Genomic DNA, 45210 nt, shown 5'->3' on the forward strand with positions numbered 1-45210 from the left:
AAGCCAACGATGCCACTGCATGAGACGATTAACAGTCAATGGTTGCTTAACATCGTTAAGCGCATCTAGCATGATATTGGCTAAACCTTCTGATCGATCTGAGCTTGGATAAGGCTGTTCAAGTGTGACACCTAAGCGTTGAGCTAGAGATGATCGTAGTGAAAAAACATTGATCGTTTCGTTTTCAATCGCAGATGAAGCAACAAGATTGGCAAGCAGAGTATCTAGGGTGAATTGCTCTTTTGCTAAATCATGCTGACTTTGCCCCAGAATAATCCCTATTTTTTGATGTATCTGTCTGGTTTTAGGTAAGATAACTGAATCTAGCCATGTAAAATTTGTCCAGTTTTCTGCTTGCCAAATCCATTTCTGCATTTTCAATCGCTCATCTAAAATTTCAGATGAGTTGAATATAGCACTTATTCGGCTCATAACAAGAGCCGAATATGATAATTAATCAGCTCATTTTTTATAGGACATTTTAAATAGTTTATCGCATAGACATTTTAATTGGGGAATAACAGAAATATATCGGCTTTTTTATAAACAAACTTGATATGTTTTTCCAAAAAATAGAGATCATTTGAGAATATTTGTATTTTCTACTTTTAAACTCAATTATTTTTAGGGGGATGACCTGAGAGCTATTAGCTCTCGTTTCTTACAATGCGTATCGTATTGGTTTTAAAATACTATCTATAAAATTTTAAAAATTTTTCCACTTACAGTACTTTGAAAAAACATTTCAAAACTAGGTCGAATATCTTCTCCATCAATGGTGATATGTCTTATATTTGAGTGAGATTGCGTATCGGCAAAATGATGATCTACTGTTGCTTGAATAGCTTGTTTAACCCCAAACTGGTCTTTTACGTTGAGAGTCTGTTTAAACATATATATCCCCTTAATAAAATTATAGTGGTAGAAATCTACCCCAATTCTTAATACTTGTTGATGTTGGCTCTAAGCAACTTTATGACTTAATTTAAATAGCTGATTTAAAGAAGTGTAAAATGTACGGCCATCCAAATTTAAATCAACCTCGATTCCAGATGAAAGAAGGACTCTTTTACCTACTTCGATTTTTTTTGAACCTTGACGTGTATTTTGCATTTTATGAAGAGGAATTAATGAAACAATAATTTCAGTACCATTTTTAGATTTTGCAATTAAATTACTTAATTTCAACAAATTTCATCCTATTTTTTAGAAATATTTTAATTTTTAAAACAAATTTTGAAGTATAAAAAAAGCACTCATGAGTGCTTTTTATTACTGTCTATTATTACTTAGATAGCAACAATATTTACAGCATTCGGTCCTTTTTGACCTTGAGCTACACTGAATTCAACTTGCTGGCCTTCCATTAAGGTTTTGAAACCTGAACTTGCGATTTCGCTGAAATGAGCAAAAACGTCTGGACCTGATTCTTGTTGAATGAAACCAAAACCTTTAGTTTCGTTGAACCACTTAACAGTACCTTTAACAACATTTGAGTTTGACATAATATATCCTACTGATTTTTAATAATTTTTAGTCATTATATTGACCGATTATAACTTGGAAAATAATAAAGAATGAAACTTAAAATCTAAAAAACGAAGGATTATGACTAAAACTACGATACTTAAGGAAGATTTACCGAAACGAGACTTTTTTTCTAGTTGAGTTAAATATACAGTAAAAAGAAAAATAATCAAGTTTTTTTAATAGATATATTTATTTTTTTGATAAAAGAAAATTATATTTCATAAAAAAGCCTTATAGTCTCTCTCGGAACTATAAGGCTTATTAAGCGCTGTTAGTTTTCTCTTAATCACTTACTTTCCAATGTAAGTTAGCTGTTTTGGCCCTAATTGATACTTAGTCCTTAAACGCTTATTACCCACTATCCTTAGCAGGTTATGAGTACAATTATTTTACCGATAGGTAAAAAATTTAGATATAAGACAAAAGACGAATATTTGAGAGAATCAGTTTAAAAAGCTAACAATTCCACACTCTCCCTTATCTTACCCAGATATTTCCTTAGGTAAGTATTCAGGCTCACAATTAGACAACGCTGTTTGATTTTCAAAGAACGTGGTTACAACAGATTAGAAATAGGCCAATTATTCGGATTTTAAATTTAAAATTTTTCTAAAATTAAGATAATACACTCTACAAAAAAGCCCGTGATTCTGGGCTTTTACTTATTCATTCAACATAAAATCTCTTATACGCAACAAGTTCTTCTTCATCACACTTCTTACACTCCAACATCACGCCTAATTTTTCTTTCCGTCCTTGTTCCGTTATCACCCAAGGGCGATTTTGCCATGGTGGATCATGTCGCACATGCTGCGTATGACCACAGGCTAAAATCGCATACCAATGATTTTCATCATCCAAAGCAAAATCAACAATAGCCTGCTGCATATCAAATACCTGTCTGAACTCTGAGTATGATGAAGAGGGCACAGAACCCCTTTTATCTGTACATCACATATAAAATCATGACCTTGAACAATTTGGGCTCGAGCCATAGCAATTGCCAGATCTGATTTCATAAATGGTTGAATGCCCGGGATTACCTTTAGGTCGCGGCACGCCCTGTGGCACAAAGAAGGTCACAGAATGCGCACCATATAAGCCTGCTGGTATGGTCATGTCTTTTAATACCACATAAGCACTATCAAAATGCACATAGTCCATGCCCGTACCCGATGATCCAGAACCGCCAACAACGGGTGGGGTATGAATATTCCACGCTTTATTGTAGGCGGCTTTCCACGCGTCAATATCTGCACGTGTGGCAGGACGGAGTAAGCCCTTCGCTACGGCATCTCGTATCCCAGCAGGGCCTGCCAATGGCGCATTCGGATCAATCACATCTTTCATAGAACGCTCTTTAGATGAGCTCAGTTGCGTATCTGCGCTGATATTGCCAATATTGGCTTGCCCGTTTTTAGCAATCACAATGGCTTGAATATCACGCTGCAAAATACGCTGCGAAAGTTGATTCATTTCTGCTGCATTATCATCTGACACATAGCTGTAGCCACATTGCGAATTTTTGTACGACGTTTCTAAAACTGGAATCGCTTTAGGTAAACCGACCACACGCTGTGCGTGATAACCGGTGGCAATGACACCGACAATTCTTGTATTGCTCTCCCATTTTATTTTCCAAATGGTTGGCTCATACGCCCCTAAAATTAAAACCACCGGACGGTTATGCTGAACTTGAATGTCCATTTCAGTGGCTTGATGACCGCTGTCATCAATTTGATAACTGGTTTCCCGACCTGAATATGCACCAGTGGCAAACACATCATATTGAGTCGGCAGTTGTGTCTTAAACTTCGTGCAATCATTTTGCACAGGCGGCGTATAGTTGGATGATTGCCGTTGTTGACGATTGCTTGCCACTGAGGCCAGCAGGGCAGTGCGTAACAGTTCAGCATTATCTGGTGCTTCTTGTCGATATAGACAGTCTTTGGGGCGAAGGTTGTCTGCTAAATCAGAAAAACATTGCCAAATCTTAATCGGCTGTCCGGCGTACACTTGTGGTTGAAAATACAGATGATGTCCTGCCAATGCGGTAGGAATTTTGTCATGATTTTGCAGTTCAGCCGACAATTGCAGCCGATCAAACTGAAATACAACGCCATCTTTCTGTTCTAGGTTGGCAATGACATCGCGCTGAATCGGAGATGATTGGCGTAACAGTTGCATCACTTGTTCTGAGCTGTCGGTACTTTGAGACAAATACAACAGATTCACTTGAGAAATAAACTGTTGTTTCTGTTCCTCAACATGCGTCAAAACTTGATGGTTTTGATACTTTTCAAAGCCCACAGTCCCTGCAAAGCCTAGGCCAACCACGGCACAGCTCCCGAGTACACCGACGATAACCCCCGATTTAAATGTTCGTTGTTTGTTTGGCATTCTTTGTGATTATTTTGTTATGAGATGAAGCTTAAAATACAGCAAAGTTTTGAAAATAAAAACATTGTGATATTGAAATAAGCCTAATATCCAAGTGCTATTTAAAAGATAATCATCACGAAAAATCAGAAAACATCCGCGCCAATCTCCGCTATACTTTTCAGCAATCAAATTTATATGAGCGTTCCAGATGCGTGTACTTGTTGTGATGGATCCCATCGAAAATGTAAACCTAAAAAAAGATACTTCAATGGCGATGCTATGGGCAGCAGCGCGCCGCGGTCATGAGTTGGGCTATGCATTACAGCAAGATTTATATATTGAGCACGGCAAAGCCTTTGGTTTGATTTCACCGCTGAAAGTGTTTGAAGATTACAACCACTATTACGAACTCGGCGAAAAGAAAAAAGAATCCATTGCAGATTACGATGTGGTGTTGATGCGCAAAGACCCACCGTTTGATATGAACTTTGTCTACACCACTTATATTTTGGAACAGGCTGAACGTGAAGGCGCGTGGATTATCAATAAGCCGCAAAGCCTACGTGACTGCAATGAAAAGCTATTTGCGACCCAATTCCCTGAGCTGCAAGTGCCGACGTTAGTCACCTCACAACAGAGCTTAATTCGTGAGTTTTTACAAGAACATGGTGATGTGATTGTAAAACCTCTAGATGGTATGGGCGGTATGGGGATTTTCCGCTTGTATCAAGACGGTGTGAATATTGGTTCAACCATTGAAATTTTGACCAATAATGGCACACAGCCGATTATGGCGCAGCGCTATATTCCAGAAATTGTTGATGGTGATAAGCGTATTTTAATGGTCAATGGTGAGCCTGTACCTTACTGCTTGGCGCGCATTCCACAAAATGGTGAAGTGCGTGGAAATTTAGCTGCAGGTGGTTTGGGTGAGGCACGTCCATTAACTGAAAATGACAAAGCCATTGCCGCAAAAGTTGGGCCTTTCTTGCGTGAAAAAGGTTTGGTTTTTGTTGGACTTGACGTGATTGGCAATTATGTGACTGAAATTAATGTGACGAGTCCAACATGTGTCCGTGAAATTGATGCGCAATTTGGCACTTCAATTGCGGATGATTTATTTGATGTACTTGAAGCCGGTCTTAAAGCTAAAGCTTAAATCAATAAAAAAGAGCCCAACATTGGGCTCTTTTTTTGCTGTATGGCAAAAAAGTGAAAAAGTTGTAAGTAAATGCAATTAAAAGCAAAAATTGTCTGATTTTTTTTCAATTCTGATAGATTAATAATAAAACTAGTTTAAACTTTTAAAATAGTAGAAAAAAACAATCATACGCCTGTTGAAAAAAAGTAAATTGCCTTTCACGGTTATGCGTTTGTGATTACAATTGTTTGCTTAAAATTGAATTTCCTTAGCCATATTTTAGAATTGAAGAATTAGACTGTGACCGAAGCAACGCAAGTAAAGCCGAAACATGTCATGATGATGGCTGCCGGAACCGGTGGTCATGTTTTTCCAGCACTCGCTGTTGCCAAAGAGTTGCAACAACAAGGCTGTGAAGTGTCTTGGTTAGCAACACCATCAGGTATGGAAAATCGCCTGCTTAAAAATCAAAACATTCCGATTTATCAAATTGATATTCAAGGTGTGCGCGGCAATGGTGTCGTGCGTAAGTTAATGGCACCTTTCAAAATTTTAAAAGCAACGTTAAGCGCGATGCGCTATATGAAACAGCTCAAAGTTGATGCGGTCGCAGGTTTTGGTGGTTATGTTGCAGGGCCTGGTGGTCTTGCTGCACGCGCACTCGGTATTCCTGTGATTATTCATGAACAAAATGCTGTGGCTGGGTTTACCAATACGCAATTATCACGTGTGGCGAAAACGGTGTGTCAGGCATTTCCAAATACTTTTCCAGTTCAAGATAAAATTGTGACTACAGGCAATCCTGTACGGAAGGAAATTACAGAAATTTTAAATCCGTCATGGCGTTACCAAGAGCGTGAAAAATCTGGTCAGCCGATACGTATTTTAATTGTGGGTGGTTCACTCGGTGCGCGTGCTTTAAATGAATGCGTACCTGCTGCATTACAACAACTTGATTTACCACTGAGTGTTTATCATCAGTGTGGTCAAAATAATGCTGAAGCGACGTTGGCACGCTATGCCGATGCGCCTGAAAGTTTACAGGTTGAAGTACAACCTTTTATTGAAGATATGGCTCAAGCGTATTCTGCAGCGGATCTCATTATCTGCCGTGCTGGTGCGTTGACTGTAACTGAGATTGCAACAGCAGGGGTGGCCGCTGTATTTGTGCCACTACCAAGTGCTGTGGATGATCATCAAACTGCCAATGCGCGCTTCTTGGCCAAGAGTAATGCAGCAAAAATTTGCCCTCAAGCGGACATGACCGCTGAAAGTTTAACAGCGTTGTTGAAGCCGCTGATGAACCGTCAACTACTTATGGAAATGGCGGTTAAGGCTCGACAACAGGCACAACCCGATGCGACTAAGCATGTGGTTGGTTTAATTCAAGATTTGTAATATTCGAGTAATTTATGTCTCCATCAATGCCTGCCGATCAAGCGAAAAAGCTCATTAAAGTGCCAGAAATGCGCCGTATTAAACACATCCATTTTATTGGAATTGGTGGTGCGGGTATGTGTGGTATTGCAGAAGTGTTGAAAAACCAAGGCTATAAAGTTTCGGGTTCAGATATCAAAGCATCAAAAACCACTGCTCAGCTTGAAGAAAATGGTATTCAGGTGTTCATTGGTCACACGGCTGAAAATATTCAAGGTGCGAACGTTATTGTGGTGTCGACTGCAATTGATGCAGAAAACCCAGAGATTAAAGCGGCGATTGAAACCCGTACACCTGTGGTTCGCCGTGCAGAAATGCTGGGTGAATTGATGCGTTACCGTCATGGTATTGCTGTAGCAGGGACACATGGTAAAACCACAACGACCAGTCTTGTGACTTGTATGTTGGCAGAAGAAAACCTAGACCCAACGTATGTGATTGGTGGTCTATTAAACCGTACTGGTGTAAATGCAGCTTTGGGTGCAAGTCGTTTCATTGTTGCTGAGGCAGATGAATCAGACGCATCATTCTTACATTTACAGCCGATGGCAACGATTGTCACCAACATTGATGCTGACCATATGGATACCTACGGTGGTAGCTTCGATGTACTAAAAGATACTTTTGTACAGTTCTTACAAAAGCTTCCATTCTACGGTTTGGCTGTGGTGTGTGGTGATGATGCCAACATTCGTGAAATCATGCCGCGTATTGGCCGTCCGGTTGTGACCTACGGCTTTAATGAAGACAACGATATTCGCGCAGTAGATGTAGTGCAAGAGGGTATGCAATCGCACTTTACCGTATTACGTAAAGACCGTGAGCCGCTTCGCTTAACCATCAACTTACCGGGTTTGCATAATATTTTAAATGCTCTGGCTGCAATTGGTATTGCAACAGATGAAGGCGTTTCAGATGCAGCGATTGCACGTGCATTAGAAAGCTTCAGTGGTGTGGGTCGTCGTTTCCAAGTTCAAGGTGAATTTGAAATTGAGGGTGGTGCTGTGAAATTGGTCGATGACTATGGTCATCATCCAAAAGAAGTGGAAGCAACCATTAAAGCCGCTCGTGCCAGCCATCCTGATCGTCGTTTAGTGATGATGTTCCAGCCACACCGTTTCAGCCGTACACGTGACTGCTTTGATGACTTTGTTGATGTATTGTCGCAAGTCGATCAATTGTTGCTACTTGAAGTTTATCCTGCGGGTGAAAAACCCATTGTAGGTGCAGACAGCCGTGCATTGGCACGCAGTATTCGTCTGCGTGGTGAAGTTGAACCGATTTTGATTGATCCTGTTGAAGGTAATTTGCAAGCTGTGATGAAAAAAGTGTTACAAGCGAATGACTTGTTATTAACACAGGGCGCAGGTAATGTTGGTGCAATCTCAATCGAGCTTGCTCAAAACGATTTATACGTAAAATAATCACTTTGGGTGATTGAAAGTCTAGTTAGACAGTGCAAAAAGTTTAAGGATATAAACGTGTCAAATGCTTCAAAATTCGGCAAAGTTGCCGTGTTATTAGGTGGTAAATCTGCCGAACGTGAGGTTTCTCTCGATAGTGGTAAAGCTGTACTTGAAGCATTGGTGCGTTCGGGTGTAAATGCCGAAGCTTTCGATCCACAGCAACGCAGTGTGACTGAGTTGGTGGGCTATGATCGTGCATTCATTGTATTGCATGGTCGTGGTGGTGAAGATGGTCAGATTCAAGGCACACTTGAATGGTTAAATATTCCATATACAGGTACAGGTGTTCAAGGATCTGCCATTGGTATGGACAAAGTGAAAACCAAGCAAGTTTGGCAAGGTTCTGAGCTGCCAACTGCACCGTATCGCATTGTCAGCAAAGATTCAGATTTGCAAGAAATTGTCGACAGTATTGGTCTGCCATTTATTATCAAACCAGTACATGAAGGCTCAAGCATTGGCATGAGCAAAGTTGAAAAAATGGAAGACTTTGCTGAAGCGATTACAAAAGCAACTCAACATGACGCTGTTGTGATGGCGGAGAAATGGATTACTGGACGTGAATTCACCATTGTGATTTTAAATGGTGTGGCATTGCCTGTGATCCGTTTAGAGCCACCTGCGGATGTGGCATTTTACGATTACGAAGCCAAATACAACCGTAATGATGTGCAGTATGGCATTCCATGTGGTTTAACTGAAGATGAAGAAAAACGTCTTCAAGCACTATGCTTACGTGCCTTCCAAGCCGTTGGTGCAAGTGGCTGGGGTCGTATTGATGCCATGCAGGACGAACAAGGTAATTTCTGGTTATTGGAAGTTAATACCGTTCCGGGGATGACCAGTCATTCGCTTGTGCCAAAAGCTGCCAAAGCAGTGGGCTATAGCTTTGATGAGTTATGTGTGGCAATTTTAGAACAAACCCTAACAGCTGCGGCACACTAAATTATGGCTCAACTCCCTGCGTCAATGCGCCGTAAGCGTGCTGCAACGACATCCATACACGACAAGCCGCCTACACGTAAGGAAACGCTTACCAATGTAGGTGGATGGGTTTTGCTACTGGTTGCTTGTTTGGTATTGGCTGCAGGGGTGTTTGGGCTCTATCGTGTGATGACTGATGCCCGAGTGGCAGAGTTAGATGTGGTGGGTGCACGTTCAGCACAAGAAAAGCAACAAGTGATGAGTTATGTATCACCATTGGTGACACAAAACTATTTTACCTCAGATTTACGTGTCATTCGTGATCGAGCTTTAGAGTTATCTTGGGTCGATCGCGTGGTTGTTTCACGTGCATGGCCGAATGCAATTCGCGTTCGTGTGATGCCACGTCAAGCCATTGCTCGTTGGGGCACAGGGCGTTTGTTGAGTGATAGTGGTGAGGTCTTTTCCGAGCTAACACCACAAAATCATCAGCAACTGCCATTACTTCACGGTCCGGTCAGTCATTCTAAAATGATGATGAGACGGTACAATGAAATTAATCAGTTATTTTTACCAGTTGGCATCCGATTAAAAGAACTTTATTTAACGGAACGCATGACATGGTTTATGCAGTTTGATTCAGGTTTACGTGTCATCGTCGACCAAGATCAAACCATGAGTAAGTTGCAACGTTTAAGTTATCTTGCACACAGTGATTTAAAGCCAGTTTGGCCAAGAATTTCTGCAATTGACCTGCGTTACCGAAATGGTCTAGCGATTCAATGGAAAAATTCCATTCCTGCAAAATCGGTAAATGGTCAGTTTGTTGTAACCAGTGATGACATAGGCATTGCGAATGGAACACCGGTGAAGCCATAATGACCGGCTTTATAAGTAGAGGCTTTAAGCCATTAATTAAACAAACATGTGAATGGTAGTAGTAAATAATGAATGAAGCTGTTCCCTCGGTTGTTGCGATTGACATTGGGACGCACAAAGTTTCAGTTTTGATTGGTAAGGTACACGCGCCAGACAATATCCAAGTGGTAGGGATGGCGACCGCTCGTAACCGCGGCATGAATAAAGGGAAAATTGTAAGTCTCGATAAAGTCGTCACTGCCATTAAAAATGCCGTACAAGAAGCGGAAGATATGGCTGAATGTCGTGTGCATTCTGCGTGGATTTCGATTCCGAGTGCGGAATTAAAAAGTTTTTATGCCTCTGGTCGTACTCCAATTGAAAATAATGACCATGCGATTACCACCAATGAAGTGGTGCGTGCATTAGAACTGGCCAAAGCCAGTCATTTAACCTCTGACCACTATTTGGTCAGTGCTGTGCCACTTGGCTTTGAGCTTGATGATGAGCCTGAATGGGTATTAAACCCAATTCGAATGTCTGCACGTAGTATGACTGGACATTATCATTTGATGATGTTGCCGATTAGTACCATGCAAAACCTAGATCGTGCGTTGAAAGGTGCCAACATTGGCGTGGAACGTATGGTGATTTCGTCATTAGCAACAGCCGAAGCCAGTTTGCTCAAAGATGAAAAAGAATACGGTGTTTGCTTGGTCGATATTGGTGCGGGTACCACTAATATTGCAGTCCATTTGGATGGCCGCTTAGCCATGACCCACACCTTACAGCGTGGTGGTGAGCATGTGACGCGTGATATTGCTGCAGTGCTGCAAACCACGACTGAAGAAGCGGAACGTATTAAATTATTATACGGTTGTGTAGATTTAAAAGTCGTTAAACCTGAAAGTATGATTCAATATCAAGGTATTGATGGTCCGCAAACCATTAGCCGAATTGAACTCACTGAAATTATCATTGCACGTTATGAAGAAATTTTTAATCAAGTGCGTGATGAATTAGTGAATCATGGTGCAATCCATGGTTTATACCATGGTGTGGTACTGACAGGCGATGCTTGCCAAATTGAAGGTATGGTAACGTTTGCACGCCGAATTTTAGGCGTTTCTGCACATTTGGGTAATCCCCCAGTGCAGGTATATGCAGATGATCAACAACAAGCAGCATTACGTCGTTCACAATACGCTACAGCTGCGGGTCTGCTTATTTTTAGTCAAAGTGAAACGCAAGATACAATCGTTGAACCTGAAGATACCGAAAAGCTTTCGGTTTTCAGTCGGGTAAAACGAGCATGGACGGGTTTTAACGATACGTTGAAATCAATCTTTTAAGTTGAAATATTTGGGAATATTGTTGGGAAGTTGTACTGATTATTGCTTGTACTTGACAAGCTGGAACTTGGGCAGCATTCTAAAAAACAATTTTTATTAAGATCAAGGCAGTATACGGGCTGAAGTGTCTGCCAATTATGTATTAGGAATTTTTTAGGCATGGCCTCATTTGAATTTTTAGAAGATGATCAAAGCGACAGCATCGGTCAAGCCCGTTTCACAGTATTCGGTGTAGGCGGTGCAGGTGGTAATGCAGTACAGCATATGCTTGAATCTGACATTGACGGTGTAAAGTTTGTTTGTGCTAATACAGATAAACAAGCACTGGATCGTATGAATGCTCAATTTAAAATCCAATTGGGTGAGCAAAGTACACGTGGTTTAGGTGCTGGTGCAAATCCACAAGTCGGTCAAACTGCAGCAGAAGAAAGCCGTGAGTTAATTCGTCAGCACCTTGAAGGTACGGACATGGTATTTGTTACCGCGGGTATGGGCGGTGGTACAGGTACAGGCGCTGCACCCGTAGTTGCTGAAATTGCCAAAGAAATGGGCATTTTGACTGTAGGTGTGGTTACAACACCATTTAATTTTGAAGGTAAACGTCGTCAACAATCTGCTGAAAAAGGGATTGAAGCACTAGAGCAACACGTTGATTCTTTGATTATTATTCCAAACCAACGTCTACTTAAAGTATTCCGCGATATTTCAATGAAAGATGCCTATAAAAAGGCAGACGATGTATTGTTAAATGCGGTACGTAGTATCTTTGATTTGGTGGTACGTCCGGGTCATATCAACCTTGACTTCGCCGATTTGAAAACTGCCATGAGTACACGTGGTTACGCAATGATGGGTGCTGGCTCAGGCCGTGGTGAAAATCGTGCACGTCAGGCTGCAGAACAAGCAATCCGTAGTCCATTACTTGACAACGTGACTATTATGAATGCTAAAGGCATCTTAATTAACGTAACGGGTGGCGACGATGTTACATTCGGTGAAATTGAAGAAATTACCGATGTAGTAAACCAGATTGTTGACTTAGATGAAGGTCAGGTCTTCTACGGTACGGTATTTGATCCGGATGCACGTGATGAAATCAGTGTAACTGTAATTGCAACAGGTTTAACACGTAACTCTGCAGATTCTGCTGAACCTATGAAACGTCCAGTGGCGCAAGCAACACGTACTGCCTCTACAGCTCAAGTACCAGTTGATGAAGATGATGTACCAGCAATTCAGCGTCAGCAAACTGAAGCAGCAGCTCCTGCTGCTGCAGCATCAAGCAATGCCAGCGCACGTCCTACGCCCATGAGTATTCAGGATTATCTGAAGAATCAACAACGTAAATAAAACAAATTCAATGTGTTAACACGCTGTGAATTACAAAAGGTAGCCTTACGGCTACCTTTTTGTTTTTTATCAATGGCTAAATATGCTAACGTATAGCGGTTTTGTGAACAGATGATAGAAAATACATGTTGAAGCAACGTACCCTGAAACGCGTCGTGAAAGCGAGTGGCATCGGACTGCATAGCGGGCAAAAAGTCATGATTAACTTTGTGCCACATCATGCCGATGGGGGAATTGTATTTCGACGTATTGATCTGAATCCTCCAGTTGATATTCATGCCGATGCAATGCTGATTCAAGAAGCATTTATGTGTTCAAACTTGGTACAAGAAAATGCCAAAGTCGGTACGATTGAACACATTATGAGTGCGATTGCAGGTCTAGGAATTGATAACCTGATTGTTGAAGTATCAGCATCAGAAGTACCGATTATGGACGGTAGTGCAGGTCCATTTATCTATTTACTCATGCAAGGTGAGTTGGTTGAACAAAATGCACCGAAAAAATTTATAAAAATTCTAAAACCTGTTGAGGCATTGATAGACGATAAACGTGCGGTCTTTGAACCACATGACGGCTTTCAATTAAACTTTACCATTGATTTTGATCATCCTGCTTTCAAAAAAGAATTCCAATCGGCGACCATTGATTTTTCGACTGAAACTTTTGTTTATGAGGTTAGTGAAGCCCGAACTTTTGGTTTTATGAAGGATTTGGATTATCTCAAAGCCAATAATTTGGCACTTGGCGCAAGCTTAGATAATGCCATTGGGGTAGATGAAACAGGTGTAGTCAATGAAGAAGGTTTACGCTTCTCTGACGAGTTTGTTCGTCACAAAATATTAGATGCTGTAGGTGATCTTTATTTGCTTGGTCACCAAATTATTGCCAAATATGATGCATATAAGTCGGGTCATGCTTTAAATAATCAGCTGCTGCGCAATGTCAAAAGTGATCCAGATAGCTATGAAATTGTAACATTTGATGACATAAATGATTGTCCAATAAGTTATGTGAATGTGACATAAGTCATTGTCTTTCGGTGGCAATGTTATAATATAACTAAAATAAATGTTAATTATGTCACATTTTTGATTCTACGATTAAGCTGTGACTATGGGGTGGTTACTTTTTATTGCTTGCCAAACGCAGCATTGCTTGGCTAAGCTTAGGGTCGCTCACAAAGTCAGCAGCATTACGGAGTAAATCCTGAGTTTCTGTGCTAAGGGTTCTTGAAATTTTTTCAGGGGAATGGGGTGTTTGAGGCGGAGTTCTCAAACGAACTTGAATCTTGTGTAAATCTTTGAATTCGGGTAATTGTGTGAGTTGTGCAATATATTGTTTCTGTAGATAAGCAAGCTGACTTATGAGCGCCTGATTTTCTCCAGTCAACATAAGCACGCCATTTAAATAACAAACGACTTGCCATTGCTCCGGTTGGGGTAATACAGGTTGAACAAGTTTCGTAAGTTTCTGCCATGCAGCAACTTGAGTTGAAAGAAACGAGAAGTTTCCTGTTTTTAAGTGTTTTCTTTTGGGTTGAAAAACGTTGACAGGTTCGGACATACATATTTCCTACATGTTTATGTCTTAATCTTATGCGCTCCTTCAATCAGATATCAAGGATGAGATCACGCTAGGAAATTAAGTAAGAACAGTTTATAGAGGTTTTTTATGCATTTACGACGTGTTTTGTTGGCTTTTTCATTGGCTGCTTCGGCCGCTTCAGTCGCTTTCGCAGATCTAGTTGAACTAAATCAAGCAGATAGTTCATCAGATCGTATAGAACAGTTAACCCGTACTTTGTCTCAAGGTGCATATTCAGAAAGTAATGATCTAGATATTCCCGCTGAAACGAAATTGAATGTTCAAATTCGTGAAAAATCAGTTGAACTGAACAATGCGACTATCGCCAAAAAATACGGTTCAAGTGCAGTTTCTAAAAACTATACTGCAAGTTCAAACAATCCATACTCTTGGTTAATCGCACACCCACTTCCAGATATGAAACGTGTCAGCTCTAATTATGGCGGCCGTACGATGGGTGGTCGCGCTGAAAACCATTCAGGCTTAGACCTATCTGCTGCAAGCGGCACACCTATTTACGCAACTGGCCCAGGTATCGTGACAAAGTCAGGTTGGGGCACAGGTTATGGTCAATATGTCGAGATTAACCACGGTAATGGCTATCTTACCCGTTATGCTCATGCTTCGCGTCTAATTGCTCGTGTAGGTGAGCGTGTTGAAGCTGGCGAGCATATTGCCAATGTTGGATGTACAGGTCGTTGTACTGGCCCACATTTACACTATGAAGTAGTAAAAGATGGTCAACGCAAGAATCCGTCTACTTACTTAGCGATGTTGCCATAATTTGTTTAGCTTCGAATTGCTACCTTGTAGGATGATTGAGGAATATCTACGATATTGATCAATTAAAAACGGTAGCAGTATTTACGAAGTCTTTGTTTCTAAAAGCCAGTGTCTGACCTCTACAGACACTGGCTTTTTATTTATTGCTTTAAGCTATAACGTTATCATTGAAAAAAAATAATGTATGTAGGAAAAATTAGCCAAATTGACCAAAAAATGTAAAAAAGTGTAATTAATAATCAATAAGTATTTAGCAAATAAATAATGCAGCCAAAGCGTATTCATCTGTGGCAATAACTGAGTATGCCCAAAATATGATACTAATAGACCTATATATTTAGCACATAGGATAGGTGAAGTATGGCGTTTTATGGCGATACAGATGCTCAGGAAACCCAAGAATGGCAGGACGCATTTGACTCAGTTTTACAGCATATGGGTACTGATCGTGCTGCATTTTTGCTCGAAAAACTTTATCAGCAAGCAATTGCCAAACACGTTCCCATTCAGCGACTAAATACTCCTTATTTAAATACCATTTCTGTTGCAGAACAGCCACCGATGCCAGGTGATCCGGATATGGAGCGTCGTATTCGTGCGCTGATCCGTTGGAATGCTTTGGCAATGGTTTTACGTGCCAACAAAACGGGTGACGATTTAGGTGGTCACTTAGCCAGCTTTGCATCTTCTGCAACCTTATATGATGTAGGTTTTAACCACTTCTTCCGTGCCAATAGCGACAGCTTTGGCGGTGACATGATTTATTACCAAGGTCACTGCGCACCGGGTATTTATGCACGTTCTTTCCTTGAAGGTCGTCTGACTGAAGATCATTTAAATAATTTCCGTCGTGAAGTGGGTGGTAAAGGACTTCCTTCTTACCCACATCCATATTTAATGCCGGATTATTGGCAGTTCCCAACGGTATCGATGGGTCTTGGCCCAATTATGTCGATCTATCAAGCACATATTCAAAAGTACTTGATGAACCGTGGCTTAATTAAGGAAGAAGACCGCAAGGTTTGGGCATATCTCGGCGATGGCGAGATGGACGAGCCAGAAAGTACTGGTGCAATCGCGCTTGCGGGTCGTGAAAAGTTAGACAACCTAGTGTGGGTTGTAAACTGTAACTTACAGCGTCTTGATGGTCCGGTGCGTGGTAACGGTAAAATTATTCAAGAACTTGAATCACTGTTCCGTGGTGCAGGTTGGCGTGTCATCAAAGTAGTATGGGGTCGTCATTGGGATCCGCTACTTGATAAAGATAAAACAGGCGCTTTAAAAGCGGTGATGGAAGAAGCCGTTGATGGTGACTATCAGCGTTATCAAGTAAAGGGTGGGGCTTATACCCGTGCACACTTCTTTGGTAAATATCCAGAAGCTGAAGAGTTGGTGAAAAACCTGAGCGATGAAGATATTGATAATCTAAATCGCGGTGGTCACGACCCATACAAAGTCTATGCTGCATATGCAGAAGCGATGAAATCAACAGGTCAGCCAACCGTAATCCTTGCGAAAACTGTGAAAGGTTATGGCTTGTCTGAAGAAATTGAAGCGGTGAACAAAACCCACCAAATCAAGAAAATGCAGCTTGAATCATTAAAATATGTACGTAACCGTTTCAACTTACCATTCACTGATGAGCAATTGGAAGAAGTGCCGTTCTACCGTCCAAGCGAAAACTCACCTGAATTGAAATACATGAAGGCGCGTCGTGAGGCATTGGGTGGTTATTTACCTGCTCGCCGTAAAGAAAGCGAACAGCTGGCAATTCCTGAATTGTCAGTGTTTGATGCGGTACTCAAAGGCAGCGGCGGTAAAGAACAATCTACAACCATGCTGATGGTGCGTTTGATTTCATCTTTATTGAAAGAAAAAGCCATTAAAGATCGTGTGGTGCCAATCGTTCCGGATGAAGCGCGTACCTTTGGTTTGGAGGGTATGTTCCGTCAGTTGGGTATCTATGCGGCCCATGGTCAAAAATATACCCCTGAAGACCAAGAACAGTTGATGCATTACCGTGAAGCTAAAGATGGTCACATGTTACAAGAAGGGATTAACGAAGCCGGCGCGATGAGTGCTTGGGCGGCGTTAGGTACCAGTTATTCAACCAATAACTTACCCATGATTCCAATGTATATGTACTACTCAATGTTCGGTTTCCAGCGTATTGGCGACATTGCATGGGCTGCAGGTGATGCGCAGGCGCAAGGTTTCTTGTTGGGTGCAACGGCAGGCCGTACGACATTGAACGGTGAAGGCTTACAGCACCAAGATGGTCACTCGCATATTTTAGCTAACACCATTCCAAATTGTGTGTCATATGACCCATGTTTTGGTTATGAATTAGCCGTGATCGTGCACGATGGTTTGAAACGTATGTACGTGAACCAAGAGCGTGTGTTCTATTACCTCACTGTTATGAACGAGAACTACGAACATCCTGCGATTCCTGAAGGTGCTGAAGAAGGCATCAAACGTGGTATGTACTTACTTGAAGAAGATGAGAAAGCGACAGTTCAGTTGCTTGGTTCAGGTGTGATTTTACGTGAAGTAATTAAAGCGGCAAAAATCCTGCGTGATGAATACCAAATTCACTCGAATGTATGGAGTGTGACAAGCTTCAATGAATTGGCGCGTGATGGTATGGCATGTGAAGAATACAATCGTTTACACCCATTAACTGAAGACACTAAAGAAGCATGGATTTCGAAGTTGTTGCGTGAAAAAGACGGCATCGTGGTTTCAGCAACGGATCATATGCGTGCTTATAGTGAACAAGTACGTGCTTATCTTCCAGACAACCGCCCATTTGTTGCATTAGGTACAGATGGCTATGGTCGCTCAGATACACGCGGTAATTTACGTAGTTACTTTGGCGTCGATGCTGCGCATATCGTTGTTGCGACGCTGAAAAAATTAGCGGATGAAGGTGAAGTGGATGCGCGCTTAGTGAAAGATGCGATTTCTAGCTTTGAGTTAGACACTGATCGTCCTGTAGCGTGGGCTCCACAAGAAACACCTGAGCTTCATGCTGTTGCTGACTACAAAGAGGAGAACTAAGCATGCAAATTACGACTCCTGATATTGGTGTAGATAAAGCAACGGTTGCAGAAATCTTAGTGAAAGTCGGCGATAGCATTGCGGTCGATGACAGCATTGTACTGTTAGAGTCTGACAAAGCCTCTGTTGAAGTGCCAAGCACTTCAGCAGGTGTGGTCAAAAGCATTGCCGTGAATTTAGGTGACAGTGTTGCTGAAGGCGCGGTACTGATTGAGCTAGAAGCCGAAGCTGACAATACTGCTGCGCCTGAAGTGCAAAGTGAGTCTGTTGCACCTGCTGCGCAAGCAGCACCTGCACCAGCAGCAGAAGCGCCTAAAGCCGAAGTTGTGCCGCAAGCTGCTGCATCGGCATCGCAAGTGGTTGATGTACAAGTACCTGATATTGGTGTAGAGAAAGCCACTGTTAGTGAAGTTTTGGTCGCCGTGGGTGATGAAATTGATGTTGATCAAAGCATCATCGTGGTGGAATCGGACAAAGCTACTGTCGAAGTGCCAAGTATTGTGTCTGGCCGTGTGGAGTCCATCACCATCAATGCAGGCGATGTGGTGAAAGAAGGCGTGGTGATTCTGACTGTGAAAACGGCGGTATCATCTGCAGCAACTGAAACCGCTCCTGCAACGACTGTGCAAGCAGAACAACCTGCGGCAGCACCTCAAGTAGCTGCATCCATACCTGCACCATCAACATCTGCGACAGGTCCCGTTGAAATTGCAGTACCTGACTTAGGTGTTGATAAAGCTGCCGTGGCGGAAATTTTGGTGGCGGTTGGTGATGTGGTTGAAAAAGACCAAAGCATCATTGTGGTGGAGTCGGATAAAGCTACTGTTGAAGTGCCAAGCACCGTAGCAGGTAAGATCACAGCGATTCATGTACAACTCGGACAAAGTGTTTCAGAAGGTGCGGCTTTACTGACTATTGAAGCAGAAGGTCAAGCTGCTACTGCACCTGCTGTGGCAGATAAGCCTACTCAAGCTGCTGCACAGCCTGTAGCTGTAACTGCGCCAAAAGCTGAAGCAAAAGTGGAAGCTGCGCCAGCAACTCAAGGCGCAGATAAGCTGACCAAAGAGCAAAATGCGGCGAATGCTAAAGTTTATGCAGGGCCAGCGGTACGTAAGTTAGCGCGTGAATTAGGTGTGGTTTTGGCTGAAGTGAAAGCTTCTGGTCCACATGAACGCTTAATGAAAGAAGATTTATTTGCTTTCGTGAAAACGCGTTTAACAGCACCTCAGGTAGCGCCTGCTGCGCAAGCTGTGGCTCAAGTGTCTGGCTTGCCAAAATTACCAAGTTTTGATGCCTTTGGCGGCGTAGAAGAGAAAACCTTGACACGTTTGCAACAAGTGTCGATTCCACAGTTGTCGTTAAACAATTTCATACCACAAGTGACACAGTTTGATTTGGCTGATATCACAGAGCTTGAAGCATGGCGCGGTGATCTTAAAGGCAACTTTAAGAAAGAAGGTATTAGCCTGACCATTATGGCGTTCATCATTAAAGCTGTCGCATATCTACTGAAAGAAGAGCGTGATTTTGCAGGTCACTTAGCAGATGATGGCAAGTCCGTATTGCTACGTAACGAAATCCATATGGGTATAGCTGTAGCGACACCTGATGGTTTGACCGTTCCAGTATTGCGTAATCCAGACCAAAAGTCGATTAAGCAAATTGCGATTGAGTTGGGTGAGTTGGGTCAAAAAGCACGTGATAAGAAATTGTCACCGAAAGACCTGCAAGGCGCGAACTTTACCATTTCAAGCCTTGGTGCCATCGGTGGTACAGCGTTTACACCACTTGTAAACTGGCCTCAAGTTGCAATTTTGGGTATTTCGCCTGCGACTATGCAACCTGTGTGGAATGGTGAAAGCTTTGATCCACGTTTGATGTTGCCATTGTCATTGTCTTACGATCACCGTGTCATTAATGGTGCTGACGCTGCGCGCTTTACCAACAAGTTAACCAAGTTATTGAAAGATATCCGTAGCTTGTTGATCTAATCTCAGCATTTACCTGATGTTTTAAAACCCTGCTTAGGCAGGGTTTTTTTAATTGCTGGATCTCGACTAGATATAAGCCAGCTAACACTGATGAATATCTTGCTGGTCAGTATTTAGATAAATTCTGGAAAATTTTAATGATTGTTATTTTAATCATGATACGGTTTTGAAGATTAAAATTGCGAAAATGTGTGCATATGGTTAGAATAAAACTACTTCATTGGGGAGTAGCCGCTTTTTACGCAAAGTAAAAAGGTGATGGTCAACATATTTGCTCTAAACCGAGCATGGTCATCATAGCAAAGAACCAAATGAGCTTTTCTTAAGCTTTCTTTTGTTGGCAAGACCTTTGATTTACCACTCTGCAGATATGGCTGGCAGGAGGGGTGAGTCATAGGTATGTAATTTGCTGGCCAGAGAAACACATCATGCTTTCTGCTTTTCTGATCTCATTAGCTGTTGTTGCCTTATCTGAAATGGGCGATAAAACTCAACTGCTTGCTTTATTACTTGCCGCACGTTTTCGTAAACCTGTTCCGATTCTCTTCGCAATCTTTTTGGCGACAGTCGTCAACCATGGCGTTTCCGCGGTCTTAGGTCAATGGATTACCACAGTGCTTAGCCCAACAGTATTGCTGTGGATCGTATCGCTTGGTTTCATTGCTATGGCGGTGTGGATGTTAATTCCAGATGAATTGGATGATGAATCAGAAAGTATCAATAAATGGCAAAAATATGGGGTATTCGGTGCCACATTTGTGTTGTTCTTCTTGGCAGAAATCGGCGATAAGACTCAAATTGCAACAGTCGCTTTAGCCGCGCGTTTTGACAGTATTGGTTGGGTCACTTTGGGTACTACGATCGGTATTATGTTGGTAAATGCACCAGCGGTATTTATTGGTAATAAATTGGCAGAAAAATTACCAATTTCGCTCATTCATAAGATTGGTGCTTTGGTTTTCTTAATAATTGGTCTGGCTGCATTGGCACAGCACTATTTATTTTAAGTGTTAAAGATATCGCAAATCCTGAGCTAAAAGCTCGGGATTTTTTGTCTAAAAATGTGACTTAATTAACTGATATTGTAGATAATATTGATCTGATTTTTATTGTAAGTTTCTCTAAATAAATATATGTTATTCACCTATAGAATATACATTTTTTACATAAAAATTTTGGGGAATGGGCATGGCTTTTGAACGTACTACATCACAAGTACTTTATGATGATGGAACGCATAAATGCATCAGTTTTACCAGCTTGGTAAAAGGTGAAGGTGTACAGGCAAACCAATTCCTGATTATTGATAATGAGCGTGCTGCGGTACTCGATCCAGGTGGTGATTTAACCTATGTACCGCTGACCATGGAATTAAATAAATATACCCGTCTCACCAATCTTGATTATGTGATGGCATCTCATCAAGACCCCGACATTATTACTTCTATGCCGCGTTGGCTGGTGTATACCGATGCAAAAGTGGTGGCATCAAAATTGTGGGCACGTTTCTTACCGCATTTGAACTCTGCGTTTATGAGTGATCGAATGAAAGGCAATTGGCTAGATCGTTTGATTGAATTGCCAGATCATGGTCAAGTGATCAGCTTGGGTAACAGCAAAATTGTCGCTGTACCTGCGCATTTCTTACATTCTGTGGGTAATTTCCAGTTTTATGATCCGATTGCCAAAATTCTATTTTCGGGAGATATGGGGGCATCAATGGTGGAAGATGCAGCTAAACCTTTAGAAAATTTCGCAGCACATATTCCAAAAATGAAAGGCTTCCATCAACGTTACATGTGCTCAAACAAAGTGATTCGTTTATGGGTCAATATGGTTCGTACCATGGATGTTGAAATGATCGTGCCACAACATGGCACGCCATTTATTGGTAAAGAGCAAATTAACCAGTTCTTAGACTGGATTGAGACTTTACAGTGTGGTGTCGATTTGATGGACGAAACCGTTTTTACCTGCCCAGAATAATGATCTCAAAGGTGATAAAAAATAATTGAGTTTAGAGACAACTTTTTTAAGATTTCCGTCTATAAAAGAATCTTTTTAGATGACGAGAACCTATAAAAATGTTGTCTCAAATACCAACCGAAGATGCATGTCTGAGTTGCGGTGCCTGCTGTGCTTATTTCCGAGTTTCGTTTTATTGGGCAGAAGGATTAAATATGCCTGAACACTATACGGAACCTGTGACACCTGTATATTCATGTATGGTAGGTACGAACCAAGCAAATCCACGTTGTATTGCTTTGGGCGGAGAAGTGGGCAAACAGGTGAGTTGCACCATGTATGAGGCACGTAGTTCATCTTGTAAAGAAGTTCAAATTGCCGATGAACAATGTAATAAAGCTCGTATTGCACATCAAATGATTCCCTTTGTTAGTATTCCCACGCATGATGCGGACAATGACGAAGATTTTGATCAAGTATGTTAAATACATTAAAAAAGCAGGGATATGTCCCTGCTTTTTTAGTTATTCAAGAGGTGTTGTCAAATCAATTATTGGGTCAGATAGAGATGAGTGGAATTTGATTTTAAATCGGGATGAGCTGAAATTTCTGGATCTACTTCAAGTGAAAACTTGTATGAACCAGTCAGAAAACTTCAAGAAAGCATGCAAATTAGAAAACTCGCTGCATAATTGCCGCAATAAAAATGAAAATTGAACGGAAATTTGTATATAATGGCTCACGGAAATTACCAGCGAGACTGTTATGTTGACCATCGTTCAAGAAGCCCTAACCTTTGATGATGTCTTATTACTCCCTGCCTATTCTACTGTTCTCCCTAAAGATGTCTCCCTAAAGACACGTTTCACTCGTGGCATTAATCTGAATATCCCACTTGTATCTGCTGCAATGGACACCGTGACTGAATCACGTATGGCAATTGCAATGGCGCAAAATGGTGGTATCGGTATCCTGCACAAAAACATGGATATTGCTGCACAAGCTGCAGAAGTTCGCCGCGTGAAAAAATTCGAAGCAGGTATGGTGAAAGATCCTATTACCGTGACTCCTGAAACAACTGTACGTGAGCTGATTGCTTTAACACAAGCAAATAACATCAGCGGTGTCCCTGTTGTGAAAGACGGTAAAGTGGTGGGTATTGTTACTGGTCGTGACACTCGCTTTGAAACTAATCTTGAGCAGCCTGTTAGCAACATCATGACAGGTCAAGATCGTTTGGTGACTGTTCGTGAAAACGAATCTAAAGAAAACATCCAGGCATTATTACAAAAGCACCGTATTGAAAAAGTTCTTGTTGTAAATGACAACAATGAGTTGAAAGGTTTAATTACCGTTACTGATTTCCGTAAAGCTGAAAGCTATCCAAACAGCTGTAAAGATGACCTCGGTCGTTTACGCGTGGGTGCTGCTGTCGGTACAGGTGCTGAAACGCCAAGTCGTGTTGAAGCATTGGTTGAAGCTGGTGTTGATGCAATTGTTGTTGATACAGCGCATGGTCACTCTGCTGGTGTAATTGAACGTGTACGTTGGGTGAAAGCAAACTACCCACAAGTTCAAGTGATTGGCGGTAACATTGCTACTGGTGATGCTGCTCTTGCATTATTAGATGCGGGTGCAGATGCAGTGAAAGTTGGTATTGGTCCTGGTTCAATCTGTACAACACGTATTGTTGCGGGTATCGGTATGCCACAGATTTCTGCAATTGACTCTGTTGCTAATGCATTGAAAGATCAAATTCCATTGATCGCTGACGGCGGTATCCGTTTCTCTGGTGATATGGCGAAAGCGATTGGTGCAGGCGCGAGCACAATTATGGTGGGTTCACTCATGGCAGGTACTGAAGAAGCACCTGGCGAAGTTGAATTTTTCCAAGGTCGTTACTACAAAGCATACCGTGGTATGGGTTCATTGGGTGCAATGGCGGGTGCGACAGGTTCTGCTGACCGTTATTTCCAAGACTCTAAAGCGGGCGCTGAAAAATTAGTACCAGAAGGTATTGAAGGTCGCGTACCGTACAAAGGCCCTATGGGTAACATTGTGCATCAAATGATGGGTGGTCTTCGTTCATCTATGGGTTATACCGGTTCTGCGGTGATTGATGACCTCCGTAAAAATGCACAATTTGTAAAAATTACAGCCGCTGGTATGTCTGAATCACATGTACATGATGTGACTATTACCAAAGAAGCACCGAACTACCGTGTTGGTTGATATTTGGTAGCTTTTAGCCGAAAAGGCCGTCATTTATATGACGGCTTTTTTGTTTTTGGTGTAAAGTGTTTGCAGTAAAAAGTGATGATTAAGATCACCATTAAGAAGTGAGTACAACATGAGTTATTTTGGTACAGATGGCATTCGTGGTAAGTTCGGTGAGCTCCCAATTACCCCAGAATTTGCTTTAAAATTAGGGTTTGCTGCAGGTAAAGTATTAAAACAATACAGTAAAAAAGCGAAGCCAATTGTTGTACTGGGTAAAGATACCCGTTTATCAGGTTATATTTTAGAGTCAGCTTTACAAGCAGGTTTAAACGCTGCTGGTGTATACGTGCATTTACTTGGGCCACTTCCAACACCTGCAATTGCGCATTTAACTCGTGCACTGCATGCAAGTTTGGGTATTGTGATTTCAGCTTCGCATAATCCCTATTTTGATAATGGTATTAAATTCTTCTCAAGTGAAGGCAAAAAGTTGCCAGATGAAATTCAAGAAGCCATTAACAAAGAACTTGAAAATGATTTAGTCATCGAAGACCCAGCAAACTTAGGTAAAAGTGTGCGTGTCAAAGATGCTAATGGTCGTTATATCGAATTTTGTAAATCGACGTTCCCATACCATTTTGACTTAACCGGTTTAAAAATTGTAGTGGACTGTGCCAATGGTGCCGCCTATAGCGTTGGTCCATCGGTATATCGTGAGCTCGGTGCAAAAGTTATTGCCCTATATAACGAACCAGATGGTTTGAACATCAACAAAGATTGCGGTTCAACCCATCCTGAACAATTACAAAAAGCCGTTGTTGAGCACCAAGCAGACTTAGGTATTGCCTTTGATGGAGATGCCGACCGTGTCATTATGGTAGATAAAAATGGTCAGCAAATTACCGGTGATCATATTCTGTATATCTTAGCGACTCAAGCCAATCAAAAGCCTGCGGGTATCGTCGGTACGGTTATGAGTAATATGGCATTGGAAATTGCGCTAGATAAAGCCCAAGTACCATTACTGCGTGCCAAAGTCGGTGACCGTTATGTATTGCAAGGTTTGGAAGAAAAAGGCTGGGTAACAGGTGGTGAGCCATCAGGTCATATTCTGACTTTAGATAAGAGCACCACAGGTGATGCGATCATTGCTTCACTACAAGTGTTGACCGTCATGGTTGAACAAGGCAAAGCCTTGCATGAACTTGTGGAAGGTTTTGAATTATTGCCAAACGTATTAGTGAATGTACGCCTTGCAGCGATGTTTGACCCGTATGCTGTACCAGCTTTGGTGTCTGAATTTGAAAAAGCTGAAGCGCAGTTAAAAGGTCGCGGTCGTATCTTAATTCGTAAGTCAGGCACTGAGCCAGTCATTCGTGTGATGGTTGAGGGTGATAATTTGGATGAAGTGACTGCTTTAGCCAATCATTTAGCGGATGCTGTACGTGCCAATGCGGCATAAGTCATTGGGGATTTTTCCATGAATGATGTAATTAAAGATTTAAGCGAACTGCGTTTAACTTACCAAAAAGGCGAGCTACACGAAGATCAGGTCAATGCTGTGCCACATGAGCAATTTTTGTTGTGGTTTAATCATGCATTAGAAGCGCAGCTACATGAACCGTATGCCATGTCATTGGCAACGGCGAATGCCCAAGGTCGTCCGCATGTCCGCACTGTGTTACTACGCGGTGCAACCGAAGCTGGTTATGATTTTTATACCAATTATGACAGCCAAAAGGGCAATGATTTAGCAGAAAATCCTTATGCTGAATTGTTATTTTATTGGCAAGAGCAAGAACGTCAGATTCGTGTGAGTGGTCGTGTAGAAAAGATTTCACTGTCTGAGTCAACTGACTACTACCATAAGCGTCCGCGTGATAGCCAAATTGCTGCACACATCAGTACGCCACAAAGTGGGATAATTGAGAGTCGTGAGGAGTTGCAACAGCGTTTTCAAAACCTGCATGACCAAGTGGAAGCGAAAGCCGTGTTAGCCAAACCTGAGTTTTGGGGTGGTTATCGTTTAGTGCCCGATTATTACGAATTTTGGCAAGGTCGTCCAAATCGCTTGCATGACCGTTTGTGCTATGTAAAACACGATGATCAGTGGGTTTTACAGCGATTGATGCCTTAAATGTCGAATATTTTAATTCAACAACGACCTTATTTGACACGCCCTGAAGATATTCAGGGCGTTGCCCCATTTATTGCAGATTTATTGGCGCGGCGTGGGGTACAGTCAGCACAAGAACTTGAGTTAAAACTGAAGCATTTGCATGCCCCTAACTTAAAAGGTTTAGAGCAAGCGATTGAACTGATTGATCAAGCAATTGATACTCAAAAGAAAATCGTCATTGTTGGTGATTATGACGCCGATGGTGCAACCAGTACAGCACTGATGATCTTAGCACTGCGCGAGATGGGCGCAGATGTTGAATATTTGGTTCCTGATCGCTTCAAATATGGGTATGGCTTGACACCTGCCATCGCGGATCTGGCTTTTGTAACCTATACGCCCGATATGTTGATTACTGTAGATAATGGTATCTCCAGTCATGCTGGGGTAGAGCAAGCGCAAGCACATGGTATGCAAGTGATCATTACTGATCACCATCTCACGACCAAAGCGACGCCACAGGCAGAAGCCGTGGTAAACCCAAATCAATTGGGCTGCGAATTTCCAAGCAAAGCGCTGGCAGGGGTCGGTGTTGCATTTTATGTGTTAGCTAATTTAGCTAGCCATCGAAAAAAATGCGGTAAATCTTCGGCGAATCTTTCGCAATATTTAGATTTGGTCGCTTTGGGCACTTATGCCGATGTTGCCAGTTTAGATTTAAACAATCGTATATTGATTGATGCCGGTTTAAAGCGTATTCAACAAGGACTCTGCCGACCAGGAATTAGTGCCTTATTAGATATAGCTGGACGTGATCCAAAAAGTCTAAAAGCACAAGACTTGGGTTTTGTGATTGGTCCACGCTTAAATGCGGCGGGGCGTATGGAGACCATGGATATTGGGATCGAATGCCTGATTGCGGCCGATTTAAGTACTGCTTATCCTTTAGCACAGCAACTCAATCAACTGAATGTAGAACGTCGACAAGTCGAATGGCAGATTAAACAAGAAGCCTTAGCTGAACTTGAACATATCCAATTGGATCATAATGATTTGCCAGCGGCATTAATCATGTTTGAACAACATTGGCATCAAGGTGTGATCGGGATTGTTGCTGGGCGTTTAAAAGAACAATTTCACCGACCCGCGATTGTCTTCGCGGCAGATGAAGATGGGATTCACATCAAAGGTTCAGCGCGCTCTATTGAAGGGATTCACATTCGTGACAGTATTGAACGCATTGCAGAATTACATCCACATTTGGTCAGTCATTTTGGTGGACATGCCGCCGCCGCGGGTTTAACTATTCAAAAGCAGCATTTTGCTGAATTTAAAACAGCATTTGAAGCCTTGATTGCAGAGCAAGATGAGAGTCTATTTCAGGCGACCATTTGGACGGATGGGGTGTTGCCTGATTTGGCATTTAATGTTGATACGGTCGAAATATTACAGAATTTAAGCCCATGGGGACAAAAATTTCCTGCGCCAGTTTTTGATGGCAAGTTTAAGATTATTGACTATCGTTGGTTAAAAGATGTGCATCTTAAATTGAAAGTGGCATTGGATAATGGCCAAATGGTCGAGGCGATCGCTTTTAATGCCGCGGACAAATATGATTTCAATCCGATGCTAGATCAGGTTCACTTAGTTTATGAACTTGATAAAAATGAATATCGTGGAAATGTGAGTTTGCAGTTGCGGGTGCTGCATTTAATGCAATAGCGAGAACATAAAAAAACCGCTCATAAGAGCGGTTTTTTTATGTTCTAACCTCAGTAGAGATTAGAAACGATATTTAGCTGCTACACCAAAAGAGTTGTAATCGTTATTACCAACTTCACCGAAGCCTACACGACCTTCAAGGCTCACTTGTTGGTTAAAGAATTTACGTGCATTGATACCAAATTCGCTCTTGTCGGTAATATCATTATTGTGATAATCAGCACCAACACTGAAGGTTTTATCAATGAAGTAATCAGCTGCTAGATTGAATTCATCTAGATCACCAAATGCTGCACCTGCTTCAAGATTGATGTCTTTACCATTGCTTAATGTCGTTACATATTTAGCACGTAATGTTGGATCTACACCATCATCGTTATCGTTGTCATAACCTTTAAGACCTGCAGCAATTAATAGGCCTGGAGCTGGAAGGTAACCAACTTCAGCGGCATAATAAGTGGTATCAAAGTCATATTTTTGACCTAATACATTGAAACGTTCAGTTTCATTTTGACTGACATTACCGCTTAAGTAAAAGTCAGAATTTGGTACGAAGATTTCAGCACCAACACCATAAGTGTTGTCATCTACATCGCCACGATCAGCAAATGTTGCGTGTGCATTTACATTACTCGCACGGTTTAAGAACGCCGCTTCAGCTAGTGGTGCATTACGTGTTTGAACTGGATTAAAGTAATATGTACCATCTACACCAAATTGGCTACCAGAGCTTCCATTATCTGGGTCGATGTATCCAGCTGAAGCACCTACTTCTGCTTGGTATGCATGTGCAGTACCTGTGATTGCAACTACAGAAAGAAGTGCTGAAGCAATTGCTAGTTTTTTCATGGAAACTACCCCTCTAAATATTTGGCTAAATTTAATACATTTTTTGTTACAACTTTTAGTCTAGAGAGTTTTTGAAAAGGGTCAATCACCGCAAAGTTGCTGAACTGTGTATTTGGTAATTTTATGTAATTTAATATTTATAAATATTTGATATATATAAACTTATTTTTAATGTTTTGTTTTATTAAAACTGTGTAGATAATATGAATTTTGTTGGTTTTGATTATTAAATGTTCTAAATTTAAAGTAATTATTGCAAAACAGATAAAAGAATTACGCCGCATTATGCGGCGCAATTCTTAAATATAATTTCTAATTCAAGTGAATTAGAAACGGAAAGTTGCGTTGATGTTGAACGCTTGAACATCATCACCAAAACCAACTTGACCACCGATTGCTAGATTCGGGTTAAGGAAGTATTTTGAACGAATAGCGAAGAAATCGGTATCTTCTGCACCGTTATCAACGATGTTATAAGCTGCACCAATGCTAAATGCTTGGTCGAAGTAGTAGTCTGCACCAATTGTTGCAGAGTCTACGTCACCAAAAGCACCATCAGCTTCAAGGTTGATGTATTGACCGTTGTTTAAAGGTGCAACGTATTTTGCTTTAACGGCAAAACGGTTGTCTTCATCTTCATCATTGTCACCTTGATAGCCATCAATACCTACAGCAAGTAAAAGGTTTGATACAGGAAGATAACCAACCAATGCACGGTAAGTTGTTACATCATAGTCTTCATCATAAATTGTTTGGCCGTATTCAGTCGCTTTATCATTTTGTTGACCAAAACCAATTTCACCATTGATATAGAATTGATCTACAAAATATTCGATGCCCGCAGTTAGATGGTGAGTTTCTGTTTCACCTTCATAACCCAAAACTTCATTACTTTCCCAGTTGTTATAAGAATAACCTAGGTAAGCATTGCTGTTATGACCAAGAAAAGCTGCTTCATTTAATGGGCCTTTACCAGTTTGAACTGAATCAAAATAGAAAGTTCCTTTAAGATTAAGCGTATTATCTGTATCTGTGATGTTGTCATCCCAATCTGTATAGGTAAAACCACCATCAATTTGCGCATCATAAGCAAAAGTTGATGAAGTGATAACAGCTAAACCTAGTGCAAGTAATGTCTTTTTAGTGCAAGTAATGTCTTTTTCATGAAACCCTCTAACATTATTGTTGTAAAAAAATTGTAATAAATCATAAAGTGTGCGTATTGTTCATATTGTGGGCAGTGAAGTCAATCGCCACGATGCTCAATCAGTCTGAAATAGCATAAAAGGTCTGTGATATAATGTGCGGCTATTTAAGCCAAAATTATTGATTGAGAGTAATTCACGTGGAAATTAATCCGTATCTATTACAGCTAAAAGACTTAAACGACCGTGGTCAAACATTACGGGGGTATCTTTGACTACGATCTAAAGAAAGAGCGTTTAGAAGAGGTTCTACGTGAGCTGGAAGATCCAGCAATTTGGAATGACCAAAACCGTGCACAAGCGATGGCCAAAGAAAAAGGCGAGCTTGAAAACGTTATTAATGTATTAGAAGGTTTGGCTGCACAACTTGAAGATGCACAAGCGATGCTTGATTTAGCGGTTGAGGCGGATGAAGAATCCATGCTTGAAGACGTGCAAGCGGAGTTGAGCGCAGCAGAAGAAGAACTCGCAAAACTTGAGTTCCGTCGTATGTTCAGCAACCCAATGGACCCGAATCCATGCTATGTTGAAATTCAAGCGGGTTCAGGTGGTACAGAGGCACAAGACTGGGCGTCTATGTTATTACGTATGTACTTACGTTGGATTGAACGTCATGGTTTTAAAGCTGAAGTGATGGAAGAATCTGACGGTGATGTGGCAGGGATTAAATCTGCAACCATTCGTGTAGAAGGTGAATATGCATACGGTTGGTTACGTACTGAATCTGGCGTACACCGCTTAGTGCGTAAGTCACCATTTGACTCAGGTAACCGTCGTCATACGTCATTCTCTGCGGTCTTTGTTTCACCGGAAATTGATGACAATATTGAAATTGAAATCAATCCAGCTGATGTACGTACGGATACCTATCGTGCCTCTGGTGCTGGTGGTCAGCATATTAACAAAACTGACTCTGCGGTACGTTTAACCCATGCACCAACTGGTATTGTCGTGGCATGTCAGAACCAACGTTCACAGCACGCTAACCGTGACCATGCCTGGAAACAATTACGTGCAAAACTCTATGAATTAGAGATGAAAAAACGTAATGATGCAGCTCAAGCTTTGGAGGACACAAAGTCTGACATTGGTTGGGGTAGCCAAATTCGTTCATACGTTTTGGATGATTCACGTATTAAAGACTTACGTACCAGTGTTGAAAGTTCAAACACCGGTGCGGTTCTTGATGGTGATTTAGATAAATTTATTGAAGCCAGCCTGAAACAAGGTTTGTAATTTAAATTTATTGTAAAAACAAAGTTCTATTGTGTTGTGATTAATATATCTAAAATATTCGATATAAAAATCGAAAAAATGCGATATATTAAGCACAGGACGCTGAATAGAACTTTGTTGTTCATTTTATTGTTTGATTAAACCAGTCTGAATTATGGATGTTGATTTAATTTTTAAAGCGCTTGCAAATCCTACTCGCCGACAAATTTTGGAATGGTTGAAATCGCCAGAACAGTTTTTGTCTGAAGAGCAATGTGGCGGCTTTAAGCGTGGTGTCTGTGCAGGCAATATCGAAAAATTGGGTAATGTCTCTCAATCGACCATGTCGAATCATTTGTCTGTGTTGCAGCAGGCGGGTTTAATTCAAGCTGAAAAATATGGTCAATGGTCATATTTTTCCCGCAATGAAGTCCTTATTCAGCAATATATTGATTACTTGCAAAACTCACTTTAAAACAAAACCAAAGTGAGCGTCGAGGCAATTATGGCTGAGTTCAATACGCCGCTAATTTTAGGCGATCTCCATCTTAAAAACCGAATCATCATGGCACCATTAACACGTTGCCGTGCAACTGATGATCGTGTACCAACCCCAATGATGGCTGAGTACTATGCACAGCGTGCCAGTAGTGGCCTGATTATTTCTGAAGCGACGGTCATTTCTGAAGAAGCCAATGGTTATCGTAATACTCCGGGCTTATTTACGGATGCACAAGTACAAGGCTGGAAAAAGGTGACAGAAGCTGTACATGCGCAAGAGGGCTTAATTGTCGCACAGCTTTGGCATGTCGGTCGTGTCTCTGACCCAGAACTTTTGAATGGTGAAACACCAGTATCGGCAAGTGCTGTGCAACAAGCGGGTCACGTGAGTTTACTCCGTCCAAAACGTGGCTATGTGGTACCACGTCCACTCGAAATTGCAGAAATTAAAAATATTGTTGAACAATATAAAAATGCCGCTATTCGTGCCAAGGATGCAGGTTTTGATGGCGTAGAGTTACATGCAGCCAATGGTTATTTAATTGACCAATTCCTACAAAGTAAAACCAATTTACGTGAAGATGAGTACGGTGGTTCTGTAGAAAACCGCACACGTCTATTACTCGAAGTGGTTGATGCCTTAATTGAAGTCTGGGGTGCTGGTCGTGTAGGTGTACATTTGGCGCCACGTGGTGATGAACATGATATGGGCGATGATGCTCCACGTGAAACTTTCGGCTATATAATGGAACAATTGGGTAAACGCCAAATTGCATTTTTCTTTACACGTGAATATTTGGCAGAAGACAGTATCAGTGAAGAGATGAAAGCACGTTCAGGTGGTGTACCATATATTGCCAATATGCGTTTAAGTCGTGCGGATGCACTTGAATTATTGGCTTCAGGTAAAGCCGATGCTGTTTCTTTTGGTAAGGCATATATTGCCAATCCAGATTTGTATGAACGTTTGCTGGTGAATGCTCCATTGAATGAATTACAGTTAGAAAATATGATTGGAACGGATGTAGCCGAAGGCTATATTGATTATCCCAGCATGAAAAATAAATTTGGTTCAGGCCGTTCAACGTATTAATCGATACTTGAATACGCATTATCCATTAACATGTGGATAATGCTCTGATATATTCTGCCGATTCCATTTGATTTTGGGCGACAACATTTGACTACTCCTTTTTGGTATAACGCTGCTTTAGCGCTGATTAAGCCGCTATATCAATGGCGCATTAAAAAACGTGCGAAGGATGATTTACAGTACCAACAAGAGTGTCTAGAACGCTTTGGGCCATTTCAAGCAGTTAAAAATACGCAGGCGATTTGGTTTCATGTGGTTTCTGTTGGGGAGACCAATGCAGCACAGCCGCTCATTGAGCATTATTTAAAAACTGGTCATTCAGTTTTGGTGACGAATACCACCAAAACAGGTCAAGCTCGATCAAAATCACTTTTTCTAAAAGAACCGTATGCGCAGCTATTTCAAGCCGTGTATCTACCTGCCGATCAAAAAAAATTAGTTCGTACCTTTATTCAAAAATATCAACCGAAAATGTTGGCCTTGGTCGAAACTGAACTTTGGCCCAATTTACTGATTGAAGCCGATCAAGCACAAGTGCCGTGCTTATTAATAAATGCACGCTTATCTGAAAAGTCGGCTAAGGGCTATGGCAAAGTACCAAGTCTGACTAAGCCGATGTTACGCAGTTTAAAGCAATTGTTAGCACAAGATCAGGCAAGCTGTCAGCGCTTTATTGAATTGGGTATGCCAGAGGAACGGACAAAAGTGGTCGGCAGTATTAAATTTGATATTGCCGCACCTGCATCTTTTATCGCCCAAGCGGAACAATTCAGACAGCAATGGCAATTGTCGAATCGAAAAATCATTACCTTAGCCAGTACACATGCGCCTGAGGAACAGTATTTACTCACGGCACTGCAGCCCTTTTTAAATCAGCATCCCGAACTGTTATGTATCGTGGTACCACGTCATCCAGAACGCTTTGATGAAGTCTATGCCGAATCGCAAACACTGAATTTAAATACCCAGCGCCGCAGCCTTAATCAGACCATTTTGCCTGATACACAAGTGTATTTAGCAGACAGTATGGGGGAAATGTGGTTGTGGTACGCATTGAGTCAGGCTTGTTTTGTGGGTGGATCGCTCAATGAACCGGGTGGTGGGCACAATATTTTAGAGCCGATCGCGTTAAATGTGCCGACAGTTTTGGGTAAGAATTATTTTAATTTCCAGACCATTGTGGATGAGTTCGTTGCTGCTGAAGGCGTGAGAGTAGTGCAAGATGCAGAACAGGCTGCTCAGGTGTTGTTTGAGTTAATCGAAGATAAGCTTCAAGCTCAGTGTTTGAATGCTGCTGCGCAGCAGATTATGCAAAAGAATACAGGGTCATTGGCTCAACATATTCAAGTGATTGATCAGTACCTTTAAGTTTGAATTTTGCGATACATTAATTTTTATTAGGCAAGTTTTATCACCGCCTTATTTTATTGTGATAGTCGAACATCCTATTCGTAGGCATAATCTACTTTTAAAGGATTAAAAGTAGCAAAAATCCTTTGTACGCTGGAGGTACTTCCTGTACCTCAGCGCACTGGCGACATCCATGTCGCCTGTCCTCAATGACATATGCTTTGCGTGAATTGATATGGTTATTTATGAACATCGTCTTGCTTGATCCTCGTCAAACTGAATCTGAACTTTGGAGTATTAGCGCCAAACGTCAAATTGAGCATTTAACTACGCATGTGGATATTCAAGTAGGTGATACCCTGAAAGTTGGCATTCGAGAAGGGAAACGCTATTTAACCGAGATCGTGAGCATTGACGAGACTTGTGTTCAACTCAAACCATTACAAGAAGAAATTGTTCCAGCAAAGCATCCCGTGACTTTAATTGTGGCGATGCCACGTCCCAAAGTATTACGTCGATTAATAATGGATGCAGTGACATTAGGCGTTGAAAAAATTATTTTGCTGCATAGTTATCGGGTGGATAAAAGCTATTGGCAGACGCCTTTTTTACAGCAACTAGATCAATACGTGACTTTGGGTTTAGAACAGGCAGGCGACACTATTGCACCCAAAATTGAACTGTATAAACGCTTTAAACCCTTTGTCGAAGATATTCTACCCAGCATGATTACAGAGACTTGTCCGGCATATGTCGCGCATCCTTATGTGGAACAAGCTATGCCTGCGGGGATCAATCATGCGTGTAGCATCATTATTGGCCCTGAGGGCGGATTCATCCCTTATGAAGTTGATTTACTCATAAAAAACGGCTGCCAAGCGGTAAGTCTTGGCAACCGTATTATCCGTACTGAAACTGTCATTCCATACGTTTTAGGGCGCTTATTTAGCTGTTGATGCTTCAGTCTCGGTTTGATCACCACGATAGACTTTGACTTCCTGTACTGGGTAAGGAATCGAAATGTTATGTTCAGCAAAGGCTTGAATCACCCGTTCCTGAACGGCACTGATTGAGGTGCCTATGCCTGTTTCAGTGGTATTGACCCACCATAAGGCTTTGAGGGTAATCGAGAAGTCTGCCAGTGCAATCACATTGACGCTAAATGCAGGTTGACTCAGGATGGTCGGATCTTTATCCAGAATTGCAGTAATAATATCCTTGGCTTTCTGGATATCATCTTCATAACCGATCCCGACCGAAAATTCACAGCGGCGACGGGTATAAGCAGTATTCACTGTGACTGCACTGGTATAGACCGTAGCATTTGGAATTACGATACGACGGCCATCTGGAGAGCGTAAAAAGGTTGCACGAATCTGGATATCTTCCACGGTACCTTCCATGCCATTGACGATAATGTCATCGCCAATCTTGAAAGGTTCGCCCAGTAAAATCAGTACACCTGAGAGCAGGTTCTGGAAAATATCCTTAAATGCGAAACCGATCGCCACCGAACCAATCCCAAGCGCACTCATCAGCTGACCTGGGGTGAAACCTGGAATCGCAATCACCAGCCCGATTAAAACACCGAAGAAAACAATCACGGTACTACCGACACGGTTCAGCACCAGCACCAGATTCTGTCGGGTATAAGTACGGTTTTCTAAAGTCTTACGGACAAAAAACTTAAACAGTTTTGACAGTAACCAGAAAATGACAATGACTGTTAGCGCAATACAGAAATAAGGCACACGCTCCCAGAAACCCTCCATGATCTTGTCAATGGTGCTATAGGCATCATTGTACTTGGAGGTATGTTCGATCACAGTTTGGGCAGTTTTTTCAGTCGCCTGATGCAGGAGCTCAGTCGTCCCTTCAGTTACCTGGCTTAAAGTATTCTCTTGCTCAGCCACAAAAACTCCACAATTTAAATTTCGCTTATTTTGCCTCAACTACAGCAAAAAATTAACAACAGCGAAGTTTATACACAATATATTTATGCAAAACAGACACAATTGGTTTAAAAGAACTCAGTCGTTTTTTGTTTCACTTCACTTGGGATTCTTGAAGGTTCACCTTCACTCATATAAGAGAATAATGCAGTCGTCGCCAATAGGCTCAATACGGTAAAAATGATTACCAGCCAAGCTACAATCTTTTCCCAGACGGGGCTTGTACGTATTGGGCCATACTGATTGCTGCCTCTTGTTCCTGGAAAAAGCAGGATATAGATCCAGACAAAAAGATTGATCAAAGGCACAAAGAATAGCAGCATCCACCAACCACTGCGGTCCAGATCGTGTAAGCGCCGTACCGTAATCACAATACCGAAATACAGGTAGACCAGCATGATTGCCAAGGCAAACAGGCTGGACAGGCCATGTAGGGAAATTTGCCAGTTCGAATCTACCGATAGGCTGGCAATGTTCACAATATCAATACTTAAACCTAGCGCAATACTGCTGCATAAGAAAATAAACTGTAAAAATGCAGACCAGGCAATAAAACTTAAACGTCCAAATCGGCCCCTGATCGATAAGGGATGATCTGCTGCAGGAAAAGGAGGAGGGAAATAGGAAGGGTCAGTTGAATTCATGGGCAAGATCCTAAGCCTGTATAAAATACAGCGAGAGTGGGAGACTCATTTTATTTGACGATAGCAATATCTGGCTGACTTTGGCCATAGTGAGCGTTATCCGAAGTTATTCTGATTGAATTTGAATAAATAATCTACGACGAAAGCATGATTGTCGGATTTGAAATATGCAGTACATACTGCCATTATGCATAAAAAACAATCAACAAAATGCCATCAAGCTCTCGTGATGAGATAGAACAAGATCAAGGAAGCGAACAATGAAAGAAATCTATCTAGTACCAGCAGAATTTAAGAAAACCGCACGTACCACTGATACAGAGTATTTTGAGCGTTATCAGCAATCCATTGAACAACCGGACGAATTTTGGGCGGAACAGGCGCAAAAGCTTGACTGGATCAAGCCATTCACTCAAGTAAAAAATACTAACTTTCATCAAGATAATTTCAAAATCGAATGGTTTGCTGATGGTGAGCTCAATGTCAGTGCCAATTGTTTAGATCGACACCTAAAAGAGCATCCACATAAACCGGCTATCATTTGGGAAGGGGATCATCCCTCACGGCATAAAATTATTTCCTTTGAAGAATTGCATGATGAAACCTGCCGTTTTGCTAATGTATTGAAAAAACATGGGGTAGGTAAAGGCGACCGTGTAGTGCTGTATATGCCAATGGTGCCAGAAGCTGCAATCGCTATGTTGGCTTGTACGCGGATTGGGGCGGTACATTGTGTGGTCTTTGGCGGTTTCTCACCGGATTCATTAGCCAGTCGTATAGAAGACAGTCAAGCGAAAGTGGTGATTACTGCTGACTGTGGTATGCGAGGCGGTAAGCCGATCCCACTTAAAGAAAATGTGGATGTCGCATTAGACATTCAGGGTACAGCATCGGTGCAAAATGTGATTGTGGTACACCGTACTGGTAACCCAATTGAAATGAAGCCTGAGCGTGACTTGTGGTACCACATGGAAATTATGTCAGTGAATGACATTTGCCCACCTGAACCCATGAATGCCGAAGATCCACTGTTTATTTTGTACACATCAGGTTCAACAGGTAAACCAAAAGGTGTTTTGCATACCACTGGCGGCTATTTAACCTATGTCAATTGCAGCTTCCGTGAAGTTTTTGACCTTAAACAAGATGATGTATTTTGGTGTACAGCCGATGTCGGTTGGATTACGGGACATTCTTATGTGTTGTATGGGCCATTGTCGAATGGTACAACCACAGTCATGTTTGAAGGTGTACCACAATATCCAAGTTGGGCTCGGACCGGACATATTGTCGATAAGCACAATGTCACCATTCTCTACACCGCACCAACTGCGATTCGCGCGATGATGCGTGAAGGAGATGCCTTTGTTCGTGAAAGTGACCGCAGCAGTTTACGTCTCTTAGGTTCGGTGGGTGAACCGATTAACCCTGAAGCATGGAATTGGTACTATACCGTAGTGGGTGAAAGCCGTTGTCCGATTGTCGATACATGGTGGCAGACGGAAACAGGCGGCTTCATGATTACCCCATTGCCAGGTGCAACTGATTTGAAACCAGGTTCTGCAACACGTCCGTTCTTTGGTGTACAGCCTGCAATTGTCGATGCAGATGGCAACGAACTTGAAGGCGCAGTGGAAGGAAACTTAGTGATTAAGGACTCTTGGCCTGGGCAGATGCGGACGATTTGGGGTGATCCTGAGCGCTTTATTGAGGCCTATTTCTCTACCTATCCAGGCACATACTTCACTGGAGATGGTGCGCGCCGAGATGAGTCGGGCTATTACTGGATTACAGGTCGTGTGGATGATGTTTTGAATGTTTCAGGGCATCGACTGGGTACAGCTGAAATTGAAAGTGCCTTGGTAGCACATGATGCTGTAGCTGAATCGGCGGTTGTGGGGATGCCACATGATATTAAGGGGCAGGGAATTTGTGCCTTCGTGACCTTACAGGCGGATGCTGTCGAAACAGATGAATTACGGCAAGAATTGGTAGCGTGGGTACGTAAAGTATTAGGTCCTGTGGCAACTCCTGATGCATTACACTGGGCACCCTCGTTACCGAAAACACGTTCAGGTAAAATCATGCGTCGTATTTTAAGAAAAATTGCGGCAAATGAGCTAGATAGTTTAGGCGATACTTCGACTTTGGCAGAGCCACAAGTGGTCGAGCATCTAATTGCGACAGTGTATCCAAAGTCATAAGGACTTATTAGCAATAAAATTATGATTGAGAGCACCTTCTCCCTCTTGGGAGAAGGTTTGGAGCAGGAGAGGTACTTCTTACACATTCTTTTATGTTAGGACATAAAAGTGCTCCTTCCTTAAAAATAAGCGCGAACGTTCATGATATTTGATCATTACACAAACGACTTATGCAAAATTTAGCCCATGAAGTTATCTAACTTTAGGCATTGAATCCATCCCAAGATATAGATTTTAGAGATATAGACTGCAGGCATTTAGCTAAGCCATATGCCTCAGCTTTGTTAAGCTAAAACGGTAATAGAATAATCAGACAGACTTATGAATGCTTCTACTCAACTGACTCAAACACCTATTGAAATTGCACAACAGCTGGCGGCTGAATTTGCCAAGACCGCAGCAGAGCGTGACAAGACCGGAGGAAACCCCAAAGCCCAGCGAGATTTAATTCGCCAAAGTGGTTTGTTGGGTTTATCCATTTCAAAACAATATGGTGGGCAGGGTGCAGATTGGCATACGATTTTCAAAACCATTCAAACCATTGCGCAAGCCGATAGCTCTTTGGCACATGTTTATGGTTTCCATCATTTATTGATTGCGACAGTTCAACTTTTTGCCCAGCCTGAACAATATGGGCCATGGTTTGAACAAACGGCGCGTGACAACTTATTTTGGGGTAATACATTAAATCCACTCGATCGACGTACGTCGGCGACTCAACTTTCTGAACATGAGTTCGTATTTCATGGCGATAAAAGCTTTTGTTCAGGTTCAATGGACTCAGACGTTTTACTATGCTCAGGCTTCAATGCGGAGAATAAATTACTGATCGGGGTAATTCCAACCGCGCGTGAAGGTGTCAGTTTTTTAGGTGATTGGAACAATATGGGACAACGCCAAACGGACAGTGGCACCAGCCATTTTGAGCAGGTGAAAATTCATAAAGATGAATTATTATTGAACCCAGGCCCATTAAGTACACCGTATTCGAGTTTACGCCCTTTGATTGCACAGTTGATCTTTGTACATATGTTCTTGGGGGTAGCCGAAGGGGCATTTGAAACAGCAAAAGAAACGGTACAAAGCCAAAAAGCATGGTCAAAATCTTTAGCTGAAAATGCAGTGAATGATCCCTTTACCCAAAAGCATTTTGCAGAATTTTATGTGCAACTCGAGAGCGTACGCTTGCTGGCTGAAAAAGCGGTTCATACTCTACAATGGGCATGGGATATTGGCGAAGCCCTGGATGCCGAGCAACGAGGTCAGGTGTCGATTGCAATTGCAACAGCAAAAATTGCAGCAACCAATAGTTCATTATTTATAACCCAAAATATATTCCAAGTTATGGGGGCTCGTGCAACCACTGCGAAGTTAAACCTAGACCGTTTCTGGCGTAATGTGCGGACACAGACATTGCATGATCCAATTGATTATAAATATCAAGAGCTAGGTGAATGGGTATTGACAGCTAAAGTGCCCGATCCTAGTTTTTACTCGTAGATCAAAATCAAAAGCCTCCAAATGGAGGCTTTTTTAATATTTAACGTTGGTGAATATTTTCTAAAGTATCAACCAAAGTTCGTGTGGTTTGGTCAATTTCATAATTGACTGCATCACCGACTTGAATGTCTTTCCACGTGGTCAATCGTAGCGTTTCAGGAATGAGATCGACTGAAATTTCTGATGTCGTGCGGTCGACACGGTTCACGGTCAAGCTACATCCATTTAAACCAATAAAACCTTTGAGAAAGAAATATTTAATATTACCGTTTGGGATTTGAATATCTAAATGCAGGGTATCGCCATGTCGGCTCAGTTGTTTGACTTGAGCCGTACCTTCAATATGTCCATACAAATTATGCCCACCATTTTCAGCACCAACTTTGGCAGAGCGTTCAATATTCACCTCATCACCTGCGCTGAGTAGTTTTAATGTGGTTAAGCGATTGGTCAGGTCAGACACATCAAAATGTACTTGATTTGCGCCAAGATCAATCTGTGTCGCTGTTAAGCACACGCCATTAATTGCCACGCTTGCACCAATAAAAACATCGTGGAAAAAATTCTGATTATTGGAAATCACCAAAGTCGTGAAGCCATTGCCTTGACGAACTTCTAAGACTTTTTCTAAACCTTGCACGATGCCTGTATACATGGAGAACTCTACTCTGTTTTTGCTTATTGTAAGGACTAAATTGAGCGAGGGCTATCTTTCACTACGCTGAAAATATGCATAATATTGTTCAGTCTGTGCAATGTAAAAATTTCAGCCCAACGCTTTAAATATCTCAATCGCACGTAAGCGTGATTGTTTTAAATCTACGATAGGTTTCGGGTAATTTAAGTCTAATTGCAGATTTTTAGCATAAGGCTCATGAATTTGTTTGGCATCAAGATGCGCCAATTCAGGTAACCACTGGCGTAGATAATCACCGTGCGCATCAAACTTTTGCGATTGGCTGATCGGATTAAAAATACGGAAATAGGGCACAGCATCCGTACCTGTAGAAGCACACCATTGCCAACCACCATTATTGGCAGCCAAATCACCATCGACTAAATGTTGCATAAACCATTGCTCACCCAGTCGCCAATCAATCAGTAAATTTTTACTCAGGAACATGGCGCAAATCATACGAACACGGTTATGCATCCAACCCGTTGCTAAAAGTTGCCGCATGCCAGCATCGACAATAGGAATACCTGTTTGACCTTGCTGCCAGGCCTCTAGATCTTGCGGGGCATCACGCCAAGCAATGCGAGCTGTCTTGATTTGAAAGGGCTGATGTTTAGAAACACGCGGAAAATCAAACAAAATATGTTGATAGAATTCTCGCCAAAGTAATTCATCTAGCCATGTTTGTTGTCCTTTGCCTTCTAAGTGAAAGTAGCCGTTTTGCTCACGAAATAAGGCTTGTAGGCACTGACGAATCGATAAAATTCCAAGGTTCAAATATAACCCTATGCGACTGGTACTGTTCAGCGCAGGAAAGTCACGCTCATCAGCATAATGGGCTAGACCATGGGCCATAAATTCATCTAAGCAATGCTGTGCATGGGCTTCACTCATTGGCCAAAGCGTTTGCTGTTCAGTACTGATCTTCGCCGAATAAAAATCATCTAGAGTGAAGGGTGTTTGCCACAGGGCATGCTTGGCTAAAGCGGTTTGCGCATCAATGGCTGGGTAGCAACTCGGTATACTGATGCTGAGTCGTTCATAGCAACTTTTCTTAAATGCGCCAAAGACTTGATAAGGTTTATTGGATTGATTTCGAATGCTACCGACTGGAAAGAGGGTTCGATCATGATAAAGCTGTACCGAGATCCCTTGCTGTTCTAATTGTTGTTGAACCTGCGCATCGCGTCGTAGTTCATTCACACCCAATTCAACATGTGCATGTACTTGTTTAATTTTTAGTTCCATACAAATTTTACCGAGTGTATGGGCAATGCCAGACCATAGCGGAATATGTTGGATGATGAGCGGAATATTCAACGTGTCCAATTGCTGACGCAAAATATGAAGTTGCCTTAAGTAGCAATCAATTTTTATTGCAGCATCGTCATGAAGTGCCCACTGCTGTGGGGATAGTGCTATGAACGCAACCGTTGGACCAGATTGTCGAGCATGCCAAAGTGCAGTGTGATCTTGCAGTCGTAAATCTTGGCGAAACCAAACCAATTGCATAGCTCTACCTTTGTGGATGCAGCATAAGATTGAACAGTGTATAAAAATCTAAATGAGTTATAAACGCAAAGAAGTTGTTTTTATGCTTTGCTTTGGGATAAGGCAAACGTTAGTACATCGCATGATATGGAGATTTTTGCTTAATTTGATATGGCGGTGATTCTAGTCAAGATTACTTTGAAGGTGATTAAGTTGAAGTCATCAAGCTGTAGCACATTTCCAGGCTCAAAAATAATTTTTAAATTTCGATTTTTATCTGAAGCGCGCACTATTCATTGCTCATGTTTTGATGTCATTTCTATGCGTGCCGATCTTATCTTTTATCCATCCGCATAAAAAATCCCCCAAGCCGAGCCTTGGGGGATGAAATTGGAGTTACCATTCTATCGTTATTATGCTGATTGTATGGACTTGTACAGAATCAGTTTTAAGCTGATTTTGCTGACACAACTTGCTGCTGTTGTGCTTCAAGTTCACGAACCAGTGGCAACACTTTTTCACCGAAATATTCAACTTCTTCAATAAAGTGTAAGAAGCCAGAAAGAACCAAATCGACACCTACACTTTTTAATTCGACAATGCGTTCAGCAATTTGCTGTGGTGTGCCAATTAAGTTGGTTTTAAAACCATCGTTATACTGAACTAAATCTTCAAAAGTTGATTTTGCCCAGTTACCTTCGCCTTCAGCCGTGGCAGCACCTGCTTCACGTGTCGCATCACCAAATGAATTCACCGCTTGGATATTGGCTTTGGCAATGATTTCTTGGAGTACCGCTTGTGCTTCTTCTTCAGTATCACGGGCGATCACAAAAGCATTCACACCAATTTTGACCTGATGATTATTGACCTTGGCTTTTTCACGAATATCATCAATTTGTTTTTTTAGTTCGGCTGGTGTGTTGCCATTGGTGAAATACCAATCTGATACACGTGAAGCCATATCTCGTGCTGCACGTGAACTTCCGCCTTGGAAAATCTCAATATGTGGTTTTTGGATGGGTTTAGGCGACAGCGTGTAGTCTTTAAACTGGTAATACTTACCATCAAAATTAAAGTTATTTTGAGTCCAAACGCCTTTTAAGCTACGGATAAATTCTTCAGAACGTGCATAACGTTGGTCATGCTCCGGCCATTCTTCACCGATGGCATCAAATTCACCGCGGAACCAACCACTCACGACATTAATGGCAATTCGGCCATTGCTTAGATGGTCAATCGTGGCCAATTGTTTCGCGGCCAAAGCCGGTTTCCAAGGGCCTGGCAAAATAGCAGCAATCACTTTGAGTTTTTCTGTTTTGGCTAAAATACCATGACTGAAGCTGACTGATTCATGCTGATTTTCGGCATTATAACCAGCGGTGAAACGAATTTGCGTCAAGGCATATTCGAAGCCACTTTTTTCTGCTGCTTGGGCAAGACGGACGTTGTAGTCATAGCTCCAATCGGTACGTTGTTCGATATTACTAACCACCAAACCACCGCTCACGTTTGGTACCCAATACGCAAATGTTATGTTTTTATCTTGTACTGACATTTTGCAAACCCTCTGGATATAAGTGCTAACGCTGCATTAAGCGACTTGTGTTTGTGGTGGTTTTTTGCTGTGTAGGCGTGCTTCAGCCGCATCTAAATTAGGTACAGCAGCAGATGGCAGCACTTCTTCTTATTCGATTTGTTTATTAATGCCCAAGTTTTGGTTAGCTTGTTGTGATTTTTCTTTTACGACTTCAGCACGTTGACCTTTTGCAGGAGCCCATTCCAAAATTGGTAAAGCACGTGCAACTGCAAGGGTAATACGGTCACGTAATAATTCACTGTGAATGGTGTATTCAGGTGTGAAGTCTTTATCAGTTGCATACACACCAATTGGTAGTGTTTGTGCTTGGAAGAAGCTAAATAGTGGACGTAGTTGATGTTCAAGTACCAATGCATGACGCTCAGAACCACCTGAAGCTGCGAGTAAAACAGGTACGTCAACCAAGGCTGTTTGTTCAACAAAGTCAAAGAAATGCTTAAATAAACCAGTGAACGATGCACGGTAAACGGGTGTACCTACAATTAACGCATCAGCAGCTTCTACCGCAGCTAAGTCATCTTGTACACGTTGTGGCAATTGGTTGCGGTAAATTGCACCACCCAATAGATTGCCAATTTCGCTAAACTTAATGAAATGTACATTGATAGGTGTTGCATCACCAAGTTCATCAATAATGGCTTGAACCAATGCTTCAGTTTTTGACGGGTTGTTTAGACCACCTGACACAGCAACAATATTCAGGGGTTTTTGTACATTTAAATTAGACATTTTTTAAACCTAAAAGGATGGTTTCTCGGAATGCCTTTTATTAATCCCGATGGGGGTATAGCTGTAAAATAACCAAAATCAGAAAAGTTATCTGATTTTAAGATATGCGCTGAATAGGACTAAATTAGTTGGAATAAAAAAAATAAATTGTTGAAATATCAACATATATTGCTTTTAGATAAGCTTTTAGGACTTACGCATTGACGGATTCAAAAAAGTATTAAAATACTTTATAAAGTATCTGTGATCAGACGAATTAAACATGCTTCTACAGCAACTTGTACATTACCCATTTATATGGGCTTTCTCATGAC

General features: G+C 41.7%; 39 protein-coding genes, 1 pseudogene and 1 riboswitch. Of the genes and pseudogenes, 25 read left to right on the top strand and 15 right to left on the bottom strand.

Annotation, left to right across the window (positions count from 1 at the left end; translation table 11 throughout):
• The 6 genes from FTV09_RS08250 to FTV09_RS08275 all read right to left on the bottom strand — a co-directional run.
• Positions 1-375: DUF4172 domain-containing protein (locus FTV09_RS08250; RefSeq protein WP_180057922.1), on the bottom strand; the 375-nt coding region annotated here is incomplete at its 3' end.
• A gap of 321 nt (positions 376-696) precedes the next feature.
• Positions 697-894 carry a hypothetical protein gene (locus FTV09_RS08255; protein WP_180042310.1) on the bottom strand — a complete coding sequence of 66 codons (198 nt, stop codon included), beginning with the start codon at positions 892-894 and terminating at the stop codon, positions 697-699.
• A gap of 69 nt (positions 895-963) precedes the next feature.
• A complete protein-coding gene (locus FTV09_RS08260) occupies positions 964-1191 on the bottom strand; it encodes a hypothetical protein (RefSeq protein ID WP_004637137.1) in 228 nt (75 codons plus the stop codon).
• Positions 1192-1289: 98 nt separating this feature from the next.
• Complete coding sequence (locus tag FTV09_RS08265) at positions 1290-1505, bottom strand: cold-shock protein (protein WP_004637138.1); 216 nt, start codon at positions 1503-1505, stop codon at positions 1290-1292.
• A gap of 691 nt (positions 1506-2196) precedes the next feature.
• The gene (locus FTV09_RS08270; RefSeq protein ID WP_180057923.1) at positions 2197-2418 is read right to left on the bottom strand and encodes a DUF3565 domain-containing protein; all 222 of its coding nucleotides are present in this window, start codon (positions 2416-2418) and stop codon (positions 2197-2199) included.
• Positions 2419-2493: 75 nt separating this feature from the next.
• Positions 2494-3930 (bottom strand): hypothetical protein, encoded by a 1437-nt coding sequence (locus FTV09_RS08275; RefSeq protein WP_218950158.1) that lies wholly within the window; start codon positions 3928-3930, stop codon positions 2494-2496.
• 190 nt (positions 3931-4120) lie between these two features.
• Between FTV09_RS08275 and gshB the strand changes: the two genes are divergently transcribed.
• The 8 genes from gshB (at position 4121) to lpxC (ending at position 13468) form a co-directional block, all read left to right on the top strand.
• Entirely contained in the window at positions 4121-5071 is a 951-nt protein-coding gene (gene gshB / locus FTV09_RS08280; protein ID WP_067761634.1) for a glutathione synthase, read from the top strand.
• A 282-nt stretch (positions 5072-5353) separates the two neighbouring features.
• Positions 5354-6451 carry an undecaprenyldiphospho-muramoylpentapeptide beta-N-acetylglucosaminyltransferase gene (gene murG, locus FTV09_RS08285; protein WP_180057925.1) on the top strand — a complete coding sequence of 366 codons (1098 nt, stop codon included), beginning with the start codon at positions 5354-5356 and terminating at the stop codon, positions 6449-6451.
• 14 nt (positions 6452-6465) lie between these two features.
• Positions 6466-7914 (top strand): UDP-N-acetylmuramate--L-alanine ligase, encoded by a 1449-nt coding sequence (gene murC / locus FTV09_RS08290; protein WP_067761630.1) that lies wholly within the window; start codon positions 6466-6468, stop codon positions 7912-7914.
• 57 nt (positions 7915-7971) lie between these two features.
• Positions 7972-8901 carry a D-alanine--D-alanine ligase gene (locus tag FTV09_RS08295; protein ID WP_067761628.1) on the top strand — a complete coding sequence of 310 codons (930 nt, stop codon included), beginning with the start codon at positions 7972-7974 and terminating at the stop codon, positions 8899-8901.
• A 3-nt stretch (positions 8902-8904) separates the two neighbouring features.
• Entirely contained in the window at positions 8905-9759 is an 855-nt protein-coding gene (locus tag FTV09_RS08300; RefSeq protein WP_180057927.1) for a cell division protein FtsQ/DivIB, read from the top strand.
• 68 nt (positions 9760-9827) lie between these two features.
• Positions 9828-11090: a cell division protein FtsA gene (gene ftsA, locus FTV09_RS08305; RefSeq protein ID WP_067761624.1), complete on the top strand. Its 1263-nt coding sequence runs from the start codon at positions 9828-9830 to the stop codon at positions 11088-11090.
• Positions 11091-11249: 159 nt separating this feature from the next.
• A complete protein-coding gene (ftsZ, locus tag FTV09_RS08310) occupies positions 11250-12440 on the top strand; it encodes a cell division protein FtsZ (RefSeq protein ID WP_180057929.1) in 1191 nt (396 codons plus the stop codon).
• Positions 12441-12565: 125 nt separating this feature from the next.
• Positions 12566-13468, top strand: coding sequence for a UDP-3-O-acyl-N-acetylglucosamine deacetylase (gene lpxC / locus FTV09_RS08315; protein WP_180057931.1), 903 nt, complete (start codon positions 12566-12568; stop codon positions 13466-13468).
• A gap of 97 nt (positions 13469-13565) precedes the next feature.
• Here lpxC and FTV09_RS08320 read toward each other — a convergent pair whose 3' ends face one another.
• Complete coding sequence (locus tag FTV09_RS08320; RefSeq protein WP_067761618.1) at positions 13566-14006, bottom strand: DUF721 domain-containing protein; 441 nt, start codon at positions 14004-14006, stop codon at positions 13566-13568.
• A gap of 108 nt (positions 14007-14114) precedes the next feature.
• On the opposite strand from FTV09_RS08320, the gene FTV09_RS08325 reads away from it, so the two are divergent.
• The 10 genes from FTV09_RS08325 to recJ all read left to right on the top strand — a co-directional run bounded on the left by FTV09_RS08325 (position 14115) and on the right by recJ (position 27890).
• Positions 14115-14810: a M23 family metallopeptidase gene (locus tag FTV09_RS08325; protein ID WP_067761616.1), complete on the top strand. Its 696-nt coding sequence runs from the start codon at positions 14115-14117 to the stop codon at positions 14808-14810.
• A gap of 360 nt (positions 14811-15170) precedes the next feature.
• Positions 15171-17873 (top strand): pyruvate dehydrogenase (acetyl-transferring), homodimeric type, encoded by a 2703-nt coding sequence (gene aceE / locus FTV09_RS08330; RefSeq protein WP_180057933.1) that lies wholly within the window; start codon positions 15171-15173, stop codon positions 17871-17873.
• 2 nt (positions 17874-17875) lie between these two features.
• On the top strand, positions 17876-19864 hold the full coding sequence (locus FTV09_RS08335) for a 2-oxo acid dehydrogenase subunit E2 (protein WP_180057935.1): 1989 nt from the start codon (positions 17876-17878) through the stop codon (positions 19862-19864).
• Between the two features lie 210 nt (positions 19865-20074).
• Positions 20075-20218: riboswitch (yybP-ykoY riboswitch) on the top strand.
• 74 nt (positions 20219-20292) lie between these two features.
• Positions 20293-20871 carry a TMEM165/GDT1 family protein gene (locus tag FTV09_RS08340; RefSeq protein ID WP_004781499.1) on the top strand — a complete coding sequence of 193 codons (579 nt, stop codon included), beginning with the start codon at positions 20293-20295 and terminating at the stop codon, positions 20869-20871.
• Between the two features lie 181 nt (positions 20872-21052).
• Positions 21053-21850 (top strand): MBL fold metallo-hydrolase, encoded by a 798-nt coding sequence (locus FTV09_RS08345; RefSeq protein ID WP_067761607.1) that lies wholly within the window; start codon positions 21053-21055, stop codon positions 21848-21850.
• Between the two features lie 98 nt (positions 21851-21948).
• Positions 21949-22314: a YkgJ family cysteine cluster protein gene (locus FTV09_RS08350; RefSeq protein WP_180057936.1), complete on the top strand. Its 366-nt coding sequence runs from the start codon at positions 21949-21951 to the stop codon at positions 22312-22314.
• A gap of 280 nt (positions 22315-22594) precedes the next feature.
• Positions 22595-24061: an IMP dehydrogenase gene (gene guaB / locus FTV09_RS08355; RefSeq protein WP_067761603.1), complete on the top strand. Its 1467-nt coding sequence runs from the start codon at positions 22595-22597 to the stop codon at positions 24059-24061.
• A 118-nt stretch (positions 24062-24179) separates the two neighbouring features.
• On the top strand, positions 24180-25511 hold the full coding sequence (gene glmM / locus FTV09_RS08360; RefSeq protein WP_067761601.1) for a phosphoglucosamine mutase: 1332 nt from the start codon (positions 24180-24182) through the stop codon (positions 25509-25511).
• A gap of 18 nt (positions 25512-25529) precedes the next feature.
• Positions 25530-26186 carry a pyridoxamine 5'-phosphate oxidase gene (gene pdxH, locus FTV09_RS08365; protein WP_067761599.1) on the top strand — a complete coding sequence of 219 codons (657 nt, stop codon included), beginning with the start codon at positions 25530-25532 and terminating at the stop codon, positions 26184-26186.
• Positions 26187-27890: a single-stranded-DNA-specific exonuclease RecJ gene (gene recJ / locus FTV09_RS08370; RefSeq protein ID WP_180057938.1), complete on the top strand. Its 1704-nt coding sequence runs from the start codon at positions 26187-26189 to the stop codon at positions 27888-27890. It begins immediately after the preceding gene.
• A gap of 60 nt (positions 27891-27950) precedes the next feature.
• On the opposite strand, the gene FTV09_RS08375 is transcribed toward recJ, so the two are convergent.
• Both FTV09_RS08375 and FTV09_RS08380 read right to left on the bottom strand, forming a co-directional pair.
• Positions 27951-28739, bottom strand: a complete 789-nt coding sequence (locus tag FTV09_RS08375; protein WP_180057941.1) for a putative porin — start codon at positions 28737-28739, stop codon at positions 27951-27953.
• Positions 28740-29065: 326 nt separating this feature from the next.
• Positions 29066-29962 carry a putative porin gene (locus FTV09_RS08380; RefSeq protein ID WP_373687698.1) on the bottom strand — a complete coding sequence of 299 codons (897 nt, stop codon included), beginning with the start codon at positions 29960-29962 and terminating at the stop codon, positions 29066-29068.
• Between the two features lie 122 nt (positions 29963-30084).
• Here FTV09_RS08380 and prfB point away from each other — a divergent pair.
• The 5 genes from prfB to FTV09_RS08405 all read left to right on the top strand — a co-directional run bounded on the left by prfB (position 30085) and on the right by FTV09_RS08405 (position 35059).
• Positions 30085-31180 (top strand): peptide chain release factor 2 gene (prfB, locus tag FTV09_RS08385; protein WP_180057942.1). Its coding sequence is split into 2 segments (ribosomal slippage): positions 30085-30156 and positions 30158-31180, totalling 1095 coding nucleotides; the frame shifts between segments, so codons are not numbered across the junction.
• Positions 31181-31334: 154 nt separating this feature from the next.
• Positions 31335-31634, top strand: a complete 300-nt coding sequence (locus FTV09_RS08390; protein ID WP_180057944.1) for a helix-turn-helix transcriptional regulator — start codon at positions 31335-31337, stop codon at positions 31632-31634.
• 30 nt (positions 31635-31664) lie between these two features.
• Complete coding sequence (locus FTV09_RS08395) at positions 31665-32753, top strand: alkene reductase (RefSeq protein ID WP_180057945.1); 1089 nt, start codon at positions 31665-31667, stop codon at positions 32751-32753.
• Between the two features lie 87 nt (positions 32754-32840).
• Positions 32841-34121, top strand: a complete 1281-nt coding sequence (locus FTV09_RS08400; RefSeq protein ID WP_180057947.1) for a 3-deoxy-D-manno-octulosonic acid transferase — start codon at positions 32841-32843, stop codon at positions 34119-34121.
• Positions 34122-34348: 227 nt separating this feature from the next.
• Positions 34349-35059: a 16S rRNA (uracil(1498)-N(3))-methyltransferase gene (locus tag FTV09_RS08405; RefSeq protein ID WP_180057949.1), complete on the top strand. Its 711-nt coding sequence runs from the start codon at positions 34349-34351 to the stop codon at positions 35057-35059.
• Here the strand turns inward: FTV09_RS08405 and FTV09_RS08410 are convergent.
• Together FTV09_RS08410 and FTV09_RS08415 are read right to left on the bottom strand one after the other, a co-directional pair.
• Positions 35045-36016: a mechanosensitive ion channel family protein gene (locus FTV09_RS08410; protein WP_180057951.1), complete on the bottom strand. Its 972-nt coding sequence runs from the start codon at positions 36014-36016 to the stop codon at positions 35045-35047. The two genes, FTV09_RS08405 and FTV09_RS08410, sit on opposite strands and share 15 nt — an antisense overlap.
• A 107-nt stretch (positions 36017-36123) precedes the next feature.
• A complete protein-coding gene (locus FTV09_RS08415; protein WP_034703916.1) occupies positions 36124-36699 on the bottom strand; it encodes a DUF805 domain-containing protein in 576 nt (191 codons plus the stop codon).
• A gap of 260 nt (positions 36700-36959) precedes the next feature.
• On the opposite strand from FTV09_RS08415, the gene acs reads away from it, so the two are divergent.
• Together acs and FTV09_RS08425 are read left to right on the top strand one after the other, a co-directional pair.
• Positions 36960-38903, top strand: a complete 1944-nt coding sequence (acs, locus tag FTV09_RS08420) for an acetate--CoA ligase (RefSeq protein WP_180057953.1) — start codon at positions 36960-36962, stop codon at positions 38901-38903.
• Positions 38904-39224: 321 nt separating this feature from the next.
• Positions 39225-40403 carry an acyl-CoA dehydrogenase family protein gene (locus FTV09_RS08425; protein ID WP_180057955.1) on the top strand — a complete coding sequence of 393 codons (1179 nt, stop codon included), beginning with the start codon at positions 39225-39227 and terminating at the stop codon, positions 40401-40403.
• A 40-nt stretch (positions 40404-40443) separates the two neighbouring features.
• Here the strand turns inward: FTV09_RS08425 and FTV09_RS08430 are convergent, their stop codons facing one another.
• The 4 genes and pseudogenes from FTV09_RS08430 to msuE form a co-directional block, all read right to left on the bottom strand.
• Complete coding sequence (locus FTV09_RS08430; RefSeq protein ID WP_180057957.1) at positions 40444-41058, bottom strand: riboflavin synthase subunit alpha; 615 nt, start codon at positions 41056-41058, stop codon at positions 40444-40446.
• A 111-nt stretch (positions 41059-41169) separates the two neighbouring features.
• Positions 41170-42591 carry a deoxyribodipyrimidine photo-lyase gene (locus FTV09_RS08435; protein ID WP_180057959.1) on the bottom strand — a complete coding sequence of 474 codons (1422 nt, stop codon included), beginning with the start codon at positions 42589-42591 and terminating at the stop codon, positions 41170-41172.
• 427 nt (positions 42592-43018) lie between these two features.
• Positions 43019-44125 (bottom strand): dimethylsulfone monooxygenase SfnG, encoded by a 1107-nt coding sequence (gene sfnG, locus FTV09_RS08440; RefSeq protein WP_180057961.1) that lies wholly within the window; start codon positions 44123-44125, stop codon positions 43019-43021.
• Positions 44126-44161: 36 nt separating this feature from the next.
• A pseudogene (gene msuE, locus FTV09_RS08445) lies at positions 44162-44896 on the bottom strand (FMN reductase).
• Positions 44897-45210: the final 314 nt, after the last annotated feature.

Source organism: Acinetobacter sp. YH12227 (genome assembly GCF_013417785.1).
GTDB lineage: Bacteria > Pseudomonadota > Gammaproteobacteria > Pseudomonadales > Moraxellaceae > Acinetobacter > Acinetobacter gandensis.

Excerpts from the sequence above, each read along its gene's own strand:
- lpxC (WP_180057931.1), top strand. The coding sequence starts at position 12,566 with ATGTTGAAGCAACGTACCCTGAAACGCGTCGTGAAAGCGAGTGGCATC.
- FTV09_RS08265 (WP_004637138.1), bottom strand. The coding sequence starts at position 1,505 with ATGTCAAACTCAAATGTTGTTAAAGGTACTGTTAAGTGGTTCAACGAA.
- FTV09_RS08345 (WP_067761607.1), top strand. The coding sequence starts at position 21,053 with ATGGCTTTTGAACGTACTACATCACAAGTACTTTATGATGATGGAACG.
- gshB (WP_067761634.1), top strand. The coding sequence starts at position 4,121 with ATGCGTGTACTTGTTGTGATGGATCCCATCGAAAATGTAAACCTAAAA.
- FTV09_RS08325 (WP_067761616.1), top strand. The coding sequence starts at position 14,115 with ATGCATTTACGACGTGTTTTGTTGGCTTTTTCATTGGCTGCTTCGGCC.
- sfnG (WP_180057961.1), bottom strand. The coding sequence starts at position 44,125 with ATGTCAGTACAAGATAAAAACATAACATTTGCGTATTGGGTACCAAAC.
- FTV09_RS08435 (WP_180057959.1), bottom strand. The coding sequence starts at position 42,591 with ATGCAATTGGTTTGGTTTCGCCAAGATTTACGACTGCAAGATCACACT.
- FTV09_RS08430 (WP_180057957.1), bottom strand. The coding sequence starts at position 41,058 with ATGTATACAGGCATCGTGCAAGGTTTAGAAAAAGTCTTAGAAGTTCGT.
- FTV09_RS08275 (WP_218950158.1), bottom strand. The coding sequence starts at position 3,930 with ATGCCAAACAAACAACGAACATTTAAATCGGGGGTTATCGTCGGTGTA.
- FTV09_RS08405 (WP_180057949.1), top strand. The coding sequence starts at position 34,349 with ATGAACATCGTCTTGCTTGATCCTCGTCAAACTGAATCTGAACTTTGG.
- pdxH (WP_067761599.1), top strand. The coding sequence starts at position 25,530 with ATGAATGATGTAATTAAAGATTTAAGCGAACTGCGTTTAACTTACCAA.
- guaB (WP_067761603.1), top strand. The coding sequence starts at position 22,595 with ATGTTGACCATCGTTCAAGAAGCCCTAACCTTTGATGATGTCTTATTA.
- FTV09_RS08300 (WP_180057927.1), top strand. The coding sequence starts at position 8,905 with ATGGCTCAACTCCCTGCGTCAATGCGCCGTAAGCGTGCTGCAACGACA.
- FTV09_RS08390 (WP_180057944.1), top strand. The coding sequence starts at position 31,335 with ATGGATGTTGATTTAATTTTTAAAGCGCTTGCAAATCCTACTCGCCGA.
- FTV09_RS08415 (WP_034703916.1), bottom strand. The coding sequence starts at position 36,699 with ATGAATTCAACTGACCCTTCCTATTTCCCTCCTCCTTTTCCTGCAGCA.
- FTV09_RS08340 (WP_004781499.1), top strand. The coding sequence starts at position 20,293 with ATGCTTTCTGCTTTTCTGATCTCATTAGCTGTTGTTGCCTTATCTGAA.
- FTV09_RS08270 (WP_180057923.1), bottom strand. The coding sequence starts at position 2,418 with ATGCAGCAGGCTATTGTTGATTTTGCTTTGGATGATGAAAATCATTGG.
- ftsA (WP_067761624.1), top strand. The coding sequence starts at position 9,828 with ATGAATGAAGCTGTTCCCTCGGTTGTTGCGATTGACATTGGGACGCAC.
- FTV09_RS08395 (WP_180057945.1), top strand. The coding sequence starts at position 31,665 with ATGGCTGAGTTCAATACGCCGCTAATTTTAGGCGATCTCCATCTTAAA.
- glmM (WP_067761601.1), top strand. The coding sequence starts at position 24,180 with ATGAGTTATTTTGGTACAGATGGCATTCGTGGTAAGTTCGGTGAGCTC.
- FTV09_RS08335 (WP_180057935.1), top strand. The coding sequence starts at position 17,876 with ATGCAAATTACGACTCCTGATATTGGTGTAGATAAAGCAACGGTTGCA.
- ftsZ (WP_180057929.1), top strand. The coding sequence starts at position 11,250 with ATGGCCTCATTTGAATTTTTAGAAGATGATCAAAGCGACAGCATCGGT.
- FTV09_RS08425 (WP_180057955.1), top strand. The coding sequence starts at position 39,225 with ATGAATGCTTCTACTCAACTGACTCAAACACCTATTGAAATTGCACAA.
- aceE (WP_180057933.1), top strand. The coding sequence starts at position 15,171 with ATGGCGTTTTATGGCGATACAGATGCTCAGGAAACCCAAGAATGGCAG.
- FTV09_RS08375 (WP_180057941.1), bottom strand. The coding sequence starts at position 28,739 with ATGAAAAAACTAGCAATTGCTTCAGCACTTCTTTCTGTAGTTGCAATC.
- acs (WP_180057953.1), top strand. The coding sequence starts at position 36,960 with ATGAAAGAAATCTATCTAGTACCAGCAGAATTTAAGAAAACCGCACGT.
- murC (WP_067761630.1), top strand. The coding sequence starts at position 6,466 with ATGTCTCCATCAATGCCTGCCGATCAAGCGAAAAAGCTCATTAAAGTG.
- FTV09_RS08350 (WP_180057936.1), top strand. The coding sequence starts at position 21,949 with ATGTTGTCTCAAATACCAACCGAAGATGCATGTCTGAGTTGCGGTGCC.
- FTV09_RS08255 (WP_180042310.1), bottom strand. The coding sequence starts at position 894 with ATGTTTAAACAGACTCTCAACGTAAAAGACCAGTTTGGGGTTAAACAA.
- FTV09_RS08320 (WP_067761618.1), bottom strand. The coding sequence starts at position 14,006 with ATGTCCGAACCTGTCAACGTTTTTCAACCCAAAAGAAAACACTTAAAA.
- recJ (WP_180057938.1), top strand. The coding sequence starts at position 26,187 with ATGTCGAATATTTTAATTCAACAACGACCTTATTTGACACGCCCTGAA.